Raw genomic sequence first — 51,039 nt, 5'->3', positions numbered from 1 at the left:
AGCAGCCACTCCACGCTGCGTTCGCCCGCCTCGCGAAACGCCTGACGAATGGTCGTCAGCGGCGGGGAAAACCAGGCGCTGTCGGCCGTATCGTCAAACCCAACCACCGAAAGCTGGCCGGGGATCGCTACTCCTTTTTCCGCGCAGGCGCGCATCACCCCGAGCGCCATCTGATCGTTCGCCACCAGAATCGCGTCCGGTAATGCCGCCGCAGCCAGCAGCACATGTCCCTTCTCATAACCGCTGGCCGCGCTCCAGTCACCGTAGGCCACAGCCGCCGCGTTAAGACCCGCCTGCGCCAGCGTCGCTTTCCAGCCCGCCAGGCGCGCCCGCGCAGAGACCGAGCTTTCCGGCCCGCTCAGCAGGGCAATGCGCTGGTGCCCCAGCGAAAGCAGATGCTCAACGCCCAGACGCGCCCCCAGCTCCGCGTTAAACACGAGGCTGTTTACCCGCGCTGAGGGCGCCACATCGAGGAACAGCACCGGGATGGGCGACGCCAGCGCCCTGAGCTCTTCAGCGTGCGGATCGTCAAGCGGCACATTTACCAGCAGCGCGTCCACCCGCTGTGCCAGCAGCGCCTGAAGCGCGGCCTGACACTGCCGGGGTTGCTCCACCATGGAAATCAGGACGCTCGCCCCCTGTTCCGCCGCACGCGATTTGACCGCCGACACAATTTGCGAAGGCGCGTGCAGGGCCAGGTCGGTGGTGATGAGGCCCAGCGTACGGGTGCGTTTCCCCGCCAGCTGCTGCGCCCGAAGGTTAGGAACGTAGTGCAGCTCCGCCATCGCCTGCTGCACCTTTTCTCGCGTGCGGGCAGACACATGTTCCGCGTCGTTAATGACGCGGGAAACGGTCTGATAAGAAACCCCCGCAAGGAGGGCGACATCATAGAGGGTGATTGCTTTCATGCTTTCTGGCATCGCGATTTTCGAAGCGTCTATTCTGGCACAGCGACGCCGTTAAAACATGTGAGCGCTTCGCAAAATTAAACAACCCGCTCCGGCTGCGGTATTTCCGCAATGCGCGGCTTCTGGCGGAACCAGGGCAGACAGAGCTGAATAAGCGGGCCAATGGTCAGAGCATACAGTACGGTTCCCACCCCAAACGTGCCGCCAAGCACGCACCCAATCAGCAGAACGGACACCTCAATTGATGTACGCACGCTGCGAATGGACCACCCCAGCCGGGCGTGAATGCCGGTCATCAGACCGTCGCGCGGGCCTGCTCCGAAACCGGCCCCAATGTACATGCTGGTCGCAATCGCGTTCATCACGATGCCCGATACCAGGAAAGCGATTCGAACGGCTAGCGAATCCAGTTCCGGGATAAGCACCATGCTGGCGTCCGCCGCCAGACCGATACAAATCACGTTGCTGATCGTGCCAAGGCCCGGCATCTGGCGCAGCGGGATCCACAGCAGCAGCACCGCAGCGCCGGTCACAATGATCACCGTCCCGATAGTCATCCCCAGCTGCATCCCCACCCCGAGGTGAAACACATCCCAGGGATCGACACCCAAATTGGAACGAATAAACATCGCGGTGGAAAGGCCATACAGTCCTAAACCGACATAGAGTTGTAGCAGACGACGTACCATTTTTATCTTCTCCAGTGAACCAGGCTTTCATCCTGACCTAAAATGGCACTATGATTAATGTCCAGTTTTCAAATAGTGGACTGCATATGTCATCACGTCGTTTCGGAAGCCAGTCTCTGGTACGCCTTTTAGGCCACTGGCAGCAAGCCTCATCACGCACCCCGCTCTGGCGACAGCTGGCCGACGCGATGCGTTTGTTAATCCTTGATGGACGTCTGGCACTGAATACGCGGCTGCCGGGCGAGCGTGAGCTGGCCACGGCGCTGGACGTGAGCCGAACCACCGTCAGCAGCGCCCTCGCCCACCTGCGTGAAGAAGGGTACCTTGAAAGCCGCCACGGCAGCGGGTCACGGGTCATTCTTCCTGACACGCGCGCCGTTCCCACCCTTTCCGCGGCGAGCGCCGCACTGGATCTCTCCACTGCCGCCCTGAATGCCGGGCCGGAGATCCATCAGGCTTATGCCCATGCGCTCACGGCCATTACCCCGCATCTCTCGCTGACGGGCTACGATCAGCTAGGGCTGCCGACGCTGCGGGAGGCCATCGCTGCGCGCTACACCGCGCGGGGTCTTCCCACCCGCGCAGACGAAGTGATGGTGGTCAATGGCGCAGTCAGCGGCTTTGCGCTGGTGCTGCGGATGATGACCGGGCCGGGGGACCGCGTCGTGGTCGATCATCCCACCTATCCGCTTGCGATTGCCGCCATTCAGGGGGCGCAGTGTCGGCCAGTCGGGGTATCGCTGCCGGAAACCGGCTGGGATACGGATGGCTTTGCCGCAACGCTTGCCCAGACGGCGCCGCGCCTGGCCTACCTGATGCCAGATTTTCATAATCCGACCGGGCGCTGTATGGATATCGCCACCCGTCGGGCCATCACGGATATTGCAGCCCAAACCCGCACGGCGCTGGTGGTGGATGAAACGATGGTGGATCTCTGGTTTGATGCGCCTCCCCCGCCGCCGCTGGCCGCCTTTAACCCGCAGGCCACCGTCATCACCTTAGGCTCTGCCGGTAAAAGCTTCTGGGGCGGGCTGCGTCTCGGCTGGATCCGTGCCTCATCGCGCATCATCGCCACGCTTGCCCAGACGCGGGATACCCTGGATTTAGGCTCGCCGCTGCTGGAACAGCTCGCAATGCAATGGCTCATTAATAACAGCGAGACGTTTCTGCCCGCACGCCGGAAGATGCTGGCAGAACGGCGCGATCGCTGTGGTGACCTGCTGCGCGAACATTTCCCGGAGTGGAAATTCCACGAGGCGGAAGGCGGGCTCTCTTACTGGATAGAGCTCCCGGGCATGCTGGCGACACAGCTTGCCGCACGGGCAGAAATAATCGGGATTAACCTGGGAACCGGGACGCGATTTGGTTTATCAGGGGCGTTTGACCGCTATTTACGTATGCCCTTCTCGCTGGAATCGACAGAGCTTGAGCAGGCGTTACTGAGGATCAAACCGTTATGGCTCGCCCTGAATAAAAACGTGCCATCGTTAAAACGCAGCGTGATCTAATATTAAAATATTTGAAGCAGGTCATAAAATAAAAACTGCTGACTGTAACATATGCAGTCAGCAGTTTTCACTGGTCAGGGTTTAATGCTGAGGAGGAATAGGAAAGCCTTTTAGTGAAATAACGAAGTTATCACCGTCTTTCTTTATTTTTGCACCGGTATCACACCAGTCAGACGCAATTCGAAAGAACTCATCGCTTCCAACATTCCAGCCAAGACGTACATGCTTCACGTAGCCTGAACGCAACAGATCGCAGGCCTCGTTGTAGTCACTGGCGGTTGACAGTTGTTGTTTCATTTTCTCTTCTTCAGAAGTTTACGTAGCGCCTTGATTTCTTTAGGAGTAAAAGGAGAAACACTCTCTTCTTCCGTATGCTGATTATCAATATCCTCTTCCGATACTCCCGCCTCTTCTACTGCTTCGAACGCCAGCAGCAGCAGTTTCTCTGTCGTCACGCTTAAATTCTCGTTATTGACTTCCGCATAGTGGCGAAGCCTTTCTTTTAGCGCGTCATCAATCTTAACGTTTAATACCGCTGTAGCCATGTTTGTCACTTCCCTTCGGAATAAGTACTTTATTTAATACACGAACTTAACAATGTTATCCAGATATATATTTTTTTGAGTTATGGAAGAAAATAACCGTCCGATTATAAAATGACAGTCTATTATTACAGGTTTATGACAATAATATTTCAGTGCAATGAAATATATATTACACGATATAGGCGTAGTTTTATTGTGGAGTAATGATTTGAGGGAGAGGTGAAGCTGAAGAATCTTATGAGGCCACAAATGGGTGGGGGCCCTGCCAGCTACATCCCGGCACACACGTCGTCTGCCCTGGCTGCTTCCTTCCGGACCTGACCTGGTGAACAGAGTAGCGTTGCGGGAGAACCAACAGAGCCCCCATTGAGAGCGTTGATAACCAACGCGCTGGCGCATTATCCCTGTGCTAAAGCCCAATTGCAAGCGACCAGCAACCGGATGCTGGTTTCTTGCGCAAACAGGCGCAGCAATCATGAAGATCTTCGTTTACCATAGCTTTCCAGACACTCCCCACAGGTAAAGGTATGGACGAACACGACTCCTTTCCACAGCGCGTATGGCAAATCGTGGCCTCAATCCCGGAAGGCTACGTCACCACCTATGGTGATGTCGCGCGTCTGGCCGGTTCCCCGCGCGCGGCGCGACAGGTTGGCGGCGTCCTTAAACGGCTGCCGGAAGGCAGTACGCTGCCCTGGCATCGGGTGGTGAATCGTCATGGCGCCATTTCGCTCACCGGGCCAGATCTTCAGCGTCAGCATCAGGCGTTACTTTCAGAAGGGGTGCAGGTGTCAGGGTCGGGTCAGATCGATTTGCAGAAGTTTCGCTGGGTGTATTGACCCCTCTCCCGGAGGAGAGGGGAAATGCAGAAATTACATCTGAGTCGGTGGGGTTGGCAGGGACGGCTGATTGGTCTGCGGTGCGACCGGCACTTCGGTCTGCTGTACCGGCACCAGGTTCAGGTCGATTTTTGTCCCACCGTTGTTGATCGCTTCCTGGACCGTATCGGTGATAAACACCAGCTTGCCGTTGATGGTTACCGCTGCGCTCAGCAGGATACGGGCGTTAGGCTGCACGTCCGAAGGGTTATACGGCAACACGAAGCTAAACGGCGCCTGCTTGCCTTCAGTACGAACGGCACGCTGGGCCACAACTTTCGACGGTGCGTCGGCCAGAGAAGCATCAGACAGCGTTACGGTTAATACCGCATCCGGCGGCAACGCAACTTTCTGTTTAATCCAGATGGTACCGGAAACATTAGGCTGCTGAATGGATTGCTGTGAAAGGGTATTAATCCCGTTCGGGTCTGCTGCTGGTACCGGCACCTGGGCACTCTTACCGGCACAGGCGGACAACGCCACCGCTATAGCTACACCACTTAGCATGGGCACGAGTTTCATTGAAGTCTCCTTATCAATGCACCAGCGGGATCGATCCCATCCGATGTCGTTTCAATCACATAACGTATCCAAGTGTGGCACAGATCACCGATTTATGCCTGAAAACGTGCCGATATTCAGATTATTCTACCCATCGGACCACTTTCATTTCTGCGTTATACTCTGCCTATCTTTCGCTACGGCGTTTATTGAGGACAACTATGAGTCAGGCACTGAACAATCTGCTGACATTACTGAATCTGGAAAAAATTGAGGAAGGACTCTTTCGCGGACAGAGCGAAGATCTCGGCTTACGCCAGGTCTTCGGGGGGCAAGTTGTCGGACAGGCACTGTACGCAGCAAAGGAGACTGTCCCGGCAGACCGTCTGGTGCATTCATTCCACAGCTACTTCTTACGCCCTGGCGATAGCGCAAAACCGATTGTGTATGACGTTGAAGTCCTGCGAGACGGCAACAGCTTTAGCGCACGCCGCGTAGCGGCCATTCAGAGCGGCAAGCCGATCTTTTACATGACCGCCTCTTTCCAGGCGCCGGAACCCGGCTACGAACATCAAAAGGTGATGCCCCCGGCTCCGTCACCCGACTCTTTAAAGTCAGAGACGGATATCGCCCGCGCGCTGGCGCATCTGCTTCCGCCGCAGGTCAAAGAGAAGTTTCTCTGCGATAAGCCGCTGGAGATCCGCCCGGTTGAGTTCCACAACCCGATGAAAGGCCATACCGCCGAGCCGAAGCGCCAGGTCTGGATCCGGGCTAACGGGACCGTGTCGGAAGATTTCCGCGTGCATCAGTATCTGCTGGGCTATGCGTCAGATTTCAACTTCCTGCCGGTGGCGCTGCAGCCGCACGGCGTTGGCTTCCTGGAAAAAGGGATGCAGGTTGCGACGATCGATCACTCCATGTGGTTCCACCGTCCGTTCAACATGAATGAGTGGCTGCTTTACAGCGTGGAGAGTACGTCAGCGTCGAGCGCGCGCGGATTTGTGCGCGGGGAGTTTTATACTCAGGACGGCGTGCTGGTCGCGTCTACGGTGCAGGAAGGGGTAATGCGTAATCGCGGGTGATTGTGTACAGCCTGATGCCCTCACCCTGACCCTCTCCCACGGGGAGAGGGAATACATATTAAAAACGGCAACCAAAGGTTGCCGTTTTGCTTTTGCCTTGTGCGGCCTGATGCCCTCACCCTGACCCTCTCCCACGGGGAGAGGGAATACACAATAAAAACGGCAACCGAAGTTGCCGTTTTGCTGTTTATCAGGCGTTATACGCATTCTCGCCGTGGCTGTTGACGTCCAGACCTTCGCGTTCCTGCTCTTCCGGTACGCGCAGACCCACCGTCATATCCGCCAGCTTATAGCCAATGAAAGCGACAACGGCAGACCAGACAACGGTGATTGCAATACTTTCCAGCTGCACCAGCACCTGATGAACCATGGTCACGCCTTCTGCGTAGCCCACGCCACCGAGCGATTTCGCAGCGAAGATACCGGTCATGATACAACCCACGATACCGCACACGCCGTGAACACCAAACACATCGCATGGGTCGTCAACGCGCAGCACACGTTTCAGTGCGGTCACGCCCCACAGACCCGCCAGACCGGACACCAGGCCGACCAGCAGCGCGCCACCCACGCCGACATAACCACACGCTGGCGTAATGCCAACCAGACCGGCAATGGCACCCGAACAGGCACCCAGCAGAGACGGTTTACCGCGTACCGCCCACTCGCCAAACACCCAGGAGAGGATTGCGCCGGCCGTGGCCACAACGGTGTTCACGAAGGCCAGCGCGGCGATTTCGTTTGCTGCACTTGCCGAGCCGGCGTTGAAGCCAAACCAGCCAAAGTAGAGGATAGCCGTACCGGTAAACACCATCGGCAGGTTGTGCGGTTTGAACGCTTCTTTACCGAAGCCCACGCGTTTGCCAATCAGGTAGGCGCCCACCAGGCCCGCTACCGCGGCGTTGATGTGTACAACGGTACCGCCCGCGAAGTCCAGCGCGCCGTGCGTTGCCAGCAGACCGCCACCCCAGACCATGTGCGCAATCGGCACATAGGAGAGCGTCATCCAGACCACCACGAAGATCAGCACGGCAGAGAAACGAATACGCTCGGCGAGCGCGCCCACAATCAGCCCGACGGTAATACAGGCGAAGGAGCCCTGGAACGCAACGTGGATATACTGATAGAAGCTGCCCATCAGCGCGGTCAGCTCAATATTTTTCAGCATCACCCAGTCGAAGTTACCAAAGAACGCGTTGCCCGTGCCGAACGCCAGCGAGTAACCGTAAACCACCCACAGCACGCAGACCAGTGCGAACGTCACGGCAACCTGCGTCAGCATGGAGAGAACGTTTTTGCCACGGATCAGGCCGCCGTAGAACAGCGCAATGCCCGGAATTGACATGAACAGCACCAGCGCGGTGCTGATCATCATAAAGGCGTTATCGGCTTTGTCGACCACCGCAGGGGTAGCTGCCAGCGCCAGGCCCGGCAGCAGTGCCAGCGAACCCAGACCCGTTTTAAGTGTTGCTATCTTCATTTTCTCGATCCCTATCACTGTGTGCCAGGCGTTAATTACAGTGCCGCTTCGTCAGATTCGCCGGTACGGATGCGAATGACGCGCTGCAGTTCGGCAACGAAAATTTTGCCGTCGCCAATTTTGCCGGTATAGGCCGCTTTGCTAATGACATCAATGACTTCATCAAGCTGATCGTCAGCAATCGCGACATCAATTTTTACTTTTGGCAGAAAGTTAACGCTGTATTCCGCCCCGCGATAAAGCTCGGCATGACCCTTCTGACGACCAAAGCCTTTCACTTCGGTGACAGTCAGTCCCTGAATACCCATTGAAGACAACGCTTCGCGCACGTCTTCGAGTTTGAATGGTTTGATTACAACCGTAACCAGCTTCATAGATCCCCTCCAGTCAGAATTCGGTAATGGCCGCAGCTTACGCAGAAGTTATTGCAAGGGGTGTGCCAGAAATGAAAACGTGAGGGAATAGCGGTGCGATGTGCGTTACACGGTCCTGATAAATGAACCGGTAAAAAAAAACGCACCATGCCGGTGCAGGATGCGTTTCAGTTTTGCACCAACAGGAATGACTGTTAGCGCGGCGCCTCATTTTAGTGCATCAGGCGCTAAGCGACTCTTCATCACGCACGCTGGCCGCCAGCTCTTCGCCCGCCAGCTGCAGCTGGTACATCTGCCAGTAGCGCCCTTTTGCTTCCAGCAGTTCACGGTGCGTACCGCGTTCAACGGCCTGTCCGCGATGCAGCACCAGAATAGTGTCCGCGTCGACGATGGTGGAAAGACGGTGAGCAATCACCACCAGCGTTGTATGGTCGCGTACTGCGGCCAGCGCCTGCTGAATCGCCTGCTCGGTGCCGGAATCTATGCTGGCCGTGGCTTCGTCAAGAATCAGCACCTGTGGCGTTTCAATCAGGACGCGCGCCAGCGCCAGGAGCTGTTTTTGCCCCACGGAGAGGTTGTTGCCCTGCTCGCCCAGCTTCGTGTTGATCCCGTCGCTGAACCCGCGCGCCAGCTCTGCCAGCTGCACCGTTTCCAGTACCGCCCAAACCTGCGCCTCTGAATAGTCCCGTCCCAGGGTCACGTTGGCATAGAAGGTATCGGCCAGTACGACCGGATCCTGCTGCACCATCGCAACGCCTTTACGCAACACGGTATGGCTGAGAGACGCGAGCGGGCGCCCGTCGAGGCGGATTTCACCTTGCGTGACCGGGTAATAGCCCATTAACAGGCTGGCAAGCGTGCTCTTACCGCTGCCGGTGTGCCCCACCAGCGCCACGAAACCGCGCGACGGAACGTCAAGCGTGATGTCCTGCAGCACCAGCCGGTCTTCGCGATAGGCAAACGAGACGTTATCAAAGGCGATAGCCCCGCTTTGCAGAGGCCGCTCGTCATTGCCGTAGGCCTGGCGCGGCCTGTCCATCAGCTCAAACACGCGCTCACCGGCGACAACCGCCTGCTGCAGCATCGATTGCTGGGTGGTAAGTTCTATCAGCGGCTCGTTAAGGCGTCCCAGATAGCTGATAAAGGCGTACAGCACGCCCACTTCAATCGTACCGTTTGAGCTCAGCCCAAAGAGCATCAGCAGCCCGCAAAGCACCAGCGCCGAGAAAAGGCTCAGCAGCGGACGCAGCAGGAAACCATCAAGCCGCAGCGTCTGCATACGCGCCATGTAGTGCGAACGGCTGGCTTCACCCATGCGTTCGCCAAAGCGGGCCTGCTGGCGGAACTGTTGGATGACGCTCATGCCGTTGATCACTTCGTTGAAGCCATCGTTGATGTCGGCCAGATACGCGCGCACCCGACGCACGATTGGCGTGCTGTAGCGCTGGTAAATGACCATGACAATCAGCACCGCCGGGAAGATGGTGATCGCCACCAGCGCCATGCGCCAGTCGAGGCTGAACATCGCCACCAGCATCGCGCCAATCAGCGCCGCGCTGCGTAACACCGTCGCGACCACGGTAACGTACAGATCGCGGATCACCTCGGTATCGTTGGTCACGCGCGAAATCACCTGCCCGACCGGCTGGATGTCAAACTCGCTAAGCGGCTGGCGAAGCGCCGCGTCCATCACATCCGTACGCAGCTGCTGAACAACGCCCACGGCTGCACGGTTAAACAGCAGCGACTGCGCATAGTGCAGTCCTGCCGCCGCCAGCTGCAGGCCAACGTAGGCCACGCCTAAACCCGCCACCAGCCCCAGCGGAAGGTAGCTTTTGGCGACCATGTTGTCGATAAAATAGCTGATGAGCAGCGGACCGCTCACCTCAGCAATCGCCGCTATCCAGAGTAAAAGCACGGCCACGGAGAGCGGTTTACGCCACGGCGAGCCGTAGGCCAGCAGACGTTTGAGCGTCGGCCACATCGTTCCGAGCTTACGCATTGGCGGCCTCCTCATCCTGCTCCGGCGCATCGTCCAGCGCCGCCTCAAGCTGTTGATAGCGGTACATATCGCGATACCAGCCCGGCTGCTCGGCAAGCGTTTCATGCTGTCCGCGCTGGGCAATGTGCCCGTGCTGTAAGACCACAATTTCGCTGGCCTCAGTGAGCGCTGACAAACGGTGGGCGCTGATAATCACCGTGCGTCCGTCGCCCCACTGGCGCAGGTTATGCAGGATCTGATGCTCGGTACGGCCGTCCACGGCGGAAAGCGCATCATCCAGGATCAGGATTTCAGCATTCAGCAGCAGCGCGCGGGCAATCGAAATACGCTGCTTTTGCCCGCCGGACAGCATGACGCCGCGTTCCCCGACTTCCGTTTCGTAGCCCTGCGGCAGACGCAAAATATCATCATGTACGCTGGCCAGACGCGCTACATGTTCAATCTCGTCCTGCGTCGCCCCAGGGCGTCCCAGGGCAATGTTGTTCGCCACGGTGTCCGAAAATAAAAACGGCGTCTGGCTGACGACCGCCAGGCGACCGCGCCACTCGTCCAGCAGCAGTCTGGTCAGGGGAATATCGTGGAAGCGGATATCGCCCTCGGTGACGTCAAAATGCCGCTGAAGCAGAGAGAGTACGGTACTTTTGCCGGATCCCGTCGGGCCGCAGATGCCCAGCATCTGCCCTGGCTGCAGGGTAAAGCTGACGTTCTCCAGCACCGGATGCTCCGTATGCGGATAGACAAACTTGCGGACGTCGACGGTCATGACGCCGCGCCCTTCCGGTAGGGCTTCGCTACCGTCGATGACCACCGGCGCTTCGGCCAGCATGGCGCGAATGCGGCTGTAGGCGGCGCTGCCGCGCTCCACGATGTTAAACATCCAGGCCAGCGCCAGCATCGGCCAGATCATGAGACCCAGATACATCGCAAAGCTGGTCAATTGCCCCAGGGTAAGCGTGCCCTGCACCACCATCCAGCTTCCGCCGCCAATGGCCAGCATATTTGCCATGCCGATTGCGATATAAATCGTCGGGTCAAAACGGGCGTCGATACGCGCGACGCGCATGTTTTTCGCCCCCGTGTCTGCCGCATCGGCGGCAAACAGCGCTGACTGCCGGTCTTCCAGACCAAACGCTTTGATCATGCGGATGCTGGTCATGCTCTCCTGGGTGCGATCGTTCAGAGATGAAAACGCCGCCTGGGCCAGCTTAAAGCGCTCGTGCAGCTGTTCACCATAGCGATTGATCGCCAGCGCCATGATAGGCATCGGCAGCAGGGCGAGCAGAGTTAGCTGCCAGCTGATCTGCGTGGACATCACGATCAGCACCGCACAGCCCATCACCAGCGAGTCCACCAGCGTCAGCACCCCTTCCCCGGCGGCAAAGACCACGCGATCGACGTCGTTCGTCGCGCGGGCGATGAGATCCCCGGTGCGATGACGCAGATAAAATTCGGGATGCTGTCGGCTCAGCTGGCGGTAAAAATCTTCACGCAGCTCAACGGCCAGCTGATAGGACGCACCAAACAGCAGCACGCGCCAGACGTAGCGCAGCAGATAAACAATGACCGCCGTCAGCACCAGCGTGCCGACCCACATCAACACCCGTGCGGTGGTGTAATGCTGTTCGGTGACGCCATCCACGACGTATCCCACCACTTTCGGCGGGATCAGCTGCAGGATGGCAATAATAATAAGCAGGGCGACTGCACCGAGGTAGCGTTGCCACTCCCGACGAAAGTACCAGCTTAATTGGGCAAATAATCGCACGCGGTTTGTTCCTGAAGGTATTTTACGAAGTTATTCAATGGGTAATGCTGTGGTGTATTTAATCTGTTCCATGGCGAAGCTTGAGGTGACGTCCGACAAACCCGGTACGCTGTTCACCAGCCGCTTGTAGAAATCATCATAGCGCTTCATGTCGGCCACCTGGACGCGCATCAGGTAATCATACTCTCCGGCCATACGCCAGAAACCGAGCACCTCGGGCATCTCAGACACCTGAGTGACGAAGCGGCAATACCACTCGCTGCTGTGATGCTGGGTTTTTATCAGCACAAATGCCGTCAGCCCAAGCCCCAGTTTTTCGGGATCTAATAACGCGACGCGCCCCAGAAGAATGCCGTCATCTTCCAGCTTCTTAAGGCGCTTCCAGCACGGAGTGGTGGTCAGATTAACGGCATCTGCCAGCGCCTGCAAAGAGAGGGTACAGTCATTTTGCAGCAATGAAAGGAGCTTGCGGTCAATTTTATCTAGCATACCCACCTCACAGAGAAAATTTTTCTCTCTTCATTCTATTTTAAAGGCCAGATAGCAACAATTTTTTCTGTGCTTTTCGCTATCCTAGGCACAAAATGACAAACGGATAACGATGATGAATAGCACCTGGGTTAAACATGCGATCAGCGAAATCAATGCCGACTATCAGCGCTCGGCGGATACGCACCTGATTCGCCTTTCCCTGCCGGGATTTGACGGCATTCAGCTCTATCTGAAAGATGAAAGCACCCATCCCACCGGTAGCCTGAAGCATCGCCTGGCGCGCTCGCTGTTTTTATACGGTTTATGTAACGGCTGGATTAAAGAAGGCACCACTATTATTGAATCCTCGTCCGGCTCAACGGCGGTGTCCGAAGCCTATTTCGCCCGCCTGCTGGGCCTGCCGTTTATCGCGGTGATGCCGTCCTGCACAGCAAAACGCAAAATCGAACAGATCGAATTTTACGGCGGACGCAGCCACTTTGTGGAAAGCGCCTGCGAAATCTACGCCGCCTCCGAAATGCTGGCCCGCGAGCTGAACGGTCACTATATGGACCAGTTCACCTTCGCCGAGCGCGCGACGGACTGGCGCGGCAATAACAACATTGCCGACAGTATTTTCCGCCAGATGACCCACGAACCGCATCCGGTTCCGTCCTATATCGTCATGAGCGCCGGTACCGGCGGCACGTCAGCCACGATTGGACGCTATATCCGCTGTCAGGGCTACGATACCCAACTGATGGTGGTTGACCCGCAGAACTCCGTGTTCCTCGACTACTGGCAAAACCGCAATGCGGAACTGCGCAGCCCGGTGGGCAGTAAAATTGAAGGTATTGGCCGCCCGCGCGTGGAGCCCTCTTTCATCCCCGACGTCGTGGATGAGATGATGCGCGTGCCGGATGCCGCAAGCGTGGCAACGGCGCACTGGCTGGAAACGCAGCTGGGCCGCAAAGTGGGCGCATCGACGGGCACCAATATGTGGGGCGCACTGCAGCTTGCCGCCCGTATGCGCGAAGAGGGCCGCACCGGTTCCATCGTCACGCTGCTGTGCGACAGCGGCGAGCGTTATCTCGATACCTACTACAACGCGGAGTGGGTGCAGGCCAACATCGGCGATATCGCCCCGTGGAAAGCGCAGATTGCCGAACTGGTGAAATAAAAAAAGCCAGACCGAAGTCTGGCTTGCTGGAAGGGTCTCACTATTCGGGGGAATACGGGAGATTATTGTTGTCCAGCCAATGCGTCAAAAAATGGGACACTGCTTCATTGCGGCAGTGGCCAATAACCGGCAGATGGGGAAGTTCTGCTTTCAGCTGCGCCATCGCATTCCCCATGATCAGACCGCGACCTACGCTACCCAGCATTTCGCGGTCGTTCATGGCGTCACCAAACGCCATACACTCCTGCAGCGTTAAGCCCAGGTGGTCGCTCAGTACCGCCAGAGCGGAGCCTTTGTTACAGCCCACCGGCAGCACTTCCAGACAATCCACCGCCGAGAAGGTCAGGTGCGCCCGGTCGCCCAGCGCCTCATTCAGCTGAATCCTTAAGCGGCACAGATCGTCATGATCGCCGCAGAAGCAGATCTTGGTTACCGCATGGGCGGGGATCCGACGCAGATCGATAAGCTGGTATTTGAAACCGCTGTAAACATGCGCATGCAATAATTCCGGGATTTCGCTTCCGGTGAACCAGCCGCGATCGTTAAAGACGTGGACGCTGGCCTGCGTGTCCCAGGTGCTGTGCAGCACGATATCCGCCACTTCCGGATTGAGATCCTGACGGTGCAGTACATCGCCTTCTATAGTATGAATTCGCGTCCCGTTGCCGGTAATCAGAAAAGCGTCGAGGGAAAACGCACCAAGCAGATGGCGCATCTCCAGCACATGGCGGCCAGTGGCAAACGTCAGGGTAACATCACGCTCGTGCAGGCGCTTCAGCGTGTTCAGGGTTTTTTCCCCTAAACGGTGATCCGGCATTAACAGCGTACCGTCCATATCAAATGCAGCGAGCCGAGCCATGATTACTCCCGAAATGTGATGCAGTTAACTTGTGCATCAGTATCGTGTGAGATATACGGAAGTAATAGTGAATAGATGAAAATTATTGTTCCGGGTTTTTTATGCGCCAGCTCAATCGACTCAATCAGTATCACCGCCTCTGGCAGCCTTCCCAGGGTGCAACGCAACAGGTCACTATCAGCGAGCTGGCCGCCCGCTGTTTTTGCAGCGAGCGGCATGTCCGAACGTTGCTGCGTCAGGCCCAGGAGGCGGGCTGGCTCAGCTGGCGAGCGCAGTCTGGCCGCGGTAAGCGCGGTGAGCTAACGTTCCATGTCGCCCCGGAGTCACTGCGCAATGCGATGATGGAAGAGGCGCTGAAAAGCGGGCAGCAGCATAACGCGCTGGAATTGGCCCAGCTTGCCCCTGAAGCGCTGCGGTCATTACTGCATCCTTTTTTGGGCGGGCAGTGGCAAAACGACACGCCGACGCTGCGCATCCCCTACTATCGCTCGCTGGAGCCGCTTCAGCCGGGTTTTTTACCGGGCCGGGCAGAGCAGCATCTGGCGGGACAGGTGTTTTCAGGCCTGACGCGTTTTAACGGTAACAGCAGTGAACCCGCGGGCGATCTGGCGCATCACTGGGATGTCTCTGCTGACGGCCTGCGCTGGCATTTCTACATTCGCTCCACCCTGCACTGGCATAACGGCGATAAAATAGAAACGGCGCAACTCCAGCGAAGTCTGACAGCGCTGTTGACGCTTCCTGCCCTGCGCACTCTGTTTCAGAGCGTCTTATGTATTGAAACAACGCATCCTCAGTGTCTGACGTTTACGCTGCATCAACCGGACTACTGGCTGCCGCACAGGCTGGCAACCTACTGTAGCCGTCTGGCGCATCCCGACCATCCTGCGGTTGGCAGTGGCCCCTTTCGGCTGGCCGCTTTTGAGCCCGACCTGGTTCGTCTGGAAAGCCATGAGCAGTATCACCTGAGCCATCCGCTGCTCAAAGCCATCGAATACTGGATCACTCCCCAGCTTTTTGATTACAGCCTGGGCACCAGCTGTCGTCACCCGGTGCAAATCGCGATCGGCGAGGCCGACGAGCTGGAAAGTCTGCGGCTGGTAAGCAGCAGCACCAGCCTGGGGTTCTGCTACCTCACGCTAAAACAGAGCGCCCGCCTGAGTGAGATTCAGGCAAAGCGGCTTATCAATATCATTCATCTCTCCAGGCTTCTCCACACGCTTCCGCTAAACGAAGGGCTTATCACGCCCACTCAGGAACTGCTCCCCGGGTGGACCATCCCCGATTGGCCTGATTTATCGGACGTACCCCTCCCTGAAGCGTTGACGCTGGTTTACCATCTCCCTGTTGAGCTTCACACCATGGCCAGCCAGTTGAAGGCATACCTGGCGCTACAGGGGTGTGAACTGACCGTCATCTTTCACGACGCCAAGACGTGGGACGGATGCCTGGAGCTTGCCGATGCAGACATCATGATGGGCGACAGGCTTATTGGCGAAGCGCCAGAATATACGCTGGAACAGTGGCTTCGCTGCGATGCCCTCTGGCCGCACGTTCTTAGCGCTCCGGCTTACGCTCATCTGCAAGCCACGCTGGATGCGGTACAGACTCAGGCTGAGGCTCGGGATAGACACGCGGGGCTGCAAGCCATCTTCAACCGGCTAATGGAGAGTGCGGTGCTGACGCCACTCTTTAATTATCAATACCAAATCAGTGCTCCACCAGGCGTGAATGGTATACGTCTCAATACCCGCGGCTGGTTTGACTTTACCGAAGCCTGGCTTCCCGCCCCTAAATCGTGAAGAAGCTGGTCGCCGCCACAGGCAGACGGTAACATAACGTTTTTACCGTAACAGTCGAGATGATTTATGAAACGTGCCGTCGTCGTGTTCAGCGGAGGACAAGACTCTACTACCTGCCTGGTTCAGGCCCTTCATCAGTACGATGAAGTTCACTGTGTCACTTTCGATTATGGTCAGCGCCACCGCGCTGAAATCGACGTTGCCCGTGAACTTGCTCTGAAACTAGGTGCACGCGCGCACAAGGTGCTGGACGTTACGCTGTTAAATGAACTGGCCGTGAGCAGCCTCACACGCGACAGTATTCCCGTCCCGGACTACGAACCTGATGCCAGCGGCATTCCGAATACCTTCGTGCCGGGCCGTAATATCCTCTTCCTGACCCTGACGGCGATCTACGCCTACCAGGTTAAAGCCGAAGCGGTGATTACGGGCGTTTGCGAGACCGACTTCTCCGGCTACCCGGACTGTCGTGATGAGTTCGTGAAAGCGCTAAACCACGCCGTCAATCTGGGGATGGCGAAAGAGACGCGCTTTGAAACTCCGCTCATGTGGCTGGATAAAGCCGAAACCTGGGCGCTGGCGGATTACTGGGGCAAGCTGGACCTGGTTCGCAGCGAAACGCTCACCTGCTATAACGGTATCAAAGGCGACGGTTGCGGCCAGTGTGCGGCCTGTAATCTACGCGCTAACGGGCTTAACCACTATCTTGCCGATAAACCCGGCGTGATGGCCGCGATGCAGAAAAAAACCGGGCTTAAATAGGGCTACTTGACCGTGCTGTCGAACAGTTTCACACCGGCAGCACGGGTGACTTTCATCAGCGTTGTCAGCGTTGGGTTGCCGTTGTCTGATAGGGTTCGGTATAGCTGTTGACGGGACAGACCTGCTTTGGCAGCGATTTCACCTATGCCGCCGCGGGATTCGATGACACGTCTTAATGCGATTAAATATGCAGGGATCCCCTGCTCTTCGTATATCTCATCCAACGCAACCTGCAGATATAGCTGAGCACAGGAAGGGTCTTCACGAAGCATTTTTACGACGGCGTCATCATGGCTGATGGAACTAGAAAATTTTCGTTGGATCTTGCTCATCCGGTTTATCCTTTTGATGATCTTTCCAGTAATCTATTGCCAGTTTCACATCAGTTTTTTGACTCTTTTTGTCACCGCCGATCAGCAACAACAGGATCTTCCAATGTTGTACCGAAAAATAGATTCGATAGCCGGGACCACAATCAATTTTCAATTCCCAGATACCCTCTCTGAGATATCGGTAATCGCCGAAATTCCCTTTCTCAGCAAGGTCAATTCGCAGAAGGATCCGAAACGCTAACTCCGGATCCTTTCGCTTCATCTTCGTTACCCACTCCTCAAACGGTACTTTTCCGTCACGGGTCCGGTAGCGTTCAACGACATAGTCCCTGTCCATTATTCTATCCCTGAAAAATCCTTTTGTCTTTTATAAAAGACAAACTTTCTAAGCTATCATCAACTCCAGCTTTTCCCGCAATTCCCCTTCCAGCGGTAGCGCTTTCTGCGTTTTCAGATCGATACAGACAAACGTGATCAACGCATCTGCGACCACCTGCCCTTCTGGATCGAGCGTCACCACCTGGCTTAAGACCCCGCTTTTGCCATTGATCTGTTGCACCTGGCTGGTCACCGTGAGTACATCACCCAGCACGGCCGGACGGCGGTAGTTGATGTTGATATTGACGACCACGAACGCGATGTTGTGCGCGGTCAGCCACTGAAAGCTTTCGCTATTTTCCAGCCCGTCCCAGCGCGCTTCTTCAAGAAACTCAAGATAGCGAGCATTGTTCACATGCTGATAAACGTCGAGATGAAAACCGCGTACTTTGATTTTTGTCTGCATAGCGCAATAGCCTTTACTGTTATTGTAGGAAGAGAGGTCATAACTGGTATGACCTCTTTATCCTGGCAAAATTTTGCCGCAGTGCAAGAAATTGCGTAATTACAACGTCAGGTGTGAGAGGTTGCGCTCAACCAGCGCGCTGCCCATGCCCGGCACCTGCTTGAGATCGTCGACCGTTTTGAAAGGGCCATACTCTTCGCGGTAACTAACGATGGCCTGCGCTTTTTTCAGGCCCACGCCATTCATCGCACGGGCGAGATCTTCCGCAGAGGCAGAATTGATACTGACCCGCGTACCGTCATCATCCGCATTTTTACCGGCGTCTGTCGCTTTGGTTTGCCCTTGCACCGGCGCTGCCGCGTCGGACTTGCTCTGGGTAGCTTGTGTTTTGGCGGCGGGGGCCGACGCCATCGCACCCGCACTCATCCCGGTGGTGGCAATAGCCAGCGTAATTAACAGTGCTTTGATTCCACATTTCATGCTGTTATCTCCTTGTTTGTTGACAGCCACGTCACGATAGCCGCCAGTTAAAACCGGCACAAACAGCAGATTGCAGAAATGGAAAAGGCCGCGAAAGCGGCCTTTAGTTTTTGCAGAGCGTTACGAAAATCTGCGAGCAGACGCGTAATTACTGCTGCTGAGTCATCACATCACCCAGCTTGATTTTGGCTTCTTTACGCAGGTTGCTCATCATGGCTTCGAAGGCAATCTGAGCATTGTTCTGGGTAATCCCCTGAACCATCGCTTTCTTCTGCGCTTCTGGCAGGGTACCGGCTTTCACTTCATCCAGCGCCAGCAGAACGACGTTACCCTGTGCATCGGTGGTGGTGCCGAAGCTTGGCTTGTCCTTGGCAGGCAGCGTCAGACCAAACGCGGCCTGGCTGATTGGGTCCTGGCCGGTACGGCTCAGCGTTTTCGCTTCACCGAAGCTCAGGCCAGCCGCTTTCAGCGCGTCTTCTTTACCCGCTTTCAGATCGGACAGAATCTTCTCAGCATCCAGTTTCGCCTGCTGTTCCGCTTTGTTGTGCTTAACCTGAGCGATAACCTGATCCTTCACTTCCGCCAGCGGTTTGACCGCTTCTGGCTTGTGTTCGCTGACGCGCAACACAAACGCACGATCTCCGTCGACGGTAATGATGTCAGAGTTACTGCCTGGCGTGCCGTTCTCACCCACCAGACCACCGTTGAAGATAGCATCAGAAACCGGTTTGAAGTTCAGCTCTTCCGGCAGGTTGTCACGACCAAACCAGCCCGTCTCAACCGCCTTCACGCCCGCAGCCTGCTCTGCACCTGCCAGGGATTCGTTATCGTTGCTGGCAGCATCGCTTACCTTCTGCTGCAGCGCGTAGTAGGCATCCAGCGCTTTTTCCTGTTTCACTTTCGCCGCGATATCATCGTGAACGTCAGCCAGCGGCTTGGTTTTCGCCGCGGTGATGTCGTCCAGACGCACGACCAGGAAACCAACGGAAGACTTAATGACGCCTGAAAGCTGACCTTTCTCTTTCAGACCGGCATTTTTCAGCTCGTCAGGGGTGGTCGCGTCTTCCAGCCAGCCCATATCACCGCCGTTTTTCGCAGAGATAATGTCGGTGGATTTCGCTTTAGCAACAGTCGCGAAATCAGCGCCTTTGTTCAGCTCATCCAGCGCCGCTTTAGCATCAGCCTCGGTTTTCGTCTGAATCACGCTGTAGCGGTTACGCTGCGGCTGAGTGAACTGATCCTGATGCTGATCGTAGTAAGACTGGATTTCAGCATCAGACGCGGTTTCCTGCAGCGCAGCCGCATCGAGCTTGATATAGCTCACGCGGAACTGCTCTGGAGAAACAAAGGAATTCTTGTTCTGCTCGTAGTAAGCGTTAACGTCAGCATCGCTCACCTGCTGTTTCGCCGCCAGGGCGTTCACATCGATAGTCGCTTCGCGTACAACACGCTGCTGCGCCACCAGCGCGGCCAGTTCGTCCGTTTCACCTTTGAGCATGAAATCGGTGCCCACGACGGCATTGATGAGCTGCTGGGTGGTCAGCTGGTTACGCAGCGCCTGAGCGTACTGGTCGGCCGTCATCCCCATCTGATTGACGATGCTGTTGTAACGCGCGTTGTCGAATTTACCGTTAGACTGGAAGGCTTGCGTGGAGAAGATGGCTTTTTTCACCTGCTCATCGCTGATGCCAAGGCCCAGTTTTTTGGCATACTGATCAAGCAGCGCTTCGTCGATAAGACGGTTCAGTGTCTGTTGGCGCAGGGTCTTCATGTACCCTTCGTTCGCCGCCAGTTCAGAGAATTGGTCGCCCAGCTGTTGCTGCATACGGTTACGTTCACCAGCAAAAGCATTCTCGAACTGACCACGGCTGATTTCCTGGCCATTCACTTTTGCGGCGTAGTTTGCGCCACCGCCAATAAGGTAACTGCTCACGCCGGTCAATATGAACGACACGATAATGATACCGAAAATAATCTTGAGCACGAGACTGTTAGCAGCCGTGCGTAAGCTGTCCATCATGGTGTAACAACACTCCGCTGTAGGTGACTGGTTACCTGACGCTGACGGAAAATCCTGCCCGTCGCGCGTGAAGGCGTATTGTGACAAGAAAACGGGGCGATTGTCAGCCCACAACTCGCATAAACTCGCACAAATCAGGTCTGGACAAACAAAAAAGGCACATCAAATGATGCGCCCTTGTACTTTCCGGCTTCCCTGAAACGGGAAAGCAATCAGTTTACTGCGTCTTTCAGCGCTTTACCTGCACGGAAACCCGGCACTTTAGCAGCAGCAATGGTGATCTCTTTACCGGTCTGAGGGTTGCGGCCAGTACGGGCAGCACGCTCTTTAACAGCAAAAGTACCGAAACCTACCAGTGCAACGTCGTCCCCAGCCTGCAGAGATTCAGTAACAGAAGCAATTAAAGCATCTAACGCACGTCCAGCTGCAGCTTTAGAAATATCAGCACCCGCAGCAATTTTGTCAATCAGTTGAGATTTATTCACTGTTCTCTTCCTCTCTTTATAATTTATATCGCGCCTGAATCCTTCACAACGCGACCGCGCAGCAGTTATATCAGGCCTGCCATGACCTTACAACACCCGTTGTTGATGGCTGACCTAATCAGCAATCTAAATTAGCTATACAAAAAAAGGCTGGCAAGTGCGAAATGACTTACCAGCCTTGTTTTTATTGACGCTCTTTGCGCGAGGTCACTATTTTGCGGTTACAACCTGCATTCCGGAGGGTTCATTCTGCAATGCGAGACTGAGAACTTCCTCAATTCGCTTCACAGGATGGATCTGCAGATCGGCAATCACGTTGTCTGGAATCTCTTCCAGATCGCGTTTGTTTTCGTAAGGGATCAATACGGTTTTGATCCCACCGCGGTGTGCCGCAAGCAGTTTTTCTTTTAAACCACCAATCGGCAGAACCTGACCACGCAGCGTGATTTCACCGGTCATTGCCACATCGGCACGCACCGGGTTCCCTGTCAGGCAGGAAACCAGAGCGGTACACATGGCAATACCCGCGCTTGGGCCATCTTTCGGCGTCGCCCCTTCAGGAACGTGCACGTGGATGTCGCGTTTTTCGTAGAAATCCGGGTTGATACCCAGTTTCTCCGCGCGCGCGCGCACCACGGTCAGCGCCGCCTGGATGGATTCCTGCATCACTTCACCCAGCGAGCCGGTGTAGGTCAGCTTGCCTTTGCCCGGCACGCAGGCGGTTTCGATGGTCAGCAGATCGCCGCCCACTTCCGTCCATGCCAGGCCGGTCACCTGACCAACGCGGTTTTCGTTGTCCGCGCGACCGTAGTCAAAGCGCTGAACGCCCAGGTACGCATGCAGATTGTCGCCGTTAATCACAATGTGTTTCAGGCTCTTATCCAGCAGCAGCTGTTTCACCGCTTTACGGCACAGTTTAGAGATTTCACGCTCAAGGCTACGCACGCCCGCTTCACGGGTGTAGTAGCGAATGATGCCGATAATCGCGCTGTCCTCGACGGTCAGCTCGTTGGCTTTCAGCGCGTTTCGCTCAATCTGTTTCGGCAGCAGGTGCTGCTTAGCGATGTTCAGCTTCTCATCTTCGGTATAACCGGAGAGACGGATCACTTCCATACGGTCCAGCAGCGGGGCCGGAATGTTCATGGAGTTGGAGGTCGCCACGAACATCACATCGCTCAGGTCGTAGTCCACTTCCAGGTAGTGATCGCTGAACGCCACGTTCTGTTCTGGATCAAGCACTTCCAGCAGTGCGGACGCAGGGTCGCCGCGCATGTCCGACGACATCTTGTCGATCTCATCGAGCAGGAACAGCGGGTTTTTAACCCCCACTTTCGCCATCTTCTGGATCAGTTTACCCGGCATAGAACCGATGTAGGTACGGCGGTGACCGCGGATTTCCGCTTCATCACGTACGCCACCCAGCGCCATACGGATATACTTACGTCCGGTCGCTTTGGCGATGGACTGACCCAGAGAGGTTTTACCCACCCCCGGCGGTCCAACCAGACACAGAATTGGGCCCTTGATTTTGTTTACACGGCTTTGTACCGCGAGGTACTCAAGAATGCGGTCTTTCACGCGTTCCAGACCGTAGTGGTCGGTATCCAGGATTTCCTGCGCCTGACGCAGGTCTTTTTTGACCTTGCTGCGGGCGTTCCACGGAACCTGCACCATCCACTCAATGTAGCCGCGTACAACGGTCGCTTCAGCCGACATTGGAGACATCATTTTCAGCTTCTGCAGTTCTGCCTCAGCCTTCTCTTTCGCCTCTTTCGGCATCTTCGCCGCGTCGATCTTACGCTTCAGCGCTTCGTTTTCGTCCGGCGCATCGTCCATCTCGCCCAGTTCTTTCTGAATGGCCTTCATTTGCTCATTCAGATAGTACTCGCGCTGAGATTTCTCCATCTGCTTTTTCACGCGGTTGCGAATGCGCTTCTCAACCTGCAGCAGATCGATTTCAGACTCCATCATCGCCATCAGGTATTCCAGACGTTCGTTGACGTCGGACATTTCCAGCACGGACTGTTTGTCAGCCAGCTTCAGCGGCATGTGTGCAGCGATGGTGTCAGCCAGACGCGCAGGATCGTCGATGCTGTTCAGCGACGTCAGCACTTCTGGTGGAATTTTCTTGTTCAGCTTGATATAGCCTTCAAACTGGCTAATCGCGGTGCGAACCAGCACTTCCTGTTCACGCTCATCAAGCTCAGGCGAATCAAGGTACTCGGCCTTTGCAGAGAAGTGCTCGCCGTCATCTGACAGAGTGGTAATACGCGCACGCTGCAGGCCTTCTACCAGCACCTTCACGGTGCCGTCAGGCAGCTTCAGCATCTGCAAAATAGAGGCCACGGTCCCGACGGTGAAAAGATCGTTTACACCCGGCTCATCCGTTGATGCTTCTTTCTGCGCCACCAGCATGATTTTTTTATCATGATCCATGGCGGCTTCGAGGCAACGGATAGATTTTTCCCGCCCTACAAATAAGGGTATGACCATGTGCGGATAAACCACCACATCGCGCAACGGCAATACGGGGATTTCAATGCGTTCAGAACGCTCAGGATTCATAGAGCTCTCTCTTAGTTAGTGTCCGCCAGGTAAGCTGGTCATGTTACTGTGCTTCACATAACCATTAACATGTATCCAGTATATGGGGATGTTTCCCACACATTCAACGCTATGAATACGGAAAAAGTAAAGGGGAGATAAAATCCCCCCTTTTTGATTAACTGCTTGTATGATTTGGTTAATTATTCGCCAGATGCCTGCTGTGCTTCCGGTTTGCCGTAAATCAGCAGCGGCTTGGTTTGGCCGCTAATCACGGACTCGTCAATCACCACTTTCTCAACGTCTTCCATCGACGGCAGATCGTACATGGTATCGAGCAGTGCCGCTTCAACAATTGAACGCAGACCACGCGCACCGGTTTTACGGGCCATCGCTTTCTTGGCAATAGCATCCAGCGCTTCGTCGCGGAATTCCAGATCAACGCCTTCCAGATTGAACAGCGCCTGATACTGCTTGGTCAGCGCATTTTTCGGCTCTTTCAGGATCTGGATCAGCGCGTCTTCGCTCAGCTCATTCAGCGTTGCCACAACCGGCAGACGGCCGATGAATTCAGGGATCAGACCGAATTTGATCAGATCTTCCGGTTCAACCTGAGACAGAAGTTCGCCTTCGTTAGGTTTTTCGGACGTCGATTTCACCGTTGCGCCAAAACCAATGCCGGAGCCGGTTTCAACACGGTGGGAGATGACTTTGTCCAGACCAGCAAACGCGCCACCACAGATGAACAGGATCTTGGAGGTATCAACCTGCAGGAACTCCTGCTGCGGATGTTTACGACCACCCTGCGGCGGAACGGCGGCAACCGTACCTTCGATCAGCTTCAGCAGTGCCTGCTGTACGCCTTCACCCGATACGTCACGGGTAATGGACGGGTTGTCAGATTTACGGGAGATCTTGTCGATCTCATCGATGTAAACAATCCCGCGCTGGGCTTTCTGTACGTCGTAATCGCACTTCTGCAGCAGTTTCTGGATGATGTTTTCGACGTCCTCACCCACATAACCGGCCTCGGTCAGGGTGGTGGCATCCGCCATCGTGAACGGAACATCAAGCAGGCGCGCCAGGGTTTCAGCCAGCAGCGTTTTACCGGAACCGGTTGGGCCGATCAGCAGAATGTTACTTTTACCCAGTTCTACGCCATTGCTGGTGTCGCCGTTACGCAGACGTTTGTAGTGGTTATAGACCGCTACCGCCAGCACTTTCTTGGCCTGCTCCTGTCCGATGACGTAGTCGTCAAGGTGATGACGAATTTCATGCGGCGTTGGAAGCGCGCTGCGCTCACGGTGCGGTGCGACTTCTTTAATCTCTTCGCGAATGATGTCGTTACATAAATCGACACATTCGTCGCAGATATACACGGACGGCCCGGCAATCAGTTTACGCACTTCATGCTGGCTTTTGCCGCAAAAAGAGCAGTACAGCAGTTTGCCCGAACCATCTTTGCGTTTATCTGTCATGAGTCCAAACCTCTTTTTAAGTTCTTTGTGCCGCACATGACGACGCAAATGCCATTCTAAGACGCAAGCTGCAATCAGCAGCGTGCCGCCCTACCTTAGTATAGCGGCACACTCGCGTCGCGGGCATCAATTACGATGGGTCAACACGGAGTCGACTAAGCCGTACTCAACTGCCTCTGGAGCAGAGAGGAAGCGATCGCGCTCGGTATCGCGCTCGATCTGCTCGAGTGGTTGACCCGTATGCTGCGCCATAAGTTCATTCATGCGCGCTTTTACTTTCAGAATTTCACGGGCGTGGATTTCGATATCCGTCGCCTGCCCCTGGTAACCGCCCAGCGGCTGGTGAATCATCACGCGGGAATTTGGCAAGCAGAAACGCTTACCTTTCGCCCCTGCTGTTAACAGGAACGCGCCCATCGATGCAGCCTGACCCATACAGATAGTGCTTACATCAGGCTTGATGAATTGCATGGTGTCATAAATGGACATACCTGCTGTAATCACGCCACCAGGGGAGTTAATGTACAGGTAAATGTCTTTTTCCGGGTTTTCCGCTTCCAGAAACAGCATCTGCGCCACGATCAGGTTAGCCATGTGGTCTTCCACCTGGCCGGTCAGAAAGATAACGCGTTCCTTGAGCAGACGGGAATAGATATCAAAAGAACGCTCACCACGTGAGGTCTGTTCAATAACCATTGGCACCAGAGCCATATGGGGTGCAAAGTTATCTCGTTCGCCACTGTATGACATTTCCGTCTCCTGGATCAAAATTGAAAACACCTGCTGTACTGATTGTAACCTTACGGACGGATTATCAGCCAGTCTCATTCATCATGATTACGTACTTATGGGGTTCACAGTGCCCTATTTCAAGCATAACAACCTTTTGTTGTTACGCTAACACCGAAAGGGCGTTTTAGCACTCTTCCTGGGCTATCGCTGCGATAAAAAAAACCCGCTGCCGCAAGGCAACGGGTTTTCTGTTCAAACTTTAAACCGTTGGGGCGAAATTACGCCTGCTGGTTCATCAGTTCGTTGAAAGAGGTCGCTTTTTCGGTCACTTTCGCTTTCGCCAGTACCGCTTCAACAGCCTGCTCTTCCAGGGCAACGTTGCGCATGTTGTCCATCAGCTCTTTGTTCTTACCGTAGAACTCGATCACTTCTGATGGATCTTCGTATGCAGAAGCCATCTCTTCGATCAGGCCTTTCACACGCTCTTCGTCAGCTTTCAGCTCATGGGTACGAATCACTTCGCCCAGCAGCAGGCCAACAACAACGCGGCGTTTCGCTTGCTCTTCGAACAGCTCGCGTGGCAGTTCCATCGCTTGCTGCTGGTTGCCACCGAAACGCTGTGCAGCCTGACGGCGCAGAACGTCGATTTCGCTGTCGATCAGGGCAGCAGGAACGTCGATTTCGTTGGCTTTCACCAGACCTTCGATCGCCTGAGATTTAACACGGTTACGCACCGCGCCGTTCAGTTCGCGTTCCATGTTCTTACGCACTTCGGTACGCAGACCCGCTACGGAACCATCTTCCACGCCGAAACGCTTGATGAATTCTTCAGTCAGTTCTGGCAGTTCGCGCTCTTCAACTTTCTTCAGGTTGATAGCGAACTTCGCTGCTTTCCCTTTCAGGTTTTCAGCGTGGTATTCTTCCGGGAAGGTCACGTCGATAGTGAACTCTTCGCCAGCCTTATGGCCTTTGATACCGTCTTCGAAGCCTGGGATCATACGACCCTGGCCCATTGCCAGTACGAAGTCAGACGCTTTGCCGCCTTCGAACTCTTCGCCGTCTACAGAACCGGTGAAGTCGATGGTGACACGGTCTTCAGCGTCAACAGCACCTTCTTTCTCTTTCCAGTTCGCCTGCTGCTTGCGCAGGGTATCCAGCATGCCGTCAACGTCTTCGTCAGTCACGGAAACAACTGGTTTTTCAACTTCGATAGATTCCAGACCTTTCAGCTCAACTTCCGGGTACACTTCGAACTCTACGGAGTAGGTGAAGTCTTCGCCCAGTTTGTATTCGCCTGGAACGTAGTTCGGCGCACCGGCCGGATTGATTTTTTCTTTGATGATCGCATCAATAAAGTTACGGCTCATCAGTTCACCCAGCACATCCTGACGCACGGAAGCGCCATAACGCTGAGCAACAACATTCATTGGTACTTTGCCCTTGCGGAAGCCGTCAATACGTACTTTTTTTGCTACGTTGACCAGCTCGCTTTTCACAGCAGTTTCGATGCTGTCAGCAGCGATAGTAATCGTTACACGGCGGCCAAGGCCTTGAGTGGTTTCAACTGAAACTTGCATCTTGTTACCTCAAAAAAATCACAGTGCTCGGTCAACTCTGAATCTGTCTGTTATACCGGGATGCTCTCTTAGTGCAGATTCACATTCCCTGTCGCCAGAATCATCCCGAAGACATTCAATAAGACGCGGCATTATAGCGGCATCACTTAGGTGAGTCGAGAACGGTTGGGGCATGTTGCTGCGGCTTTTTTCACACTTTAAGGCTATTTTTAGCCTTAAAATCGCACCATCCGCTCAAAACTCAAACAAAACAAAACGGCCCGGAGGCCGTTTTGAGGAAATCTGTAAGCAACATACTGGAAAAGCTCCAGCCGTTGCAAATCCGATTTATCAGGCGATAGTGCCTGCACCGCGACAGGGCGGCGATGCGAAAACCGTATCCTGCAGGCCTTCCCATTCCTTAATGGTGTAGGTGTGCAGTGCCAGCGCATGCACGGTCGTGGAGAGTTCTTCCGTCAAGGTGCTGTAGATCAAGCGGTGTCGATTCAGGAAACGTTCTCCCGTGAAGCGATCGCTAACCAGAACCACTTTAAAGTGGCTTTCAGAACCTGCCGGCACGTTATGACGATAGCTTTCGTCGACGACTTCGAGGAACACAGGGTTGAACGCTGCCCTTAATTTATCTTCTATATGCTCACGTATCATCATGAAATTACTCCTCCGACAACGCCAGGATGTCACCCATCCCTTTAAATGTTAGCCGCTTTTACCGTTTCCATTACACCTTGACAACAAATATTTAGCTTTCGTCTGATTTTCTCATTCAAACGAATGAAGTTCACTGTGAGACTCATACGTTTTGTCATACACGGATTGGGAAAAAGGGTGTTCTGGTCAGTTTTCGGACAAGGCGATGAATTTACATGCGTTGACCACTTCCCCTCGCCGTTGGCGATGTTATGATGGCGGCAATTTTTCTCTTAATATGCTTACGATTCGTTGAGAACCCGAAAATGTTAAAAAAACTCTTCTTTCCGTTGGTAGCCCTTTTTATGCTGGCAGGCTGTGCTACCCCGCCTACCACCATTGATGTCTCACCAAAAATCACCCTGCCTCAGCAGGACCCAAGCCTGATGGGCGTCACCGTGAGCATTAACGGTGCCGATCAGCGTCAGGATCAGGCGCTGGCTAAAGTGACCCGCGATAACCAGCAGGTTACTCTCACCGCGTCCCGCGACCTGCGCTTCCTGCTCCAGGAAGTGCTGGAGAAACAGATGACCGCTCGCGGCTACATGATTGGCCCAAGCGGCGCGGTCGATCTGCAGATCATCGTGAACAACCTGTACGCTGACGTGTCTCAGGGCAACGTGCGCTACAACATCGCGACCAAAGCGGATATCGCCATCATTGCCACCGCGAAGAATGGCAACAAGATGACCAAAAACTACCGCGCCAGCTACTCTGTTGAAGGTGCCTTCCAGGCTTCTAACCAGAACATTGCTAACGCCGTGAACAGCGTACTGACCGACACCATCGCCGATATGGCGCAGGACACCAGCATTCACGACTTCATCAAGCAAAACGCGCGTTAATCCCGCTCTCTGACCCGGTGTATCACCGGGTCAGTTTTATAAGAACATGTCCAGCCACTACTTACGCATTTTCCAGCAACCGAAATCAGCTATCCTGCTGATCCTCGGCTTCGCCTCGGGTTTACCCCTCGCACTCACTTCCGGCACGCTTCAGGCGTGGATGACGGTCGAGAACATCGATCTTAAAACGATTGGTTTCTTCTCGCTTGTCGGCCAGGCCTATGTCTTTAAGTTCCTGTGGTCTCCGGTCATGGATCGCTATACGCCGCCTTTCCTCGGGCGTCGACGCGGCTGGTTAGTGATGACGCAGATTCTGCTGCTGCTGGCTATTGCGGCGATGGGATTTCTTGAACCCACCACCCAGCTTCGCTGGATGGCCGCGCTTGCGGTGGTGATAGCCTTCTGTTCCGCCTCTCAGGATATCGTGTTCGACGCCTGGAAGACGGACGTGCTACCTGCAGAAGAGCGCGGCGCCGGTGCGGCAATCAGCGTGCTGGGCTATCGCCTCGGGATGCTGGTCTCCGGCGGGCTGGCGCTGTGGCTCGCCGACCGTTACCTCGGCTGGCAGGGCATGTACTGGCTGATGGCCGCCCTGCTGATCCCCTGCATTATCGCGACGCTGTTCGCGCCCGAACCGAGTAACGTCATCCCGGTTCCCCGCTCGCTGGAGCAGGCCGTCGCCGAACCGCTACGCGACTTCTTTGGCCGCAACAACGCCTGGCTGATCCTGCTGCTTATCGTTCTTTATAAGCTGGGTGACGCTTTTGCCATGAGCCTGACCACCACCTTCCTGATCCGGGGCGTCGGTTTTGACGCCGGTGAAGTGGGCGTGGTGAATAAAACGCTGGGGCTGTTTGCGACCATCGTCGGGGCATTGTATGGCGGCGTGCTGATGCAGCGCCTGACGCTGTTCCGCGCGCTGCTGATTTTCGGCATCCTTCAGGGTGCATCTAACGCAGGCTACTGGCTGCTGTCGATTACCGACAAACATACGATCAGCATGGCCGCGGCGGTGTTCTTCGAAAACCTCTGCGGCGGCATGGGAACCGCGGCGTTTGTCGCCCTGCTGATGACCCTGTGCAACAAGTCGTTTTCCGCTACCCAGTTCGCGCTGCTCTCGGCGCTCTCCGCCGTTGGGCGTGTTTACGTTGGCCCGATTGCCGGCTGGTTTGTGGAAGCCCACGGCTGGCCAACATTTTATCTCTTCTCGGTCGTGGCTGCCGTGCCGGGAATTTTATTGCTGCTGGTCTGCCGTCAGACGCTGGAATATACCCAGCGGACAGAACATTTTATGCCGCGCACCGAATATCGCCGCGCTTACCGTTTTGCGCTACGTTTGTTAATGGCGGGCTGTATCGCTCTGGCGCTCTGGCTTGTGGTACTTATTATCAATGCCAGCACCTCTCTGGTACTCCCTTTCGAAGCCCTTCTGCTGGACGCAGGCGCCCTGCTGGCTATCGCTGGGATCCTGATCGGAGGTCTGCTCGATTTCATGGCGTTGCGTAAAACGCAGATGACCTGAAGAAAAATGCGAAAGGTTATTTCCCGTTGTAATCACTAACTGAAATTATAACGGTGAAATAGCCGCCAACCGCAAAAAAAATATTTGTTGATTTGTGCGGGATAGGATTTGGAAATTATTGGCTCCCATTCCAAAACGCTATTTTTCATTAAACGATTCAGCATACGAGAGTTTGATTTTTCGTTTTTTAGATGTCTTTTTATTGATAATTAATTGTTAATTTTTTGTTTATTTTTAACAATGGTTATACCAATTGCCCCTTTTAGGGTATGCTTGGGGGTCCTTTCGTTATAAAGCCCATGCCGTGCGGCTTCGGTCATAAAAACCGACATAATTTGCAACACTTGTGACACGTGCGGCAGAACCCGGTAACACCTTCCTGACACAGGTCTAATGATGTTTACAGTAATGTAACCTTCCCGTAAAATGCCCGCACACTTTAAACGCCACCAGACTCCGTGGAATTGAGGTCGTTAAATGAGACTCGGGAAATACAATAAAAGTTTGGGATGGTTGTCATTATTCGCGGGCACTGTATTACTCAGTGGCTGCGATTCTGCACTACTAGACCCCAAAGGACAGATTGGACTGGAACAACGTTCACTGATATTGACGGCTTTTGGCCTGATGTTGATTGTGGTTATTCCTGCCATTTTGATGGCTGTTGGTTTCGCCTGGAAGTATCGTGCGAGCAATAAAGATGCGAAGTATAGCCCTAACTGGTCACACTCCAATAAAGTGGAAGCTGTGGTCTGGACGGTTCCTATTCTGATCATCCTGTTCCTTGCCGTACTGACCTGGAAAACCACTCACGCACTTGAGCCAAGCAAACCGCTGGTTCACGATGAGAAACCTATTACCATTGAAGTGGTCTCCATGGACTGGAAATGGTTCTTCATCTATCCAGAGCAGGGTATTGCTACCGTGAATGAAATCGCCTTCCCGGCGAACACTCCGGTTCAGTTCAAAGTGACCTCCAACTCCGTAATGAACTCCTTCTTCATCCCACGTCTGGGTAGCCAGATTTACGCGATGGCCGGTATGCAGACCAACCTGCACCTGATCGCGAATGAAGCAGGCACCTATGATGGTATCTCCGCCAGCTATAGCGGCCCGGGCTTCTCAGGTATGAAGTTCAAAGCTATTGCGACGCCAGACCGTGCCGCTTTCGACCAGTGGGTTGAAAAAGCGAAGCAGTCTCCAAACACCATGTCTGACATGGCGGCGTTCGAAAAAGTGGCTGCACCAAGCGAATACAACAAGGTGGAGTACTTCTCTAATGTGAAACCAGATTTGTTCAAAGACGTTATTGGCAAATTTATGGATCACGGCAAGAGCATGGACATGACCCAGCCTGAAGGCGAGCACAGCGCGCACGAAGGTATGGAAGGCATGGACATGAGCCACGCGGAAACCGCTCACTAAGGGGCCGAGGAAGAAAATGTTCGGAAAATTGACACTGGATGCAGTGCCCTACCATGAACCGATTATCGTGGTTACGGTGGCTGCAATTATCATTGGTGGCGCGGCCTTACTGGCCCTGATCACTTACTTCGGTAAGTGGAGCTACCTGTGGAACGAGTGGCTGACTTCGGTTGACCACAAAAAACTCGGTATCATGTACTGCATCGTCGGTATCGTCATGTTAATTCGTGGCTTTGCGGATGCGATCATGATGCGTAGCCAGCAGGCACTCGCTTCTGCGGGTGAAGCCGGCTTCCTGCCACCGCACCACTACGATCAGATTTTTACCGCCCACGGCGTTATCATGATCTTCTTCGTGGCGATGCCGCTGGTTATCGGTCTGATGAACGTTGTCGTTCCGCTGCAAATCGGCGCGCGCGACGTGGCGTTCCCGTTCCTGAACAACCTGAGCTTCTGGTTCACGGTTGTCGGCGTTATCCTGGTTAACCTGTCACTGGGTGTGGGCGAATTCGCGCAGACCGGCTGGCTGGCTTATCCACCGCTGTCAGGAATTGAGTACAGTCCGGGCGTTGGCGTCGACTACTGGATTTGGGCGCTTCAGCTCTCCGGTGTCGGTACTACCCTGACCGGTATCAACTTCTTCGTGACCATTATCAAGATGCGTGCCCCTGGCATGACCATGTTCAAGATGCCGGTATTTACCTGGGCATCTCTGTGCGCAAACATCCTGATTATTGCCTCCTTCCCAATTCTGACCGTCACCATCGCGCTGCTGACCCTGGACCGCTACCTGGGCACCCATTTCTTCACGAATGATATGGGTGGCAACATGATGATGTACATCAACCTGATTTGGGCCTGGGGTCACCCGGAAGTGTACATTCTGGTTCTGCCTGTGTTCGGTGTGTTCTCCGAAATCGCGGCAACCTTCTCGCGTAAACGTCTGTTTGGTTACACCTCTCTGGTGTGGGCAACCGTGTGTATTACCGTTCTGTCGTTCATCGTTTGGCTGCACCACTTCTTCACCATGGGTGCGGGCGCGAACGTAAACGCCTTCTTCGGTATTACCACCATGATTATCGCCATCCCTACCGGGGTGAAGATCTTCAACTGGCTGTTCACCATGTACCAGGGCCGCATCGTGTTCCACTCAGCGATGCTGTGGACTATCGGCTTCATCGTAACCTTCTCTGTAGGTGGGATGACCGGCGTACTGCTGGCGGTACCAGGCGCTGACTTCGTTCTGCACAACAGCCTGTTCCTGATTGCGCACTTCCATAACGTTATCATCGGTGGCGTGGTCTTCGGCTGCTTCGCTGGCGTAACCTACTGGTGGCCAAAAGCGTTCGGCTTCACGCTGAACGAAAAATGGGGTAAACGCGCGTTCTGGTTCTGGATCATCGGCTTCTTCGTAGCATTTATGCCGCTGTACGTGCTGGGCTTCATGGGTATGACCCGTCGCCTGAGCCAGCAGATCGATCCGCAGTTCCACCCAATGCTGATGGTTGCAGCGGGCGGTGCCGTGCTGATTGCCTGTGGTATCGCGTCTCAGCTGATTCAGTTCTACGTGTCTATTCGCGACCGCGACCAGAACCGTGACCTGACCGGTGACCCATGGGGTGGCCGTACGCTGGAGTGGGCAACCTCTTCTCCACCTCCTTTCTATAACTTTGCCATCGTGCCGCAGGTTCATGAACGCGACGCATTCTGGGAAATGAAAGAAAAAGGTGAAGCGTACAAGCAACCTGCTCATTACGAAGAAATCCACATGCCGAAAAACAGCGGTGCGGGTATTGTAATTGCCGCCTTCGCAACGGTATTTGGTTTCGCAATGATCTGGCACATCTGGTGGATGGCGATTGTTGGCTTCGCCGGCATCGTAATCAGCTGGATTGTGAAGAGCTTTGACGAGGACGTGGACTACTACGTACCAGTCCGTGAAGTTGAGAAGCTGGAAAATCAGCATTTCGACGAGATTTCTAAAGCGGGGCTGAAAAATGGCAACTGATACTCTGGCGCACTCAACTGCCCACGCGCATGAGCATGCGCACCACGATACAGGACCGACCAAAGTCTTCGGTTTCTGGATCTACCTGATGAGCGACTGCATTCTGTTCTGCTGTCTGTTCGCGACCTATGCCGTTCTGGTGAACGGCACGGCGGGCGGCCCGGCTGGCAAGGACATCTTTGAACTGCCGTTCGTTCTGGTTGAAACCGCACTGCTGTTATTCAGCTCCATCACCTACGGCATGGCGGCTATCGCCATGTACAAAAACAACAAGAGCCAGGTTGTGTCCTGGCTGGCGTTGACCTGGCTGTTTGGTGCTGGATTTATCGGGATGGAAATCTATGAATTCCATCACCTGATCATGGAAGGCTTCGGCCCGGATCGCAGTGGCTTCCTGTCCGCGTTCTTCGCGCTGGTCGGCACCCACGGTCTGCACGTGACCTCCGGTCTGATCTGGATGGCAGTACTGATGTTCCAGATCTCCCGTCGCGGCCTGACCAGTACTAACCGTACCCGTATCCTGTGCCTGAGCCTGTTCTGGCACTTCCTGGACGTGGTGTGGATCTGTGTGTTCTCTGTTGTCTATCTGATGGGGGCGATGTAATGAGTCATTCTAACGATCATGGCGCTTCCCACGGCAGCGTAAAAACCTACATGACAGGTTTCATCCTGTCGATCATCCTGACGGTGATCCCGTTCTGGATGGTGATGAGCGGTTCTGCGTCTAAGCCGGTTATTCTGGGTGCAATCCTGGTGACCGCGGTGATTCAGATTCTGGTGCATCTGGTTTGCTTCCTGCACATGAACACCAAGTCCGATGAAGGCTGGAATATGACCGCCTTTATCTTTACCGTGATTATCATCGCTATCCTGGTAGTCGGTTCCATCTGGATTATGTGGAACCTCAACTACAACATGATGGTTCACTAAGAGCGGCGAGTATGTTTAAGCAATACCTGCAAGTAACGAAACCAGGCATCATCTTTGGCAACCTGATCTCCGTGATCGGAGGGTTCCTGCTGGCCTCTAAGGGCAGCATTGATTACACCCTCTTTATCTACACGCTGGTCGGTGTGTCACTGGTTGTTGCGTCCGGTTGTGTATTTAACAACTACATCGACATGGATATCGACAAGAAGATGGAAAGGACCAAAAATCGGGTGCTGGTGAAAGGCCTGATCGCCCCTTCCGTCTCGCTGGTGTACGCCACCTTGCTGGGTATTGCTGGCTTTATGCTGCTGTGGTTTGGTGCTAACCCGCTGGCCTGCTGGCTGGGGGTGATGGGGTTTGTGGTGTATGTGGGCGTCTACAGCCTGTATATGAAACGCCACTCCGTCTACGGCACGCTGATTGGTTCTCTCTCCGGCGCTGCGCCGCCGGTAATTGGCTACTGCGCGGTAACGAACGAGTTCGACAGCGGTGCGCTGATCCTGCTGGCTATTTTTAGCCTGTGGCAGATGCCGCACTCCTATGCCATCGCGATTTTCCGCTTTAAGGATTATCAGGCAGCGAACATTCCGGTTCTGCCGGTCGTGAAGGGCATTTCTGTTGCCAAGAACCACATCACGCTGTACATCATCGCCTTTGCCGTGGCAACGCTGATGCTCTCTCTGGGCGGTTACGCTGGATACAAATATCTGGCGGTAGCGGCCGCGGTGAGCGTCTGGTGGCTCGGTATGGCGCTGCGCGGTTACAAAGTGGAAGATGACAAAGTCTGGGCGCGCAAACTGTTTGTGTTCTCGATTGTGGCCATCACCTCACTGTCCGTGATGATGTCCGTGGACTTCATGGTGCCAGATTCACACAACCTGCTGACTTACGTCTGGTAAGCCAAACAGGTCAATAAAAGGGTGCTTCGGCACCCTTTTTTATTCACTGAATCTACTAATAACGCATGTAATATTTGTTAAATAACCCTTTATTTACCCCGCCCCTTCCCCGCACTACACTATGGCCTGCTTTTGAACTGAGGTGGTAATGAACGATTATAAAATGACGCCAGGCGAGCTACGCGCGACCTGGGGCTTAGGGACTGTCTTCTCGCTACGGATGCTTGGCATGTTTATGGTCCTGCCTGTTCTGACCACGTACGGTATGGCGCTACAGGGGGCCAGCGAGGCGCTGATTGGGCTCGCGATCGGCATCTACGGTCTGGCGCAGGCGGTCTTCCAGATCCCCTTTGGCCTGCTCTCTGACCGGGTAGGTCGAAAGCCGCTGATCGTCGGCGGGCTGCTGGTCTTTGTGCTCGGAAGCGTGATTGCCGCCCTCTCCCATTCCATCTGGGGGATTATTCTCGGCCGCGCCCTGCAGGGCTCCGGCGCGATTGCCGCCGCGGTGATGGCGCTGCTGTCCGACTTAACCCGCGAGCAGAACCGCACCAAAGCGATGGCGTTCATCGGCGTGAGCTTTGGCGTGACCTTTGCGATTGCGATGGTGCTGGGCCCCATCATTACGCACACGTTGGGTCTGCACGCCCTGTTCTGGATGATTGCCGTGCTGGCGACCATCGGTATTGCCTTAACCCTGTGGGTCGTGCCGGACAGCAAGAACCACGTTCTGAACCGCGAATCAGGGATGGTAAAAGGCTGCTTCAGCAAAGTAATTGTCGAGCCGCGCCTGCTTAAGCTGAATTTTGGCATTATGTGCCTGCACATCCTGCTGATGTCGACCTTTGTCGCCCTGCCCGGCCAGCTTGCCGCTGCGGGTTTCCCGGCGGCTGAGCACTGGAAAATCTATCTGGTCACGATGCTGATTTCGTTTGTCTCCGTCGTGCCGTTCATCATCTACGCCGAAGTGAAGCGCAAAATGAAGCGCGTCTTCGTGGGCTGCGTGGCGGTCCTGCTGATTGCCGAAATTGTGCTCTGGGGTGCCGGTCCGCACTTCTGGGAGCTGATTGCCGGCGTACAGCTGTTCTTCCTGGCCTTTAACCTGATGGAAGCGCTGCTGCCGTCGCTGATCAGCAAAGAGTCCCCCGCCGGATATAAAGGCACCGCGATGGGCATCTACTCCACCAGCCAGTTTCTCGGCGTGGCGATCGGCGGCTCGCTCGGCGGCTGGGTGGACGGCCTGTTTGATTCACAAACCGTGTTCCTCGCCGGTGCGCTGTTGGCAACAGTCTGGCTGCTGGTTGCCAGCACCATGAAAGAGCCGCGCTACGTGAGCAGCCTGCGCGTGGAAATCCCGGATGATGTGGAAATCAGCGATATGCTGAAGCAGCGTCTGGAAGCCAAAGAGGGTGTGACAGAAGTGCTCATCGTCCCGGAAGAGCGCAGCGCTTACGTCAAAATAGACAGTAAAATGACCAACCGCTTCGAAGTCGAGCAGGCGCTCAAAGCGTAAAAAAAGCCCGGTTAAACCGGGCTTTTTATATTAATCACGGAAGTTTTTAAACTGGAACGGTTGCCCCAGATCGCCGCCGCGCACCAGCGCCATTACGGACTGGAGATCATCGCGGGACTTCCCGGTCACGCGAATTTCTTCGCCCTGGATCTGCGCCTGCACCTTCAGCTTGCTGTCTTTGATGAGCTTCACAATCTTCTTCTGCACCGCGCTCTCGATGCCCTGCTTCAGCCTGGCTTCCACAAACCAGTTCTTACCGCTGTGCACAAACTCGTCCGGCACATCCAGGGACGTCCCTTCGATGCCGCGCTTTAACAGCTTGGCGCGCAGAATGTCGAGCAGCTGATTTACCTGGAAATCAGACTCGCTCAGCACCTTAATGGTCTTATTTGCGTCGTTCAGCTCAAACGACGCCTCAACGCCGCGAAAATCGAAACGTGACTCAACTTCGCGGGTTGCGTTCTCAACGCCGTTGCGAACTTCCTGGATATCAACTTCGGAAACAATATCGAAAGATGGCATCTTTTCTTCTCCCTTCACTTTTGTTGCGTTGCATAATACCCGCTACGAGGCATAACTCAACAGAAGCTTAGCTGTATAATTAAGCTGTAACACCTGGCGCAGTTGCAGGTGAGGAGGAACAATGAAAATTACGGTGCTCGGATGCGGAGCGCTTGGTCAGCTGTGGCTGACCGCGCTGTGCAAGCACGGACATGAGGTTCAGGGCTGGCTGCGCGTGCCCCAGCCCTATTGCAGTGTAAACCTGATTGGTGAAGACGGAAGCATCTTTAACGAATCCCTCACCGCGAACGATCCTGACTTCCTGGCGCAAAGCGACCTTTTACTGGTAACGCTTAAAGCGTGGCAGGTCTCAGACGCGGTAAAAACGCTGGCCGCGCAGCTCCCCCCCACTTCGCCCATACTGCTGCTGCATAACGGCATGGGGACCCTTGATGAGCTGAAAAACGTCCCGCAGCCCCTGCTGATGGCGACGACAACGCACGCTGCGCGTCGCGACGGCAACATCATCGTGCATGTCGCCAGCGGCGTGACGCACATCGGGCCCGCCAGAACTCAGGATGGAGATTACAGCTATCTTGCCGATGTGCTGCAGAAGGTGCTGCCGGACGTCGCCTGGCACAACAACATCCGCCCTCAGCTATGGCGCAAGCTGGCGGTAAACTGCGTAATCAATCCGCTGACGGCGCTGTGGAACTGCCCGAACGGAGAGCTGAAAAATCATCCGCAGGACGTTGCCATGCTGTGTGCGGAAGTCGCGGCGGTCGTTGAGCGGGAAGGCCTGCATACCTCGGCCGACGATTTGCGCTGCTATGTCGAGCAGGTCATTGAGAGCACGGCAGAAAACATCTCCTCGATGCTGCAGGATGTTCGGGCATTACGCCACACGGAGATCGACTACATCACCGGCTATCTGTTAAAACGCGCCCGCGCGCACGGTATAGCCGTGCCGGAAAACGCCCGTCTGTATGACCTGGTTAAACGTAAGGAGAGTGAATATGAGCGCGTCAGCACTGATCTGCCTCGCCCCTGGTAGCGAAGAGATGGAAGCGGTCACCACCATTGATTTGATGGTGCGCGGCGGCATTAAGGTCACCACCGCCAGCGTCGCCAGCGACGGTAATCTGGCAATCACCTGCTCGCGCGGGGTGAAAATCCTTGCGGATGCCCCCCTTGTTCAGGTGGCTGACGGCGATTACGACATCATCGTTCTGCCCGGCGGCTTAAAAGGCGCGGAATGTTTTCGCGACAGCCCGCTGCTGGTCGAGACCGTGCGTCAGTTTCATTTATCCGGCCGCATCGTCGCGGCAATCTGTGCCGCCGCCGGAACGGTTCTGATTCCGCACGATATCTTCCCCATCGGCAACATGACCGGTTTCCCGGGGCTTAAGGATACGATCCCGGAAGAGCACTGGGTGGATAAACGAGTCGTCTGGGATCCGCGCGTCAACCTGCTGACCAGCCAGGGGCCAGGCACCGCGATTGATTTTGGCTTAAAGATTATTGACCTGCTGGTCGGGCGCGAGAAAGCGTACGAAGTAGCGTCATCGCTGGTGATGCCGGCGGGGATTTATAATTATTACGAATAGGTGTTCTCCCTCACCCTGTGGGAGAGGGCCGGGGTGAGGGCTTCAGGCCGCACTCCCCGGCAATAAACTACGGGCGATACACCTTCACATTCGCAAAGCCCTGCTCGCGCAGATACAGCGCCTGCAGACGGCTCATCACCCCACGCTCACACCACAGCAGATAGGTTTTGCTCTGGTCGAGGTCGCCAAATTTGGTGCTCAGCTTGTAGAACGGCAGAGAAACCACTTCGACGCCTTCAACCTGCAGCGGCTTGTCATCCTGCTCATCAATGGAGCGAATATCCAGAATTGCATCGTTAGCGCCGAAACCGCTCACGGTTTCAACTTCTACGACTTCCTGCTCGGTCTGCTGGGCAATCTCGCGGATGTCGATGTTGGAGGCTTCCTCCACCACTTTTTCCAGAATGCTGAAATCGAAGTTCTCTTCTTCCGCTTCGATCTTCGCCTTCACCGCCTTCACCGTTGGGCTTTTTGAGATCACGCCGCAGTATTCCGGCATGGTGCGGGCAAAATCTTCGGTGCCGATTTCGCGCGCCAGGTCGATGATGTGCTCTTTGTCGTGGGAGATCAGCGGGCGCAGGATCAGCGTATCAGACACATTGTCGATCAGACGCAGGTTGGTCAGCGTCTGGCTGGATACCTGGCCCAGCGCTTCACCGGTGACCAGCGCCTGCACGCCGTAGCGCTCGGCAACTTTGGACGCCGCACGCACCATCATGCGCTTCAGCACCACGCCCATCTGGCCGTCGTCCACTTTTTCGAGGATTTCGCCGACCACAGGTTCGAAGTTGATCGCCACGAAACGCACGCGGTGGGAGCTGCCGAAGCGGTTCCACAGATAATGCGCCACCTGACGTACGCCGATTTCGTGCGCCGCACCGCCCAGGTTGAAGAAGCAATAGTGCACACGGCAGCCGCGACGCATCAGCATATAGCTGGAAACGCCGGAATCGAAGCCGCCGGAGATCAGGGACAATACGTCTTCCTGGGTGCCAATCGGGAAGCCGCCGATACCTTCATAGCGCCCTTTCACCAGCAGCAGGCGATCGTTTTCGATCTCCAGGTTCACGGTCACGTCCGGGTTGGTCAGACGAACGCGCGCCGTTTCAACGTGCTGGTTCAAACCGCCGCCGACGTAACGTTCCACTTCAATAGAGCTGAACTCGTGCTTGCCGCGACGCTTCACGCGCACGCAGAAGGTTTTGCCTTCGATCTGATCGCGGTACTGGAGCAGCGCTTTCTCGAAGATGTCGTGCATATCGCTGAACGGAACATCTTCCACTTCCAGGATATGGTGGATCCCCGGAATACGGGTCAGCGCGTCGCGAATATCCTGACGTTTGTTTTCGTCTTTGGCGCGCACTTCAACGTGGTCCCAGTGGCGCACCACGGCGAGGGTTTCGTCGTAGTGCTTTAATACGTTACGAATGTTCCCGGTGAGAATTTTAATAAAGCGCAAACGCACAGATTGGCTTTTGATGGTGATTTCAGGGAACAATTTAATGATAAACTTCATGGCGGCAATGTTTCTTAGGCAAGCGTATTAAGGCTTGTAATGGAAAAGAGTACAGCAGCCCACACCCGTGACTGCATCCAGGCGCGCAAGTATACCACCATCGCGCCGCTCCTGTGCACATTGCGCGTTATTTGATAATTGCCCTGAGTCCGTTACCATGTCGGGGCTGAGAATATAAGAGTCAATTCACTATGCCGAAGAAGAACGACGCACCGGCCAGTTTCGAAACTGCGCTGAGTGAACTGGAGCAAATCGTTACCCGTCTTGAGAGCGGCGATCTCCCGCTGGAAGAGGCGCTCAATGAATTCGAGCGTGGCGTGCAGCTGGCGCGCCAGGGACAGGTCAAACTGCAGCAGGCCGAGCAGCGCGTGCAGATCCTGCTTTCCGACAGCGAAGACGCGAAAACCACGCCTTTCACACCGGACGCCGAGTAAATGGATTTTGCCAACGAGCTTCAGGCGCGTGTCGTACGCGCCAACGACGCCCTGCGCCGTTTTATTGCGCCACAGCCTTTTCAGAACACTCCACTGGTTGAAGCCATGCACTATGGCGCACTCTTGGGTGGAAAGCGCCTGCGCCCGTTCCTGGTGTACGCCACAGGCAATATGTTTGGCATCAGCGATAACACGCTGGACGCCCCGGCAGCCGCCGTGGAGTGCATCCACGCCTACTCGCTGATCCACGACGATCTCCCGGCCATGGACGACGACGATTTGCGTCGGGGTCAACCCACCTGCCATATCAAGTTTGGCGAGGCGAATGCCATTCTGGCGGGTGATGCCCTGCAAACGCTGGCATTCTCGATTCTGAGCGACGCGCCGATGGCGGAAGTGGCCGACCGCGACCGCCTGGCGATGATCTCCGAGCTGGCAATGGCCAGCGGCGTGGCCGGCATGTGCGGCGGACAGGCGCTGGATCTTGAAGCGGAAGGACGTCAGGTTAATCTGGAACAGCTGGAACGTATTCACCGCCATAAAACCGGGGCGTTGATTCGGTCAGCCGTTCGCCTGGGCGCGCTGAGCGCGGGTGAACAAGGGCGCAAAGCCCTGCCGATTCTGGACAGATACGCAGAAAGTATCGGTCTGGCATTCCAGGTTCAGGATGACATTCTGGATGTGGTGGGCGATACTGCAACATTGGGTAAACGTCAGGGTGCGGACCAGCAGCTTGGCAAAAGTACCTACCCCGCCCTGCTGGGCCTTGAGCAAGCCCAACGTAAAGCCCGGGATCTGATTGACGAAGCCCGCCAGTCCCTAAATGAACTGGCCGCGCAATCGCTGGATACCTCGGCACTGGAAGCGCTAGCGGACTATATAATCCAGCGTAATAAATAAACTATATATCTCGATGAGCCTTTGATGAGTTTTGATATTGCCAAATACCCGACACTGGCGTTAGTTGACTCCACCCAGGAGCTACGTCTGTTGCCGAAAGAGAGCCTGCCGAAGCTGTGCGACGAGCTGCGTCGCTACCTGCTCGACAGCGTAAGCCGCTCCAGCGGCCATTTCGCCTCCGGGCTTGGCACGGTAGAGCTGACCGTGGCGCTGCACTACGTCTATAACACGCCGTTCGATCAGCTGATCTGGGACGTGGGGCACCAGGCTTATCCGCACAAAATTCTGACCGGACGTCGCGATAAAATTGGCACCATTCGTCAGAAAGGCGGCCTGCACCCGTTCCCGTGGCGCGGTGAGAGCGAGTACGACGTGCTGAGCGTCGGCCACTCTTCCACCTCCATTTCTGCGGGCATCGGGATTGCCGTTGCCGCCGAGAAAGAGAACAAGCAGCGCCGCACCGTCTGCGTGATTGGCGACGGCGCCATCACCGCAGGGATGGCCTTCGAAGCCATGAACCACGCGGGCGATATCAAGCCGGACATGCTGGTTATCCTTAACGATAACGAAATGTCGATCTCCGAGAACGTCGGCGCGCTGAACAACCATCTGGCCCAGCTGCTCTCCGGCAAGCTTTACTCCTCGCTGCGCGAAGGCGGCAAGAAAGTCTTCTCCGGCGTACCGCCGATTAAAGAGCTGCTCAAGCGCACCGAAGAGCACATCAAAGGCATGGTCGTGCCGGGCACCCTGTTTGAAGAGCTGGGCTTTAACTATATTGGCCCGGTTGACGGCCACGACGTGCTGGGCCTGGTGACCACGCTCAAGAACATGCGCGACCTGAAAGGCCCGCAGTTCCTGCACATTATGACCAAAAAAGGGCGCGGTTACGAACCGGCGGAAAAAGATCCGATCACCTTCCACGCGGTGCCGAAATTCGACCCGTCCAGCGGCTGTCTGCCAAAAAGCAGCGGCGGCATGCCGAGCTATTCCAAAATCTTCGGCGACTGGCTGTGCGAAACCGCAGCCAAAGACAACAAGCTGATGGCGGTGACGCCTGCCATGCGTGAAGGCTCCGGCATGGTGGAGTTCTCCAGAAAATACCCTGACCAGTATTTTGACGTTGCTATTGCCGAGCAGCATGCGGTGACGTTTGCGGCGGGCCTGGCCATTGGCGGCTACAAGCCGGTTGTCGCTATCTACTCCACCTTCCTGCAGCGCGCCTACGATCAGGTGATCCACGACGTGGCGATTCAGAAGCTGCCGGTACTGTTTGCTATAGATCGTGCAGGCATCGTCGGTGCCGACGGCCAGACGCACCAGGGCGCGTTTGATCTGTCTTTCCTGCGCTGTATTCCCGATATGGTTATCATGACGCCAAGCGACGAGAACGAATGCCGTCAGATGCTGTTTACCGGTTACCACTATCAGGATGGCCCAAGCGCCGTTCGCTACCCGCGCGGCAATGCGGTGGGCGTTGAGCTTCAGCCGCTGGAAAAACTACCGATCGGTAAAGGTCTGGTGAAGCGTCGCGGTGAAAAAGTGGCGATACTGAACTTCGGCACGCTGATGCCGGAGGCGGCTAAAGCGGCTGAAGCGTTGAATGCCACCCTGGTGGACATGCGCTTTGTGAAGCCGCTCGACGACTCTCTGATCCTGAGTATGGCTGAGACGCATGACGTGCTGGTCACGCTGGAAGAAAACGCCATCATGGGCGGCGCGGGCAGCGGCGTGAACGAGGTACTGATGGCGAACCGTAAAGCCGTGCCGGTGCTGAACCTCGGCCTGCCGGATCATTTCATTCCTCAGGGTACCCAGGACGAAGCCCGTGCGGCTATTGGCCTGGACGCCGCCGGTATCGAAGCCAAAATCCGTACCTGGCTGGACTGACCCCTCCCCCTTTTCCGCTCCTGCTATGCTTAAACCTGGTGTTTAAACAGCAGGAGCGGAACCGTGCAATACACAACATTAGGAAAAACGGACCTTAAGGTTTCCCGACTTTGTCTGGGATGCATGACCTTTGGCGAGCCCGATCGAGGAAACCATGCCTGGACGCTGCCGGAAGAGAGCAGCCGTCCGATTATCAAACGCGCCATCGAGGGCGGCATTAACTTCTTTGACACCGCCAACAGCTACTCCGACGGCAGCAGCGAGGAGATTGTCGGCCGCGCCCTGCGCGATTTTGCCCGTCGTGATGATATCGTCGTCGCCACCAAGGTCTACTACCCGGTGGGCGATCTGGCTGAGGGCCTTTCTCGCGCGCAGATCCTGCGCTCCATTGATGACAGCCTCAGACGCCTGAACATGGATTACGTCGATCTGCTGCAAATTCACCGCTGGGATTACAACACGCCAGTCGAGGAGACGCTTGAGGCGCTCAACGACGTGGTCAAAGCCGGGAAAGCTCGCTACATCGGCGCGTCGTCTATGCACGCGTCGCAGTTTGCCCAGGCACTGGATCTCCAGGCGCAGCACGGCTGGGCGCGATTTGTCACCATGCAGGATCACTACAATCTGATCTATCGTGAAGAAGAACGCGAGATGCTGCCGCTGTGCCATCAGGAGGGCGTGGCGGTGATCCCGTGGAGTCCGCTGGCGCGCGGCCGCCTGACCCGTCCATGGGGGGAAACCACAGCTCGCCTGGTATCGGATGAAGTGGGAAAAAATCTTTATTCCGGTACAGAAGCCAGCGATGCGCTGATTGCCGAACGTTTAGCCGGAATTGCCGACGATACCGGTGCCACTCGCGCCCAGGTAGCGCTGGCCTGGCTGCTGGGCAAGCGCGGGGTCGCGGCACCGATTATTGGAACGTCGCGGGAAGAACAGCTGGATGAGCTGCTGAATGCGGTGGATATCACGCTGACGCCAGAGCAGATTGCCGAGCTGGAGACGCCGTATCAGCCGCATCCGGTGGTGGGGTTTAAGTAAGCTCTTACCATCTAATCCGTAGGCCGGGTAAGGCGAAGCCGCCACCCGGCAATACAGAGCGCACAACATCACGCGAAGTGATCGTACCCTTTCCAGTCCAGCGTAACGGGCGCACCGTCTTTCACAAACTTCAGCCCTTCGCTCTCCGGCATGATCTGACCGATGCAGGTAAACTTCGCGCCGAGATGCGCTAACGCCACGTCCAGCGTTCCACGGTTGAGCTCAGGCACCGTGAAGCACAACTCATAGTCTTCACCACCGGAGAGCGCCCAGCGCAGGGCCTGCTCAGGCTCCACATGGCGAAGCAACTGCTCAGACAGCGGGAAGAGATCCAGGTCAACGCGCGCACCTACGCCGCTGGCCTTCAGGATATGGCCGAGATCGGAGATCAGCCCGTCAGAGAGATCGATAGCCGAGCTTGCCCGTTCGCGCAGCGCCTGGCCGTGCAAAATACGCGGCGTGGGCCGCAGGTGGCGTTTCACCAGATACGCCGCATCGTCAGCGTCTTCAACCGCTAAACGGTTCTGCAGGATCGCCAGCCCGGCCGCGCTGTCGCCCGGCGTACCGGTCACGTAGATCCAGTCGCCGGGTTTTGCACCTGAGCGCTTCAGCGCGCGGCCGAGCGGCACGTAGCCGTGGATCGCCAGCGTCATCGACAGCGGACCGGCAGTCGTGTCGCCGCCAATCAGCTGCATATCGTAATAGCTAAGCTGCTCAAACAGCGCATCGCTAAAGGCTTCCAGCCAGGCTTCATCTACCTCTGGCAGCGTCAGAGCCAGCGTTAGCCACGCGGGATCGGCACCCATCGCCGCCAGATCGCTGACGTTAACCGCCAGGGCTTTATACGCCAGATCGGCAGGATCGATATCCGGTAAGAAATGACGGCCGCACACCAGGGTGTCGGTGCTGATTGCCAGCGTCTGTTTTTCGGGAATATTGAGAAGTGCGCAGTCATCGCCAATGCCGGTTTCAACATCAAGACGAGAGGTTCTGACACGGTCGAAATAACGGGCAATCAGGGAGAATTCGCCGCATGCCATACGTTATGCCTCAGCAAATAAAAGAAAAAACCGGAGCCGCACTGCCCATCAGGCAATGCAGGACTCCGGTTTGCGGATCACTTTTTGTGGGGACGGATCGCAGGTGCTGCTTTATCAAGTACGCCGTTTACAAACTTGTGGCTGTCTTCAGCGCCGAAGGTTTTCGCCAGCTCGATCGCTTCGTTGATGGCCACTTTATACGGCACATCATCACGTTTAGACAGCTCAAACAGCGCGATACGCAACACTGCTTTTTCAACCTGACCCAGCTCTTCGAGCAGACGGGACAGGTATGGCTTCATCAAGCCATCGAGATACGCGCTATTAGTCGCCACTCCCGACAGCAGTTCGCGGAAGTACAGAACGTCAACGTCTTTTACGTCCTGTTCTGACAGGAACTGGTATTCAACATCAGCGATGTCGTTCTGGGACAACTGCCAGGAGTAAAGTGCCTGGACGGCACATTCACGGGCGCGGCGACGAGCAGCAGGTTTCACGGAATTCCCCTTACAAAAAAATCAGGCCTTGATGGCTTTCAATACATTGATCATTTCAAGCGCGGTCAGTGCAGCTTCTGCACCTTTGTTACCGGCTTTGGTGCCAGCACGTTCGATGGCTTGTTCAATACTTTCGGTGGTCAGCACGCCGAACGCGACAGGAATTTCAGCATCCTGCGCAACGTGTGCCAGACCGTTGCTTGCACCGCCCGCAACGTATTCGAAGTGCGCAGTGCCGCCACGAATAACGGTACCCAGCGCAATCACCGCGTCGTATTTACCGGTTTTCGCCAGCGCGCCCGCCGCCAGTGGCAGTTCGTAAGCGCCTGGAACCCAAACAACGGTAATATTGTCATCTTTAACCTGGCCGATACGTTTCAGGGCGTCAATCGCACCTTCCAGCAGGCTGTCGTTGATGAAGTTGTTGAAACGCGCAATGGTGATGGCGACGCGAGCGTCCGGGGTAGCTACAGCAGCTTCAATAATGTTCATACTCTTCCTTTACGGGTTCATTTGGCCCCGCAGGGGGGCGGATTTTATCATAATACTTTGCGCACTGCTTCCCTATTTCAGGAGCAATTACGCTGTCGTTAAGTGGAGGCAGACATCCGGGCCTACCGGACGAATCTCGCTAAATTTGAGTTGCGGTGCGTCGGCCAGTTTTTCAAGGCCGGGCAGAACAAACAGGCCGCGCGCGTCGTGACCTAAGAGTTTAGGCGCAACGTAAACAATCAGCTCATCCACCAGCCCGGCCTGTAAAAGCGCACCGGCGAGCGTTGGCCCCGCTTCAACCCAGATGCTGTTCACCTGCTGCTTGCCGAGCAGCATCATCAGCACCACCAGATCCAGATGACCGTTATGCTCCGGCACCATAATACTGCGCACGCCTTCCGGCCATTCGCGCGTATCTTCTTTAGTGCGGGCAATCCAGGTTTCACCCGGCTGCTGGACAATACGGTGCTCCGGCGTCACGCGGTTCTGGCTATCAATGATAATACGCAGCGGCTGACGCAGGTTCTCCTGCGGGTACAGCGCCTGAGTATCCGCATTCAGCTCGTCCCAGCGCACGGTCATGGCCGGATCGTCAGCCAGAACGGTTTCACTGCTGGTGAGAATAGCATGGCTTTGCGCGCGAAGACGTTGCACATCGCGCCTTGCCTGTGGCGACGTGATCCACTGGCTTTCGCCGTTTGCCATCGCCGTACGACCGTCCAGCGAGGCGCCCAGCTTAAGCTGAATATACGGGAACCCCGTGCGCATGCGCTTCAGAAAGCCTTTGTTGATCGCTTCCGCGTCCTGCATCATCAGCCCATGGCTGACGTCAATGCCTTCCTGCTGCAGGCGATACAGACCGCGTCCGGCAACCTGTGGATTCGGGTCCTGCATTGAGGCGACCACGCGTGAAACACCTGCCGCGATCAGCGCTTCGCAGCACGGCGGGGTACGCCCGTGATGGCTGCAGGGCTCCAGCGTGACGTAGGCTGTGGCACCGCGCGCCTTCTCACCGGCCATGCGCAACGCATGGACCTCGGCATGCGGCTCGCCAGCACGATAGTGAAACCCCTCCCCTACGATCTTGCCATCTTTAACGATAACGCACCCGACGTTCGGGTTGGGATGGGTGGTAAAACGACCGCGCTGCGCCAGCTTCATGGCTCTCGCCATGTAAATCTCATCCTGCATGAGCTTAATCCTGTAAGCGGGCGATCTCTTCGCCAAACTCTTTGATGTCTTCGAAGCTGCGGTAGACCGAGGCGAAGCGGATATAGGCGACCTTATCGAGCTTTTTCAGCTGCTCCATCACCAGGTTGCCGATCATTTTGCTCGGCACTTCACGCTCACCCAAACCACGAAGGTAAGATTTTATGTGGTTTAACGCCATCTCAACGTCGTCCGCGCTGACGGGTCGTTTTTCCAGAGCCTTCAGCATCCCGCTGCGCAGTTTCTCTTCGTTAAACGGCTCGCGCACGTCGTTGCTTTTTACCACGCGCGGCATTACCAGCTCTGCAACCTCAAAGGTCGTGAAACGCTCGTTGCACACCAGACACTGCCGACGACGGCGTACGGATGACCCTTCGCCCACAAGACGAGAGTCGATGACTTTGGTATCCACAGCGGAGCAGAATGGGCAATGCATACGGTATCCCTGTTATGTGGTTAACTAATTTTCATTTTACCCTGATCTGGCCTGACAACAAAGGAAGAGCTTTTTGAGACAAAGGATCTATGTCTGACACGTCGAGGCTGGCTACCATTAAGGCGATCCGTTATTTCAAGGAAATAAACGCAATGACAAGACGTTACCTTAAAATTTTGCTGGTGGGGAGCCTCTTCACCCTTAGCGCCTGTGCACAGCAAACCGAAGTCCGCCAGATGAAACAGAGCGTCAACACGCTCAATACGGCGATGGACAAACTGAATAAAGAAACGGTGAAGATCACCCAACAAAACGCGCTGAACGCAAAATCCAGCAGCGGGGTGTATCTGCTGCCGGGTGCCAACACGCCCGCGCGCCTGAACAGCCAGATTGGCACGTTAAAGATGTCTCTGGTGAATGTTGCAGCGAATGCCGATGGTACTCGCGCAACATTACGCATTCAGGGCGAGTCCAACGATCCACTTCCGGCCTTCAGTGGCACCGTCGAGTGGGGCCAGATCCAGGGCACAACCGAGAGCTATCAGGAAGTGAATGTGAAGAACCAGTTGTTCACTGCTCCCGCGAGTATACTGGCGCCCAGCGATGTTGATATCCCGCTTCAGCTGAGTGGACTCACGCCAGATCAGTTAGGTTTTATCCGCATCCACGATATCCAGCCCGCCGCGCAGTAACCCCTCATTCAGCGGAGTGCAATGTCACTCCGCTAACATTTACATTTCGTATGGATTGGCAACATAAATGATTGCCGCTACAATCCCGCCCGTTTAAAGTACGCAAACGTGAACGCAATCGATTACGCGTGTGAGAGATATGTGAAACAACACATATTTTTGTGAGCAGGGATTCCTATAATAGGCACCGCAGAAACACGAAATATTTAGAAACGCAATTCGCGCATTTTTCACTCCCGGAAGGGAATTTCAATCAGTGGCATGATTATGAAAAAAACATTACTTGCAGCCGGCGCTGTGCTGGCACTTTCCTCCTCTTTCACTGTTAACGCAGCGGAAAACGATAAACCACAATACCTCTCCGACTGGTGGCACCAGAGCGTTAACGTCGTGGGCAGCTACCACACCCGTTTCGGACCACAGATCCGCAACGATACCTACCTGGAGTACGAAGCGTTCGCCAAGAAAGACTGGTTTGATTTCTACGGCTATATGGATGCACCGGTATTCTTCGGCGGTAACACCGACGCGAAAGGTATCTGGAACCACGGTTCCCCACTGTTCATGGAAATTGAACCACGCTTCTCTATTGATAAACTGACCGGTACCAGCCTGGCGTTTGGTCCGTTCAAAGAGTGGTACTTCGCGAACAACTACATCTACGACATGGGCCGCAATAAGTCTGGTCGCCAGAGCACCTGGTACATGGGTCTGGGTACGGACATCGATACCGGCCTGCCAATGAGCCTGTCTCTGAACGTGTATGCTAAGTACCAGTGGCAGAACTACGGCGCCGCGAACGAAAACGAGTGGGATGGCTACCGTTTCAAAGTGAAATACTTTGTGCCAATTACCCAGCTGTGGGGCGGTAACCTGAGCTATATCGGCTTCACCAACTTTGACTGGGGTTCAGATCTGGGCGACAACGACTTCCGCGACCTGAACGGTAAGAAAGCGCGCACCAACGACTCCATCGCTTCCAGCCACATCCTGGCTCTGAACTACGATCACTGGCACTACTCTGTTGTTGCGCGTTACTGGCACAACGGTGGTCAGTGGAACGACGACGCGAGCCTGAACTTCGGCAACGGCGACTTCAGCGTTCGCTCTACCGGCTGGGGTGGTTACCTGGTTGTGGGTTATAACTTCTAATCTGTTCGGGACTGTGCGGGCTGATGCCCTCACCCTGACCCTCTCCCACAGGGAGAGGGAACAAATACTAAGAACGGCAACATACGTTGCCGTTTTGCTTTTACCTCGCCGCCAGGCTTTTTACTGCTTAACCTTCCGCAAAAAATCGGCCAGAGACCTGTCCGCACTCTCGCTAAACCGCCTCTCCGTCTGCACAATATTGAGACATCGGTCGAGCCGGAAACAGCGATAGTCATCGCGCCGTTCGCACCACGCCGCCAGCAGCCAGCGCTCACCCCAGAAGAACAATCCTAACGGCTGAACCTCACGCTGTGAGAGTTGCCCAACTTCGTCGCGGTAATGCAGCGCCAGCACACGCTGAGCGGAAATTGCCTGATGAATCATGTCAAAATCGCTACGGGAGTGGCTTTGCATGCAAAAATCCGGGGCGTAGATCCGCGTCTGCTCCGCCTTTCGACGACTCTCCTCGGGCAGGATAGCCAGCACCTTCTCCTGAGCCGACTCCAGCTCGCGCGAAAGCGATTCTCCTCCCCAGGTTTTGAGCAGGCGAATCGCGACGATCAGCGCCTCTGAC

52 protein-coding genes and 1 other RNA gene are annotated in these 51,039 nt (G+C 55.4%); 22 read left to right on the top strand and 31 right to left on the bottom strand.

Annotation, left to right across the window (positions count from 1 at the left end; translation table 11 throughout):
- Both DEO48_RS08060 and DEO48_RS08055 read right to left on the bottom strand, forming a co-directional pair.
- On the bottom strand, window positions 1-908 hold a 908-nt coding region (locus DEO48_RS08060), incomplete at its 3' end, for a LacI family DNA-binding transcriptional regulator (protein ID WP_109844836.1).
- A 77-nt stretch (window positions 909-985) separates the two neighbouring features.
- Window positions 986-1,597 (bottom strand): YitT family protein, encoded by a 612-nt coding sequence (locus DEO48_RS08055; RefSeq protein WP_109844835.1) that lies wholly within the window; start codon window positions 1,595-1,597, stop codon window positions 986-988.
- Window positions 1,598-1,683: 86 nt separating this feature from the next.
- Between DEO48_RS08055 and DEO48_RS08050 the strand changes: the two genes are divergently transcribed.
- Complete coding sequence (locus DEO48_RS08050; protein WP_109844834.1) at window positions 1,684-3,105, top strand: PLP-dependent aminotransferase family protein; 1,422 nt, start codon at window positions 1,684-1,686, stop codon at window positions 3,103-3,105.
- Between the two features lie 81 nt (window positions 3,106-3,186).
- Here DEO48_RS08050 and DEO48_RS08045 read toward each other — a convergent pair whose 3' ends face one another.
- From DEO48_RS08045 to ffs, 3 genes are all read right to left on the bottom strand, one after another.
- On the bottom strand, window positions 3,187-3,402 hold the full coding sequence (locus DEO48_RS08045) for a hypothetical protein (RefSeq protein WP_023310588.1): 216 nt from the start codon (window positions 3,400-3,402) through the stop codon (window positions 3,187-3,189).
- A complete protein-coding gene (locus DEO48_RS08040) occupies window positions 3,399-3,650 on the bottom strand; it encodes a hypothetical protein (protein WP_023310587.1) in 252 nt (83 codons plus the stop codon). The genes DEO48_RS08045 and DEO48_RS08040 overlap by 4 nt, the downstream gene beginning before the upstream one ends.
- A 260-nt stretch (window positions 3,651-3,910) precedes the next feature.
- Window positions 3,911-4,007, bottom strand: an RNA gene (gene ffs / locus DEO48_RS08035) — signal recognition particle sRNA small type.
- A gap of 170 nt (window positions 4,008-4,177) precedes the next feature.
- Here ffs and DEO48_RS08030 point away from each other — a divergent pair.
- On the top strand, window positions 4,178-4,489 hold the full coding sequence (locus DEO48_RS08030; protein ID WP_109844833.1) for an MGMT family protein: 312 nt from the start codon (window positions 4,178-4,180) through the stop codon (window positions 4,487-4,489).
- A gap of 33 nt (window positions 4,490-4,522) precedes the next feature.
- On the opposite strand, the gene DEO48_RS08025 is transcribed toward DEO48_RS08030, so the two are convergent.
- Window positions 4,523-5,050, bottom strand: coding sequence for a YbaY family lipoprotein (locus DEO48_RS08025; protein ID WP_008503301.1), 528 nt, complete (start codon window positions 5,048-5,050; stop codon window positions 4,523-4,525).
- Between the two features lie 200 nt (window positions 5,051-5,250).
- Between DEO48_RS08025 and tesB the strand changes: the two genes are divergently transcribed.
- Entirely contained in the window at window positions 5,251-6,111 is an 861-nt protein-coding gene (gene tesB, locus DEO48_RS08020) for an acyl-CoA thioesterase II (protein ID WP_109844832.1), read from the top strand.
- Window positions 6,112-6,301: 190 nt separating this feature from the next.
- Here the strand turns inward: tesB and amtB are convergent, their stop codons facing one another.
- The 5 genes from amtB to DEO48_RS07995 all read right to left on the bottom strand — a co-directional run bounded on the left by amtB (window position 6,302) and on the right by DEO48_RS07995 (window position 12,221).
- Window positions 6,302-7,591: an ammonium transporter AmtB gene (gene amtB / locus DEO48_RS08015; protein ID WP_023310584.1), complete on the bottom strand. Its 1,290-nt coding sequence runs from the start codon at window positions 7,589-7,591 to the stop codon at window positions 6,302-6,304.
- Window positions 7,592-7,626: 35 nt separating this feature from the next.
- Window positions 7,627-7,965 carry a P-II family nitrogen regulator gene (glnK, locus tag DEO48_RS08010; protein WP_008503304.1) on the bottom strand — a complete coding sequence of 113 codons (339 nt, stop codon included), beginning with the start codon at window positions 7,963-7,965 and terminating at the stop codon, window positions 7,627-7,629.
- Between the two features lie 220 nt (window positions 7,966-8,185).
- A complete protein-coding gene (locus tag DEO48_RS08005) occupies window positions 8,186-9,967 on the bottom strand; it encodes a SmdB family multidrug efflux ABC transporter permease/ATP-binding protein (protein ID WP_109844831.1) in 1,782 nt (593 codons plus the stop codon).
- Window positions 9,960-11,732, bottom strand: coding sequence for a SmdA family multidrug ABC transporter permease/ATP-binding protein (locus tag DEO48_RS08000; RefSeq protein ID WP_059446563.1), 1,773 nt, complete (start codon window positions 11,730-11,732; stop codon window positions 9,960-9,962). Before DEO48_RS08000 ends, DEO48_RS08005 begins: the two co-directional genes overlap by 8 nt.
- A 30-nt stretch (window positions 11,733-11,762) precedes the next feature.
- Window positions 11,763-12,221 (bottom strand): Lrp/AsnC family transcriptional regulator, encoded by a 459-nt coding sequence (locus DEO48_RS07995; protein WP_023310581.1) that lies wholly within the window; start codon window positions 12,219-12,221, stop codon window positions 11,763-11,765.
- Between the two features lie 112 nt (window positions 12,222-12,333).
- Between DEO48_RS07995 and DEO48_RS07990 the strand changes: the two genes are divergently transcribed.
- Window positions 12,334-13,383, top strand: a complete 1,050-nt coding sequence (locus DEO48_RS07990; protein WP_219933005.1) for a PLP-dependent cysteine synthase family protein — start codon at window positions 12,334-12,336, stop codon at window positions 13,381-13,383.
- A gap of 40 nt (window positions 13,384-13,423) precedes the next feature.
- Here DEO48_RS07990 and cof read toward each other — a convergent pair whose 3' ends face one another.
- Window positions 13,424-14,242 (bottom strand): HMP-PP phosphatase, encoded by an 819-nt coding sequence (cof, locus tag DEO48_RS07985; RefSeq protein ID WP_109844829.1) that lies wholly within the window; start codon window positions 14,240-14,242, stop codon window positions 13,424-13,426.
- Between the two features lie 101 nt (window positions 14,243-14,343).
- On the opposite strand from cof, the gene DEO48_RS07980 reads away from it, so the two are divergent.
- Window positions 14,344-16,044 (top strand): SgrR family transcriptional regulator, encoded by a 1,701-nt coding sequence (locus DEO48_RS07980; RefSeq protein ID WP_109844828.1) that lies wholly within the window; start codon window positions 14,344-14,346, stop codon window positions 16,042-16,044.
- A 66-nt stretch (window positions 16,045-16,110) separates the two neighbouring features.
- Complete coding sequence (gene queC, locus DEO48_RS07975) at window positions 16,111-16,806, top strand: 7-cyano-7-deazaguanine synthase QueC (RefSeq protein ID WP_109844827.1); 696 nt, start codon at window positions 16,111-16,113, stop codon at window positions 16,804-16,806.
- Window positions 16,807-16,808: 2 nt separating this feature from the next.
- Here the strand turns inward: queC and DEO48_RS07970 are convergent, their stop codons facing one another.
- The 11 genes from DEO48_RS07970 to bolA all read right to left on the bottom strand — a co-directional run bounded on the left by DEO48_RS07970 (window position 16,809) and on the right by bolA (window position 27,886).
- Window positions 16,809-17,138 (bottom strand): addiction module antidote protein, encoded by a 330-nt coding sequence (locus tag DEO48_RS07970; RefSeq protein WP_109844826.1) that lies wholly within the window; start codon window positions 17,136-17,138, stop codon window positions 16,809-16,811.
- A complete protein-coding gene (locus DEO48_RS07965) occupies window positions 17,110-17,475 on the bottom strand; it encodes a type II toxin-antitoxin system RelE/ParE family toxin (protein WP_109844825.1) in 366 nt (121 codons plus the stop codon). Before DEO48_RS07965 ends, DEO48_RS07970 begins: the two co-directional genes overlap by 29 nt.
- A gap of 48 nt (window positions 17,476-17,523) precedes the next feature.
- The gene (locus tag DEO48_RS07960) at window positions 17,524-17,922 is read right to left on the bottom strand and encodes a YbgC/FadM family acyl-CoA thioesterase (RefSeq protein ID WP_024906822.1); all 399 of its coding nucleotides are present in this window, start codon (window positions 17,920-17,922) and stop codon (window positions 17,524-17,526) included.
- Between the two features lie 99 nt (window positions 17,923-18,021).
- Window positions 18,022-18,402, bottom strand: coding sequence for a helix-hairpin-helix domain-containing protein (locus DEO48_RS07955; protein WP_045400681.1), 381 nt, complete (start codon window positions 18,400-18,402; stop codon window positions 18,022-18,024).
- 148 nt (window positions 18,403-18,550) lie between these two features.
- Window positions 18,551-20,422 carry a peptidylprolyl isomerase gene (gene ppiD / locus DEO48_RS07950; protein ID WP_109844824.1) on the bottom strand — a complete coding sequence of 624 codons (1,872 nt, stop codon included), beginning with the start codon at window positions 20,420-20,422 and terminating at the stop codon, window positions 18,551-18,553.
- Between the two features lie 212 nt (window positions 20,423-20,634).
- Window positions 20,635-20,907 carry a nucleoid-associated protein HU-beta gene (gene hupB / locus DEO48_RS07945; RefSeq protein WP_002444653.1) on the bottom strand — a complete coding sequence of 91 codons (273 nt, stop codon included), beginning with the start codon at window positions 20,905-20,907 and terminating at the stop codon, window positions 20,635-20,637.
- Between the two features lie 210 nt (window positions 20,908-21,117).
- The gene (lon, locus tag DEO48_RS07940) at window positions 21,118-23,472 is read right to left on the bottom strand and encodes an endopeptidase La (RefSeq protein WP_023334706.1); all 2,355 of its coding nucleotides are present in this window, start codon (window positions 23,470-23,472) and stop codon (window positions 21,118-21,120) included.
- Between the two features lie 182 nt (window positions 23,473-23,654).
- A complete protein-coding gene (gene clpX, locus DEO48_RS07935) occupies window positions 23,655-24,929 on the bottom strand; it encodes an ATP-dependent protease ATP-binding subunit ClpX (protein WP_109844823.1) in 1,275 nt (424 codons plus the stop codon).
- A 126-nt stretch (window positions 24,930-25,055) separates the two neighbouring features.
- Window positions 25,056-25,679, bottom strand: coding sequence for an ATP-dependent Clp endopeptidase proteolytic subunit ClpP (gene clpP, locus DEO48_RS07930; protein ID WP_010428105.1), 624 nt, complete (start codon window positions 25,677-25,679; stop codon window positions 25,056-25,058).
- 260 nt (window positions 25,680-25,939) lie between these two features.
- The gene (gene tig / locus DEO48_RS07925) at window positions 25,940-27,238 is read right to left on the bottom strand and encodes a trigger factor (RefSeq protein ID WP_023310569.1); all 1,299 of its coding nucleotides are present in this window, start codon (window positions 27,236-27,238) and stop codon (window positions 25,940-25,942) included.
- Between the two features lie 330 nt (window positions 27,239-27,568).
- Entirely contained in the window at window positions 27,569-27,886 is a 318-nt protein-coding gene (bolA, locus tag DEO48_RS07920) for a transcriptional regulator BolA (protein WP_021241655.1), read from the bottom strand.
- Window positions 27,887-28,191: 305 nt separating this feature from the next.
- Here bolA and DEO48_RS07910 point away from each other — a divergent pair, with 305 nt between their 5' ends.
- The 8 genes from DEO48_RS07910 to DEO48_RS07875 all read left to right on the top strand — a co-directional run bounded on the left by DEO48_RS07910 (window position 28,192) and on the right by DEO48_RS07875 (window position 37,064).
- The gene (locus DEO48_RS07910; protein WP_023310568.1) at window positions 28,192-28,770 is read left to right on the top strand and encodes a lipoprotein; all 579 of its coding nucleotides are present in this window, start codon (window positions 28,192-28,194) and stop codon (window positions 28,768-28,770) included.
- A 46-nt stretch (window positions 28,771-28,816) separates the two neighbouring features.
- Window positions 28,817-30,292: a muropeptide MFS transporter AmpG gene (gene ampG / locus DEO48_RS07905; RefSeq protein WP_109844821.1), complete on the top strand. Its 1,476-nt coding sequence runs from the start codon at window positions 28,817-28,819 to the stop codon at window positions 30,290-30,292.
- 477 nt (window positions 30,293-30,769) lie between these two features.
- A complete protein-coding gene (gene cyoA / locus DEO48_RS07900; protein WP_014882770.1) occupies window positions 30,770-31,717 on the top strand; it encodes a cytochrome o ubiquinol oxidase subunit II in 948 nt (315 codons plus the stop codon).
- A gap of 16 nt (window positions 31,718-31,733) precedes the next feature.
- Window positions 31,734-33,725 (top strand): cytochrome o ubiquinol oxidase subunit I, encoded by a 1,992-nt coding sequence (gene cyoB / locus DEO48_RS07895; RefSeq protein ID WP_014168864.1) that lies wholly within the window; start codon window positions 31,734-31,736, stop codon window positions 33,723-33,725.
- Window positions 33,715-34,329 carry a cytochrome o ubiquinol oxidase subunit III gene (locus tag DEO48_RS07890; RefSeq protein WP_014168863.1) on the top strand — a complete coding sequence of 205 codons (615 nt, stop codon included), beginning with the start codon at window positions 33,715-33,717 and terminating at the stop codon, window positions 34,327-34,329. The genes cyoB and DEO48_RS07890 overlap by 11 nt, the downstream gene beginning before the upstream one ends.
- Window positions 34,329-34,655: a cytochrome o ubiquinol oxidase subunit IV gene (locus tag DEO48_RS07885; RefSeq protein WP_006176899.1), complete on the top strand. Its 327-nt coding sequence runs from the start codon at window positions 34,329-34,331 to the stop codon at window positions 34,653-34,655. The genes DEO48_RS07890 and DEO48_RS07885 overlap by 1 nt, the downstream gene beginning before the upstream one ends.
- 11 nt (window positions 34,656-34,666) lie before the next feature.
- On the top strand, window positions 34,667-35,554 hold the full coding sequence (cyoE, locus tag DEO48_RS07880; protein WP_013095848.1) for a heme o synthase: 888 nt from the start codon (window positions 34,667-34,669) through the stop codon (window positions 35,552-35,554).
- A gap of 148 nt (window positions 35,555-35,702) precedes the next feature.
- Window positions 35,703-37,064 carry an MFS transporter gene (locus tag DEO48_RS07875; protein WP_023310566.1) on the top strand — a complete coding sequence of 454 codons (1,362 nt, stop codon included), beginning with the start codon at window positions 35,703-35,705 and terminating at the stop codon, window positions 37,062-37,064.
- A 30-nt stretch (window positions 37,065-37,094) separates the two neighbouring features.
- Here DEO48_RS07875 and DEO48_RS07870 read toward each other — a convergent pair whose 3' ends face one another.
- A complete protein-coding gene (locus tag DEO48_RS07870) occupies window positions 37,095-37,586 on the bottom strand; it encodes a YajQ family cyclic di-GMP-binding protein (RefSeq protein ID WP_109844820.1) in 492 nt (163 codons plus the stop codon).
- Window positions 37,587-37,707: 121 nt separating this feature from the next.
- Here DEO48_RS07870 and panE point away from each other — a divergent pair, with 121 nt between their 5' ends.
- Together panE and yajL are read left to right on the top strand one after the other, a co-directional pair.
- Window positions 37,708-38,619: a 2-dehydropantoate 2-reductase gene (gene panE / locus DEO48_RS07865; protein WP_109844819.1), complete on the top strand. Its 912-nt coding sequence runs from the start codon at window positions 37,708-37,710 to the stop codon at window positions 38,617-38,619.
- Window positions 38,582-39,172, top strand: a complete 591-nt coding sequence (gene yajL / locus DEO48_RS07860) for a protein deglycase YajL (protein WP_023310563.1) — start codon at window positions 38,582-38,584, stop codon at window positions 39,170-39,172. Before panE ends, yajL begins: the two co-directional genes overlap by 38 nt.
- A gap of 67 nt (window positions 39,173-39,239) precedes the next feature.
- On the opposite strand, the gene thiI is transcribed toward yajL, so the two are convergent.
- Window positions 39,240-40,688 (bottom strand): tRNA uracil 4-sulfurtransferase ThiI, encoded by a 1,449-nt coding sequence (thiI, locus tag DEO48_RS07855; RefSeq protein WP_109844818.1) that lies wholly within the window; start codon window positions 40,686-40,688, stop codon window positions 39,240-39,242.
- Window positions 40,689-40,879: 191 nt separating this feature from the next.
- Between thiI and xseB the strand changes: the two genes are divergently transcribed.
- The 4 genes from xseB to DEO48_RS07835 all read left to right on the top strand — a co-directional run bounded on the left by xseB (window position 40,880) and on the right by DEO48_RS07835 (window position 44,947).
- Window positions 40,880-41,122, top strand: coding sequence for an exodeoxyribonuclease VII small subunit (gene xseB / locus DEO48_RS07850; RefSeq protein ID WP_008503331.1), 243 nt, complete (start codon window positions 40,880-40,882; stop codon window positions 41,120-41,122).
- Window positions 41,123-42,022, top strand: coding sequence for a (2E,6E)-farnesyl diphosphate synthase (gene ispA, locus DEO48_RS07845; protein ID WP_109844817.1), 900 nt, complete (start codon window positions 41,123-41,125; stop codon window positions 42,020-42,022).
- 24 nt (window positions 42,023-42,046) lie between these two features.
- The gene (gene dxs, locus DEO48_RS07840) at window positions 42,047-43,909 is read left to right on the top strand and encodes a 1-deoxy-D-xylulose-5-phosphate synthase (protein WP_109844816.1); all 1,863 of its coding nucleotides are present in this window, start codon (window positions 42,047-42,049) and stop codon (window positions 43,907-43,909) included.
- Between the two features lie 63 nt (window positions 43,910-43,972).
- Window positions 43,973-44,947 (top strand): aldo/keto reductase, encoded by a 975-nt coding sequence (locus DEO48_RS07835; RefSeq protein WP_063930900.1) that lies wholly within the window; start codon window positions 43,973-43,975, stop codon window positions 44,945-44,947.
- Between the two features lie 68 nt (window positions 44,948-45,015).
- Here the strand turns inward: DEO48_RS07835 and thiL are convergent, their stop codons facing one another.
- The 5 genes from thiL to nrdR form a co-directional block, all read right to left on the bottom strand.
- Window positions 45,016-45,987 (bottom strand): thiamine-phosphate kinase, encoded by a 972-nt coding sequence (thiL, locus tag DEO48_RS07830; protein WP_109844815.1) that lies wholly within the window; start codon window positions 45,985-45,987, stop codon window positions 45,016-45,018.
- Between the two features lie 77 nt (window positions 45,988-46,064).
- On the bottom strand, window positions 46,065-46,484 hold the full coding sequence (gene nusB / locus DEO48_RS07825) for a transcription antitermination factor NusB (RefSeq protein WP_006809908.1): 420 nt from the start codon (window positions 46,482-46,484) through the stop codon (window positions 46,065-46,067).
- Window positions 46,485-46,505: 21 nt separating this feature from the next.
- Window positions 46,506-46,976 (bottom strand): 6,7-dimethyl-8-ribityllumazine synthase, encoded by a 471-nt coding sequence (gene ribE, locus DEO48_RS07820; RefSeq protein WP_006176874.1) that lies wholly within the window; start codon window positions 46,974-46,976, stop codon window positions 46,506-46,508.
- Between the two features lie 87 nt (window positions 46,977-47,063).
- Complete coding sequence (gene ribD / locus DEO48_RS07815; RefSeq protein ID WP_109844814.1) at window positions 47,064-48,167, bottom strand: bifunctional diaminohydroxyphosphoribosylaminopyrimidine deaminase/5-amino-6-(5-phosphoribosylamino)uracil reductase RibD; 1,104 nt, start codon at window positions 48,165-48,167, stop codon at window positions 47,064-47,066.
- Between the two features lie 4 nt (window positions 48,168-48,171).
- Entirely contained in the window at window positions 48,172-48,621 is a 450-nt protein-coding gene (gene nrdR / locus DEO48_RS07810) for a transcriptional regulator NrdR (RefSeq protein ID WP_008503337.1), read from the bottom strand.
- A 152-nt stretch (window positions 48,622-48,773) separates the two neighbouring features.
- Here nrdR and DEO48_RS07805 point away from each other — a divergent pair, with 152 nt between their 5' ends.
- A complete protein-coding gene (locus DEO48_RS07805) occupies window positions 48,774-49,313 on the top strand; it encodes a DUF3251 domain-containing protein (RefSeq protein ID WP_023310555.1) in 540 nt (179 codons plus the stop codon).
- A 267-nt stretch (window positions 49,314-49,580) separates the two neighbouring features.
- A complete protein-coding gene (locus DEO48_RS07800; protein WP_025756198.1) occupies window positions 49,581-50,465 on the top strand; it encodes a nucleoside-specific channel-forming protein Tsx in 885 nt (294 codons plus the stop codon).
- Between the two features lie 120 nt (window positions 50,466-50,585).
- Here DEO48_RS07800 and DEO48_RS07795 read toward each other — a convergent pair.
- Window positions 50,586-51,039, bottom strand: a 454-nt coding sequence (locus tag DEO48_RS07795) for a YafY family protein (RefSeq protein ID WP_109844813.1), incomplete at its 5' end; no start/stop codon positions are given.

The organism is Enterobacter sp. CGMCC 5087, assembly GCF_003144775.1.
GTDB lineage: Bacteria > Pseudomonadota > Gammaproteobacteria > Enterobacterales > Enterobacteriaceae > Enterobacter > Enterobacter cloacae_M.
The sequence above is the reverse complement of the archived record's forward strand: the minus strand, read 5'-3'. Positions and strand labels throughout refer to the sequence as shown.

Bases quoted from the DNA above. Each gene is read 5' to 3' on its own strand.
- cof (WP_109844829.1), bottom strand. From the start codon at position 14,242: ATGGCTCGGCTCGCTGCATTTGATATGGACGGTACGCTGTTAATGCCG.
- ribD (WP_109844814.1), bottom strand. From the start codon at position 48,167: ATGCAGGATGAGATTTACATGGCGAGAGCCATGAAGCTGGCGCAGCGC.
- cyoA (WP_014882770.1), top strand. From the start codon at position 30,770: ATGAGACTCGGGAAATACAATAAAAGTTTGGGATGGTTGTCATTATTC.
- DEO48_RS07990 (WP_219933005.1), top strand. From the start codon at position 12,334: ATGATGAATAGCACCTGGGTTAAACATGCGATCAGCGAAATCAATGCC.
- ppiD (WP_109844824.1), bottom strand. From the start codon at position 20,422: ATGATGGACAGCTTACGCACGGCTGCTAACAGTCTCGTGCTCAAGATT.
- glnK (WP_008503304.1), bottom strand. From the start codon at position 7,965: ATGAAGCTGGTTACGGTTGTAATCAAACCATTCAAACTCGAAGACGTG.
- DEO48_RS07980 (WP_109844828.1), top strand. From the start codon at position 14,344: ATGCGCCAGCTCAATCGACTCAATCAGTATCACCGCCTCTGGCAGCCT.
- DEO48_RS08055 (WP_109844835.1), bottom strand. From the start codon at position 1,597: ATGGTACGTCGTCTGCTACAACTCTATGTCGGTTTAGGACTGTATGGC.
- DEO48_RS07805 (WP_023310555.1), top strand. From the start codon at position 48,774: ATGACAAGACGTTACCTTAAAATTTTGCTGGTGGGGAGCCTCTTCACC.
- tig (WP_023310569.1), bottom strand. From the start codon at position 27,238: ATGCAAGTTTCAGTTGAAACCACTCAAGGCCTTGGCCGCCGTGTAACG.
- DEO48_RS07970 (WP_109844826.1), bottom strand. From the start codon at position 17,138: ATGAGCAAGATCCAACGAAAATTTTCTAGTTCCATCAGCCATGATGAC.
- cyoB (WP_014168864.1), top strand. From the start codon at position 31,734: ATGTTCGGAAAATTGACACTGGATGCAGTGCCCTACCATGAACCGATT.
- thiI (WP_109844818.1), bottom strand. From the start codon at position 40,688: ATGAAGTTTATCATTAAATTGTTCCCTGAAATCACCATCAAAAGCCAA.
- clpX (WP_109844823.1), bottom strand. From the start codon at position 24,929: ATGACAGATAAACGCAAAGATGGTTCGGGCAAACTGCTGTACTGCTCT.
- ampG (WP_109844821.1), top strand. From the start codon at position 28,817: ATGTCCAGCCACTACTTACGCATTTTCCAGCAACCGAAATCAGCTATC.
- xseB (WP_008503331.1), top strand. From the start codon at position 40,880: ATGCCGAAGAAGAACGACGCACCGGCCAGTTTCGAAACTGCGCTGAGT.
- clpP (WP_010428105.1), bottom strand. From the start codon at position 25,679: ATGTCATACAGTGGCGAACGAGATAACTTTGCACCCCATATGGCTCTG.
- DEO48_RS08005 (WP_109844831.1), bottom strand. From the start codon at position 9,967: ATGCGTAAGCTCGGAACGATGTGGCCGACGCTCAAACGTCTGCTGGCC.
- ispA (WP_109844817.1), top strand. From the start codon at position 41,123: ATGGATTTTGCCAACGAGCTTCAGGCGCGTGTCGTACGCGCCAACGAC.
- tesB (WP_109844832.1), top strand. From the start codon at position 5,251: ATGAGTCAGGCACTGAACAATCTGCTGACATTACTGAATCTGGAAAAA.
- bolA (WP_021241655.1), bottom strand. From the start codon at position 27,886: ATGATGATACGTGAGCATATAGAAGATAAATTAAGGGCAGCGTTCAAC.
- DEO48_RS07910 (WP_023310568.1), top strand. From the start codon at position 28,192: ATGTTAAAAAAACTCTTCTTTCCGTTGGTAGCCCTTTTTATGCTGGCA.
- dxs (WP_109844816.1), top strand. From the start codon at position 42,047: ATGAGTTTTGATATTGCCAAATACCCGACACTGGCGTTAGTTGACTCC.
- thiL (WP_109844815.1), bottom strand. From the start codon at position 45,987: ATGGCATGCGGCGAATTCTCCCTGATTGCCCGTTATTTCGACCGTGTC.
- DEO48_RS08040 (WP_023310587.1), bottom strand. From the start codon at position 3,650: ATGGCTACAGCGGTATTAAACGTTAAGATTGATGACGCGCTAAAAGAA.
- DEO48_RS07965 (WP_109844825.1), bottom strand. From the start codon at position 17,475: ATGGACAGGGACTATGTCGTTGAACGCTACCGGACCCGTGACGGAAAA.
- DEO48_RS07800 (WP_025756198.1), top strand. From the start codon at position 49,581: ATGAAAAAAACATTACTTGCAGCCGGCGCTGTGCTGGCACTTTCCTCC.
- nrdR (WP_008503337.1), bottom strand. From the start codon at position 48,621: ATGCATTGCCCATTCTGCTCCGCTGTGGATACCAAAGTCATCGACTCT.
- DEO48_RS07885 (WP_006176899.1), top strand. From the start codon at position 34,329: ATGAGTCATTCTAACGATCATGGCGCTTCCCACGGCAGCGTAAAAACC.
- DEO48_RS08030 (WP_109844833.1), top strand. From the start codon at position 4,178: ATGGACGAACACGACTCCTTTCCACAGCGCGTATGGCAAATCGTGGCC.
- DEO48_RS08045 (WP_023310588.1), bottom strand. From the start codon at position 3,402: ATGAAACAACAACTGTCAACCGCCAGTGACTACAACGAGGCCTGCGAT.
- cyoE (WP_013095848.1), top strand. From the start codon at position 34,667: ATGTTTAAGCAATACCTGCAAGTAACGAAACCAGGCATCATCTTTGGC.
- DEO48_RS08025 (WP_008503301.1), bottom strand. From the start codon at position 5,050: ATGAAACTCGTGCCCATGCTAAGTGGTGTAGCTATAGCGGTGGCGTTG.
- panE (WP_109844819.1), top strand. From the start codon at position 37,708: ATGAAAATTACGGTGCTCGGATGCGGAGCGCTTGGTCAGCTGTGGCTG.
- DEO48_RS07870 (WP_109844820.1), bottom strand. From the start codon at position 37,586: ATGCCATCTTTCGATATTGTTTCCGAAGTTGATATCCAGGAAGTTCGC.
- ribE (WP_006176874.1), bottom strand. From the start codon at position 46,976: ATGAACATTATTGAAGCTGCTGTAGCTACCCCGGACGCTCGCGTCGCC.
- queC (WP_109844827.1), top strand. From the start codon at position 16,111: ATGAAACGTGCCGTCGTCGTGTTCAGCGGAGGACAAGACTCTACTACC.
- DEO48_RS07995 (WP_023310581.1), bottom strand. From the start codon at position 12,221: ATGCTAGATAAAATTGACCGCAAGCTCCTTTCATTGCTGCAAAATGAC.
- amtB (WP_023310584.1), bottom strand. From the start codon at position 7,591: ATGAAGATAGCAACACTTAAAACGGGTCTGGGTTCGCTGGCACTGCTG.
- lon (WP_023334706.1), bottom strand. From the start codon at position 23,472: ATGAATCCTGAGCGTTCTGAACGCATTGAAATCCCCGTATTGCCGTTG.
- DEO48_RS07955 (WP_045400681.1), bottom strand. From the start codon at position 18,402: ATGAAATGTGGAATCAAAGCACTGTTAATTACGCTGGCTATTGCCACC.
- DEO48_RS07875 (WP_023310566.1), top strand. From the start codon at position 35,703: ATGAACGATTATAAAATGACGCCAGGCGAGCTACGCGCGACCTGGGGC.
- DEO48_RS07960 (WP_024906822.1), bottom strand. From the start codon at position 17,922: ATGCAGACAAAAATCAAAGTACGCGGTTTTCATCTCGACGTTTATCAG.
- DEO48_RS07890 (WP_014168863.1), top strand. From the start codon at position 33,715: ATGGCAACTGATACTCTGGCGCACTCAACTGCCCACGCGCATGAGCAT.
- DEO48_RS08050 (WP_109844834.1), top strand. From the start codon at position 1,684: ATGTCATCACGTCGTTTCGGAAGCCAGTCTCTGGTACGCCTTTTAGGC.
- yajL (WP_023310563.1), top strand. From the start codon at position 38,582: ATGAGCGCGTCAGCACTGATCTGCCTCGCCCCTGGTAGCGAAGAGATG.